General features: G+C 68.8%; 44 protein-coding genes and 1 pseudogene. 34 read left to right on the forward strand and 11 right to left on the reverse strand.

Going from position 1 to position 47,352, the window contains the following annotated elements; all coding sequences use genetic code 11:
* Window positions 1–9: 9 nt before the first annotated feature.
* Complete coding sequence (locus ACFDR9_RS09610) at window positions 10–816, forward strand: carbonic anhydrase (protein ID WP_409030866.1); 807 nt, start codon at window positions 10–12, stop codon at window positions 814–816.
* A gap of 135 nt (window positions 817–951) precedes the next feature.
* Here ACFDR9_RS09610 and ACFDR9_RS09615 read toward each other — a convergent pair whose 3' ends face one another.
* The 3 genes from ACFDR9_RS09615 to tsaE are packed head-to-tail and all read right to left on the reverse strand — an operon-like array spanning window position 952 to window position 3,661.
* Window positions 952–1,788, reverse strand: a complete 837-nt coding sequence (locus tag ACFDR9_RS09615; RefSeq protein ID WP_017877243.1) for a D-hexose-6-phosphate mutarotase — start codon at window positions 1,786–1,788, stop codon at window positions 952–954.
* A 17-nt stretch (window positions 1,789–1,805) separates the two neighbouring features.
* Entirely contained in the window at window positions 1,806–3,212 is a 1,407-nt protein-coding gene (locus ACFDR9_RS09620; RefSeq protein ID WP_409030841.1) for an N-acetylmuramoyl-L-alanine amidase, read from the reverse strand.
* On the reverse strand, window positions 3,176–3,661 hold the full coding sequence (gene tsaE, locus ACFDR9_RS09625) for a tRNA (adenosine(37)-N6)-threonylcarbamoyltransferase complex ATPase subunit type 1 TsaE (protein ID WP_017877241.1): 486 nt from the start codon (window positions 3,659–3,661) through the stop codon (window positions 3,176–3,178). The genes ACFDR9_RS09620 and tsaE overlap by 37 nt, the downstream gene beginning before the upstream one ends.
* Before the next feature lie 83 nt (window positions 3,662–3,744).
* Between tsaE and queG the strand changes: the two genes are divergently transcribed.
* Window positions 3,745–4,830 carry a tRNA epoxyqueuosine(34) reductase QueG gene (gene queG / locus ACFDR9_RS09630; RefSeq protein ID WP_017877240.1) on the forward strand — a complete coding sequence of 362 codons (1,086 nt, stop codon included), beginning with the start codon at window positions 3,745–3,747 and terminating at the stop codon, window positions 4,828–4,830.
* An 89-nt stretch (window positions 4,831–4,919) separates the two neighbouring features.
* Here queG and ACFDR9_RS09635 read toward each other — a convergent pair whose 3' ends face one another.
* Window positions 4,920–5,504 carry a response regulator transcription factor gene (locus ACFDR9_RS09635; protein ID WP_017877239.1) on the reverse strand — a complete coding sequence of 195 codons (585 nt, stop codon included), beginning with the start codon at window positions 5,502–5,504 and terminating at the stop codon, window positions 4,920–4,922.
* Between the two features lie 10 nt (window positions 5,505–5,514).
* Window positions 5,515–7,527 (reverse strand): PAS domain S-box protein, encoded by a 2,013-nt coding sequence (locus tag ACFDR9_RS09640; protein ID WP_017877238.1) that lies wholly within the window; start codon window positions 7,525–7,527, stop codon window positions 5,515–5,517.
* 128 nt (window positions 7,528–7,655) lie between these two features.
* Between ACFDR9_RS09640 and ACFDR9_RS09645 the strand changes: the two genes are divergently transcribed.
* The 6 genes from ACFDR9_RS09645 to ACFDR9_RS09670 all read left to right on the forward strand — a co-directional run bounded on the left by ACFDR9_RS09645 (window position 7,656) and on the right by ACFDR9_RS09670 (window position 12,698).
* Window positions 7,656–8,642, forward strand: a complete 987-nt coding sequence (locus ACFDR9_RS09645; protein WP_017877237.1) for a TRAP transporter substrate-binding protein — start codon at window positions 7,656–7,658, stop codon at window positions 8,640–8,642.
* A 74-nt stretch (window positions 8,643–8,716) separates the two neighbouring features.
* Window positions 8,717–9,289: a TRAP transporter small permease gene (locus ACFDR9_RS09650; protein ID WP_017877236.1), complete on the forward strand. Its 573-nt coding sequence runs from the start codon at window positions 8,717–8,719 to the stop codon at window positions 9,287–9,289.
* Window positions 9,286–10,566: a TRAP transporter large permease subunit gene (locus tag ACFDR9_RS09655; protein WP_327075738.1), complete on the forward strand. Its 1,281-nt coding sequence runs from the start codon at window positions 9,286–9,288 to the stop codon at window positions 10,564–10,566. Before ACFDR9_RS09650 ends, ACFDR9_RS09655 begins: the two co-directional genes overlap by 4 nt.
* 440 nt (window positions 10,567–11,006) lie before the next feature.
* Window positions 11,007–11,507 carry a methylated-DNA--[protein]-cysteine S-methyltransferase gene (locus ACFDR9_RS09660; protein WP_017877234.1) on the forward strand — a complete coding sequence of 167 codons (501 nt, stop codon included), beginning with the start codon at window positions 11,007–11,009 and terminating at the stop codon, window positions 11,505–11,507.
* Window positions 11,507–12,433 carry a site-specific tyrosine recombinase XerD gene (gene xerD / locus ACFDR9_RS09665; protein WP_017877233.1) on the forward strand — a complete coding sequence of 309 codons (927 nt, stop codon included), beginning with the start codon at window positions 11,507–11,509 and terminating at the stop codon, window positions 12,431–12,433. The genes ACFDR9_RS09660 and xerD overlap by 1 nt, the downstream gene beginning before the upstream one ends.
* Window positions 12,434–12,512: 79 nt before the next feature.
* Window positions 12,513–12,698, forward strand: coding sequence for a hypothetical protein (locus ACFDR9_RS09670; RefSeq protein WP_017877232.1), 186 nt, complete (start codon window positions 12,513–12,515; stop codon window positions 12,696–12,698).
* 210 nt (window positions 12,699–12,908) lie between these two features.
* Here the strand turns inward: ACFDR9_RS09670 and ACFDR9_RS09675 are convergent, their stop codons facing one another.
* Window positions 12,909–16,037, reverse strand: coding sequence for an efflux RND transporter permease subunit (locus ACFDR9_RS09675; RefSeq protein WP_409030842.1), 3,129 nt, complete (start codon window positions 16,035–16,037; stop codon window positions 12,909–12,911).
* Between the two features lie 3 nt (window positions 16,038–16,040).
* Window positions 16,041–17,219, reverse strand: coding sequence for an efflux RND transporter periplasmic adaptor subunit (locus ACFDR9_RS09680; RefSeq protein WP_409030843.1), 1,179 nt, complete (start codon window positions 17,217–17,219; stop codon window positions 16,041–16,043).
* Between the two features lie 349 nt (window positions 17,220–17,568).
* Between ACFDR9_RS09680 and ACFDR9_RS09685 the strand changes: the two genes are divergently transcribed.
* Window positions 17,569–20,100: an EAL domain-containing protein gene (locus ACFDR9_RS09685; protein WP_409030844.1), complete on the forward strand. Its 2,532-nt coding sequence runs from the start codon at window positions 17,569–17,571 to the stop codon at window positions 20,098–20,100.
* 29 nt (window positions 20,101–20,129) lie between these two features.
* Here ACFDR9_RS09685 and ACFDR9_RS09690 read toward each other — a convergent pair whose 3' ends face one another.
* Window positions 20,130–21,110, reverse strand: coding sequence for an endonuclease/exonuclease/phosphatase family protein (locus ACFDR9_RS09690; protein WP_409030845.1), 981 nt, complete (start codon window positions 21,108–21,110; stop codon window positions 20,130–20,132).
* A 38-nt stretch (window positions 21,111–21,148) separates the two neighbouring features.
* Here ACFDR9_RS09690 and ACFDR9_RS09695 point away from each other — a divergent pair, with 38 nt between their 5' ends.
* From ACFDR9_RS09695 to ACFDR9_RS09795, 21 genes are all read left to right on the forward strand, one after another.
* Window positions 21,149–21,640 carry an aminoacyl-tRNA deacylase gene (locus tag ACFDR9_RS09695; RefSeq protein ID WP_409030846.1) on the forward strand — a complete coding sequence of 164 codons (492 nt, stop codon included), beginning with the start codon at window positions 21,149–21,151 and terminating at the stop codon, window positions 21,638–21,640.
* Between the two features lie 82 nt (window positions 21,641–21,722).
* Entirely contained in the window at window positions 21,723–22,352 is a 630-nt protein-coding gene (gene plsY, locus ACFDR9_RS09700; protein ID WP_409030847.1) for a glycerol-3-phosphate 1-O-acyltransferase PlsY, read from the forward strand.
* A 223-nt stretch (window positions 22,353–22,575) separates the two neighbouring features.
* Complete coding sequence (locus ACFDR9_RS09705; protein WP_409030867.1) at window positions 22,576–23,223, forward strand: DsbA family oxidoreductase; 648 nt, start codon at window positions 22,576–22,578, stop codon at window positions 23,221–23,223.
* An 87-nt stretch (window positions 23,224–23,310) separates the two neighbouring features.
* Window positions 23,311–23,463 carry a hypothetical protein gene (locus tag ACFDR9_RS09710; protein ID WP_409030848.1) on the forward strand — a complete coding sequence of 51 codons (153 nt, stop codon included), beginning with the start codon at window positions 23,311–23,313 and terminating at the stop codon, window positions 23,461–23,463.
* Window positions 23,464–23,513: 50 nt separating this feature from the next.
* Entirely contained in the window at window positions 23,514–23,804 is a 291-nt protein-coding gene (locus ACFDR9_RS09715; RefSeq protein WP_017877223.1) for a DUF427 domain-containing protein, read from the forward strand.
* Window positions 23,805–23,970: 166 nt separating this feature from the next.
* Window positions 23,971–24,954: a DUF2157 domain-containing protein gene (locus tag ACFDR9_RS09720; RefSeq protein ID WP_409030849.1), complete on the forward strand. Its 984-nt coding sequence runs from the start codon at window positions 23,971–23,973 to the stop codon at window positions 24,952–24,954.
* Window positions 24,951–26,576 carry a GDYXXLXY domain-containing protein gene (locus ACFDR9_RS09725; RefSeq protein WP_409030850.1) on the forward strand — a complete coding sequence of 542 codons (1,626 nt, stop codon included), beginning with the start codon at window positions 24,951–24,953 and terminating at the stop codon, window positions 26,574–26,576. Before ACFDR9_RS09720 ends, ACFDR9_RS09725 begins: the two co-directional genes overlap by 4 nt.
* Window positions 26,577–26,757: 181 nt before the next feature.
* On the forward strand, window positions 26,758–27,711 hold the full coding sequence (locus ACFDR9_RS09730) for a DUF4351 domain-containing protein (RefSeq protein ID WP_409030851.1): 954 nt from the start codon (window positions 26,758–26,760) through the stop codon (window positions 27,709–27,711).
* Between the two features lie 99 nt (window positions 27,712–27,810).
* Complete coding sequence (locus ACFDR9_RS09735) at window positions 27,811–29,562, forward strand: monovalent cation:proton antiporter-2 (CPA2) family protein (protein ID WP_409030852.1); 1,752 nt, start codon at window positions 27,811–27,813, stop codon at window positions 29,560–29,562.
* A 79-nt stretch (window positions 29,563–29,641) separates the two neighbouring features.
* Window positions 29,642–29,800, forward strand: coding sequence for a hypothetical protein (locus tag ACFDR9_RS09740; RefSeq protein ID WP_409030853.1), 159 nt, complete (start codon window positions 29,642–29,644; stop codon window positions 29,798–29,800).
* 259 nt (window positions 29,801–30,059) lie between these two features.
* Window positions 30,060–31,052 carry a 3-oxoacyl-[acyl-carrier-protein] synthase III C-terminal domain-containing protein gene (locus ACFDR9_RS09745; protein ID WP_409030854.1) on the forward strand — a complete coding sequence of 331 codons (993 nt, stop codon included), beginning with the start codon at window positions 30,060–30,062 and terminating at the stop codon, window positions 31,050–31,052.
* Window positions 31,049–32,080 carry an NAD-dependent epimerase/dehydratase family protein gene (locus ACFDR9_RS09750; protein ID WP_409030855.1) on the forward strand — a complete coding sequence of 344 codons (1,032 nt, stop codon included), beginning with the start codon at window positions 31,049–31,051 and terminating at the stop codon, window positions 32,078–32,080. The genes ACFDR9_RS09745 and ACFDR9_RS09750 overlap by 4 nt, the downstream gene beginning before the upstream one ends.
* Window positions 32,073–32,900, forward strand: a complete 828-nt coding sequence (locus ACFDR9_RS09755) for an MBL fold metallo-hydrolase (protein ID WP_409030856.1) — start codon at window positions 32,073–32,075, stop codon at window positions 32,898–32,900. The genes ACFDR9_RS09750 and ACFDR9_RS09755 overlap by 8 nt, the downstream gene beginning before the upstream one ends.
* Window positions 32,897–34,195 carry a F390 synthetase-related protein gene (locus ACFDR9_RS09760; RefSeq protein ID WP_409030857.1) on the forward strand — a complete coding sequence of 433 codons (1,299 nt, stop codon included), beginning with the start codon at window positions 32,897–32,899 and terminating at the stop codon, window positions 34,193–34,195. Before ACFDR9_RS09755 ends, ACFDR9_RS09760 begins: the two co-directional genes overlap by 4 nt.
* On the forward strand, window positions 34,192–34,878 hold the full coding sequence (locus ACFDR9_RS09765; RefSeq protein ID WP_409030858.1) for an inositol phosphorylceramide synthase: 687 nt from the start codon (window positions 34,192–34,194) through the stop codon (window positions 34,876–34,878). The genes ACFDR9_RS09760 and ACFDR9_RS09765 overlap by 4 nt, the downstream gene beginning before the upstream one ends.
* A 2-nt stretch (window positions 34,879–34,880) precedes the next feature.
* Entirely contained in the window at window positions 34,881–35,990 is a 1,110-nt protein-coding gene (locus ACFDR9_RS09770) for a sterol desaturase family protein (RefSeq protein ID WP_409030868.1), read from the forward strand.
* The gene (locus ACFDR9_RS09775) at window positions 35,987–37,114 is read left to right on the forward strand and encodes an acyl-CoA desaturase (RefSeq protein WP_409030859.1); all 1,128 of its coding nucleotides are present in this window, start codon (window positions 35,987–35,989) and stop codon (window positions 37,112–37,114) included. Before ACFDR9_RS09770 ends, ACFDR9_RS09775 begins: the two co-directional genes overlap by 4 nt.
* A 54-nt stretch (window positions 37,115–37,168) precedes the next feature.
* The gene (locus ACFDR9_RS09780) at window positions 37,169–37,714 is read left to right on the forward strand and encodes a GbsR/MarR family transcriptional regulator (RefSeq protein WP_409030860.1); all 546 of its coding nucleotides are present in this window, start codon (window positions 37,169–37,171) and stop codon (window positions 37,712–37,714) included.
* A gap of 49 nt (window positions 37,715–37,763) precedes the next feature.
* Complete coding sequence (locus ACFDR9_RS09785; protein WP_409030861.1) at window positions 37,764–38,213, forward strand: cell division protein; 450 nt, start codon at window positions 37,764–37,766, stop codon at window positions 38,211–38,213.
* The gene (locus ACFDR9_RS09790; RefSeq protein WP_409030862.1) at window positions 38,210–38,878 is read left to right on the forward strand and encodes a DUF4166 domain-containing protein; all 669 of its coding nucleotides are present in this window, start codon (window positions 38,210–38,212) and stop codon (window positions 38,876–38,878) included. The genes ACFDR9_RS09785 and ACFDR9_RS09790 overlap by 4 nt, the downstream gene beginning before the upstream one ends.
* Window positions 38,875–40,323, forward strand: coding sequence for a TIGR01777 family oxidoreductase (locus ACFDR9_RS09795; RefSeq protein ID WP_409030863.1), 1,449 nt, complete (start codon window positions 38,875–38,877; stop codon window positions 40,321–40,323). Before ACFDR9_RS09790 ends, ACFDR9_RS09795 begins: the two co-directional genes overlap by 4 nt.
* 139 nt (window positions 40,324–40,462) lie before the next feature.
* Here the strand turns inward: ACFDR9_RS09795 and ACFDR9_RS09800 are convergent, their stop codons facing one another.
* A complete protein-coding gene (locus ACFDR9_RS09800; protein ID WP_409030864.1) occupies window positions 40,463–41,422 on the reverse strand; it encodes a DUF3616 domain-containing protein in 960 nt (319 codons plus the stop codon).
* 348 nt (window positions 41,423–41,770) lie between these two features.
* Between ACFDR9_RS09800 and ACFDR9_RS09805 the strand changes: the two genes are divergently transcribed.
* The 3 genes from ACFDR9_RS09805 to ACFDR9_RS09815 are packed head-to-tail and all read left to right on the forward strand — an operon-like array spanning window position 41,771 to window position 44,754.
* Entirely contained in the window at window positions 41,771–43,012 is a 1,242-nt protein-coding gene (locus tag ACFDR9_RS09805) for a CmpA/NrtA family ABC transporter substrate-binding protein (protein ID WP_409030865.1), read from the forward strand.
* 15 nt (window positions 43,013–43,027) lie between these two features.
* Complete coding sequence (ntrB, locus tag ACFDR9_RS09810; RefSeq protein ID WP_035787720.1) at window positions 43,028–43,939, forward strand: nitrate ABC transporter permease; 912 nt, start codon at window positions 43,028–43,030, stop codon at window positions 43,937–43,939.
* 8 nt (window positions 43,940–43,947) lie between these two features.
* The gene (locus ACFDR9_RS09815; RefSeq protein ID WP_409030869.1) at window positions 43,948–44,754 is read left to right on the forward strand and encodes an ABC transporter ATP-binding protein; all 807 of its coding nucleotides are present in this window, start codon (window positions 43,948–43,950) and stop codon (window positions 44,752–44,754) included.
* Between the two features lie 27 nt (window positions 44,755–44,781).
* Here the strand turns inward: ACFDR9_RS09815 and tsaD are convergent, their stop codons facing one another.
* Window positions 44,782–45,822, reverse strand: a complete 1,041-nt coding sequence (tsaD, locus tag ACFDR9_RS09820) for a tRNA (adenosine(37)-N6)-threonylcarbamoyltransferase complex transferase subunit TsaD (protein ID WP_017877203.1) — start codon at window positions 45,820–45,822, stop codon at window positions 44,782–44,784.
* A 450-nt stretch (window positions 45,823–46,272) separates the two neighbouring features.
* Here tsaD and ACFDR9_RS09825 point away from each other — a divergent pair, with 450 nt between their 5' ends.
* The gene (locus ACFDR9_RS09825) at window positions 46,273–46,557 is read left to right on the forward strand and encodes a hypothetical protein (protein ID WP_409030870.1); all 285 of its coding nucleotides are present in this window, start codon (window positions 46,273–46,275) and stop codon (window positions 46,555–46,557) included.
* Window positions 46,558–46,638: 81 nt separating this feature from the next.
* Here ACFDR9_RS09825 and ACFDR9_RS09830 read toward each other — a convergent pair.
* A pseudogene (locus tag ACFDR9_RS09830) lies at window positions 46,639–46,863 on the reverse strand (hypothetical protein); the annotation flags it as partial.
* Between the last annotated feature and the right edge of the window lie 489 nt (window positions 46,864–47,352).

Consider the following 47,352-nt stretch of genomic DNA (forward strand, 5'->3'; position numbering starts at 1 on the left):
GGGGGGGAGATGTCCGGTTGTCTGATGGGGGTGCGTGCCATGAGGGGAGTGTGGGGGGTGGGCGTGGGGTGCGCGGGTGGGGGGGGGGGTGCGGGGGGGGCGGGGTCTGGGGCGGCGCCGGCGGTGGTCAAGAACCTCCACGGCAACCACTGGTCCTACGAGGGCGAAAGCGGGCCGGCCAACTGGAGCAAGATCAATTCCGACTGGACCCGCTGCGGCACCGGCTCGCGCCAGTCGCCGATCGACATCCGCGACGGCATGAAGGTCGACCTGGAACAGATCAGCTTTGACTACAAGCCGTCCTCGTTCAACGTCGTCGACAACGGCCACACGGTGCAGGTCGGCGTCGGCGGCGGCAACTACCTGACGGTGCAGGGGCGCATGTACGAGCTGGTGCAATTCCACTTCCACCGTCCGTCGGAGGAGCGCATCAACGGCAAGGGCTATGAAATGGTGGTGCACCTGGTGCACAAGGACGCCGAGGGCAAGCTGGCGGTGCTGGCGATCCTGCTGGAACGGGGCCGCCCGCAAAGCACCATCCAAACCGTGTGGAACAACCTGCCGCTGGAAAAGCACGAGGTGGCGTCGCCGTCCATCGTGCTCGATCCGATGGAGATGCTGCCGCAGCGGCGCGACTATTTCACCTATATGGGCTCGCTGACCACGCCGCCGTGCAGCGAGGGCGTGCTGTGGCTGGTGATGAAGGAGCCGCAACAGGCGTCGCCGGCGCAGATGGCGCTGTTCAGCCGCCTGTATCCGCTGAACGCGCGGCCGATCCAGACCAGCTCGGGGCGCATGATCAAGGAATCGAATTAGGCGTAATGTGGTCGTCGTGGGTCGGGTTAGCCCGTATGGGCGTAAGCCGACCGGCGTCGGCGGCGGCCCGGCGTCGGCTGACGCTGGCCTCGGCGGCCCCCGCGTCCGACCGACGCTTGGTTCCGGCTGCGGCGCCTAGCCCGCGACGATGCGCTGCAGGCCGGTCCATTCGGCGCCGGCGGCCAGCACGTCCGGTTCGATCAGCGCCGCCTCGACGCAGACGAAGCGGCGGTATTCCTCGTCTTCCATGTCGGTCAGCGCGGCCGCGTCGGCGGCGCCCGGATTCCACACCACCGCGTCGGTGAAGCCGTCTTGCTCCAGGCGCAGGCTGGCGTCGCCGCCGCGCAGCGTCAGCGCCACCGGCAACTGGTAGTAAATCCGGTCCAGCTTGTCGCTGAAAGCCAACGCCGGGGTTTCCTGCAGCGCCACGGCGCCGTTCTCGTCGCAATAGCGCACATGCTGCAGGCCGGCCAGTTCGCAGTGTTCCAGCTGGTCGACCAGGAAATAGCTGTGCAGCGCCGCCGAGAACGGGAACGCTTCGGTGCCGCTGTTGAGCACGCTAAACGACAGGTTCAGGCCGTCGCCGTGCAGCGCCACGCGCAACGTCAATTCGAAGGCGAACGGCCAGGCCGCCGCCAACTCGGGCGGCAGGTCGGCGGCGGCCAGGCTGAACCGGGCGAACTCGTCCTCGCCGTCGCGGCCGCCGCCGCTCAGGCGCCAGTGGCACACGCGCGCGAAGCCGTGGCGCAGGCCGTCGCCGCGGGCGCCGAATTGCGGGAAGATCAGCGGCACGCCGCCGCGGATGGCGCGGCTGCCGTCCAGCGCCGAGCGGGCGCTGCGGAACAGGCGCTCGCGCCCGTCCGCCGTTTGCCACGAGACCAGGTGGCCGCCGTACAGCGTGACGATGGCCTGGGCGCCGTCGGCGGCGCTGATGCGCACCGCCGGCAGCTTGCCGAATTCAATCATTTGCATCGGAAGTCCTTGTGCGTTTAGGTCTGGCGGCTTTTCGCCAGCGGCGGGTTTTTGGCGAAATAGCGCCGGATGCCGGTGACGATGGCCTCGGCCAGCTTGTCCTGGTAGGCGTTGTCGGTCAGTTTGGCCTCTTCCTCCGGGTTCGAGATGAACGCCGTCTCGATCAGGATGGAGGGAATGTCGGGCGCCTTCAACACCGCGAAGCCGGCCTGCTCGACCGAACCCTTGTGCAGCCGGTTGATGCCGCCGATTTCGTTGAGCACGGCCTTGCCCAGCTTCAGGCTGTCGTTGATCTGCGCCGTCGTCGACAGGTCGAACAGCACGCTGGCGAGCTGCTTGTCCTGGCTCTTGTTGATGTTGACGCCGCCGATCGAGTCGGCCAGGTTTTCCTTGTTCGCCAGCCAGCGCGCCGCCGTCGAGCTGGCGCCTTTTTCGGACAGCACGAACACCGACGAGCCGCGCGCGCTGGGTTCGACGAAGGCGTCGGCGTGGATCGAGACGAACAGGTCGGCTTGCACCTTGCGCGCCTTTTCCACGCGCATCCCCAGCGGCACGAAAAAGTCGGCGTCGCGGGTCATCATCACGCGGATGTTCGGCTGCTCTTCCAGCTTGGCCTTGAGGCGCTTGGCGATGGCCAGCACCACGTCCTTCTCGCGGCTGCCGCCGCGGCCGCTGGCGCCGGGGTCCTCGCCGCCGTGGCCGGGGTCGAGCGCGATGGTGATCATGCGCAGCACCTTTTGCGGCGCCGCCGGCTTGCCGTCGGGCCGGCGTTCGGGCTTGTGCTCGGGCTTGGGCGGCGCCGCCTCGGCCACGTCGGGCTTGGCAAGCTCCGGCAACGGCTGCGGCGCCACCGCAACCGGCGCCGGCGGCGCCGGCTGCTCCGGCGCGGCCGTCGTCAGCGGCGGTTTGGCGTCGCTCGACCATTCGCGCTTCTCGATCATGGCGGCGATCAGGTCCGGCTGGCGCACCGGGTACAGGTCGAAAATCAGGCGGTGCTGGTAGGCGCCGACCGGGGCCAGCGTAAACACCTGCGGCTTGACCTCCTCCTTCAGGTCGAACACCAGGCGCACCACGTTGGGCCGGTTCTGGCCGACCCTGACCTGCTGGATGTACGGGTCGCCCGACTGGATCTTGGCGACCAGGCCCTTCAAGGTCGGATTCAACTCCAGCCCCTCGATGTCGACGACCATGCGTTCGGGCTCCTTGACGATGAAGTGGGTGACCTTGAGCACGCTGTCGTTTTCCAGCGTGACGCGGGTATAGTCCTCGGCCGGCCAGACCCGCACCGCGAGGATTTGCGCGGCGTGGGCGGCGTGCGGCGCCAGCACCGACAGCAGCAGGGTGGCGCCGGCCTTGAGGACGGTGCGCCGGGTTACGGGCTGGGCGCTCACAGATTGGGGGCGAATTTGAGGCGTTGGAGGCATGACAGACCCAGTTCAGACGACGCTTGCAATTTTACATCACGGCCCTGGCCCGCCACTTCCAGGTAAATATCCAGGTCGGCCGGCGGCAGCACCGGCTCGGCCTTCTCCGGCCACTCGACGATGCAGATGTTGGCGCCGTCGAAGTCCTCGCGAAAGCCGGCGTCGAGGAATTCCTCCGGGCTGCCCATGCGGTACAGGTCGAAATGGATGACGTTGACGTCGCGCCCGTCCAGCGCCACGCGGTACGGCTCGGACAGGGTGTAGGTCGGGCTTTTGACGTGGCCGGCGTGGCCGGCCGCGTGCAGCAGCGCGCGCGTCAGCGCGGTCTTGCCGGCGCCGAGGTCGCCGTGCAGGTAAATCGCCAGGCCGGGCGCCAGCGCGCGCGCCAGCGCGGCGCCCAGGGCGGCGGTGCCGGCTTCGTCGTGGAGGTGGGCTGTAAAATGCTGCATCGAATAGAATGTCGTCTAATTGTCCGGGTGTCCGCGGTTGCGGCCTTGCCCATTGTAACCGCGAGTGAAACCGAAGTCCGAGCATGCCTGCCAACCAAACCGATTTAGCCGACCTGGCGCGCACCATCAAAAGCTGGGGGACGCAGCTGGGCTTCGCCGAAGTGCGCATCGCCGACGTCGACCTGGCGCACTGCGAGGCCGGCCTGCAAGCCTGGCTGGACGCCGGTTTCCACGGCGACATGGATTATATGGCAAGCCACGGCATGAAGCGCGCCCGTCCGGCCGAACTGGTGCCCGGCACGGTGCGCGCCATCTGCGCGCGCATGGACTACCTGCCGGCGGCGCTGGCGCCGGACTGGCGCGCGGCCGAGGCGGCGCGCCTGGCCGAGCCGGGCGCCGCCGTGGTCTCGGTGTACGCCCGCGGCCGCGACTACCACAAGGTGATGCGCGCGCGCCTGCAGCAGTTGGCCGAGCGCATCCGCGGCGTCGCCGGCGAGTTCGGCTTTCGCGTCTTCACCGACTCGGCGCCGGTGCTGGAGGCGGCGCTGGCCGAGAAGGCCGGCCTGGGCTGGCGCGGCAAGCACACGCTGTTGATCAACCGCCAGGGCGGCTCCTTCTTCTTCCTCGGCGAAATTTTGGTCGACCTGGCGCTGCCGGTGGACGCGCCGGAGACGCCGCACTGCGGCCAGTGCCAGGCCTGCATCACGGTGTGCCCGACCCGGGCCATCCTCGGGCCGGGGCGGGTCGACGCGCGCCGCTGCATCTCCTACCTGACGATCGAGCTGAAGGACAGCATCCCGGTCGAGCTGCGCCCGCTGATCGGCAACCGCGTCTACGGCTGCGACGATTGCCAGACCGCCTGCCCGTGGAACAAGTTCGCCCAGCGCGCGCTGCTGCCCGACTTCGACGAGCGCCACGGCCTGGGCCGGGCCTCGATGGTCGAGCTGTTCGCCTGGACCGAGGACGAGTTCAACAAGCGCATGGAGGGCAGCGCGGTGCGCCGCATCGGCCACCAGCGCTGGTTGCGCAACCTGGCCGTCGGCATGGGCAACGCCGCCGAACAGGCCAAGGGCGCGCCGGCGATTGTCGCCGCGCTGGAGTCGCGCCGCGGCGACGCCTCGGCGCTGGTGCGCGAGCACGTCGAATGGGCGCTGGCGCGCCACCGCTGAACCGCGGCCCGCCGAAACCTCATTTGTAGGACGGCCTAGCGCGGCGTAACCCGACACGTCCGCGGCGGTCGATAGGTCGGCGTCCCGGCCTACTTCAACAACCCGGCCAGTTCGACGGCGGTCTTGACGTGCATCTTGTCGAAGATGTTGGCGCGGTGCACCTCGACCGTGCGCATGCTGATGCCCAGCTTGTCGGCCACCACCTTGTTCATTTTGCCGGCCAGGATCAGTTCCAGCACTTCGCGTTCGCGCGCCGACAGCGTCGCCAGGCGCGCGTGCACCGCCGCCAGTTCGCCGGCCTGGCGCGCGCCGGCCAGGCCCTGCTCGACCCGGTCCATCAGGGCGTTGTCGTTGAACGGCTTCTCGAAAAAGTCGAAGGCGCCGCGCTTGAGGCTGTCGACCGCCATCGGCACGTCGCCGTGGCCGGTCAGGAAGATCACCGGCAGGCGCTGCGCCAGCCCCAGCCGCACCAGCTGGTCGAACACCGCCACGCCGTTCATGTCGGGCATGCGCACGTCCAGCAGCACGCAGTCGCCGAGCGGGTCGAACTGGCCGCCTGCGCCGTCCAGGAAGGCGCGCGCGCTGGTGTAGGTGCAGGCGGCGATGCCGCGCGAGCCGGCCAGCCAGGATAGCGAGGCGCGCACCACTTCTTCATCGTCGACAATATGCAGCATGGCAAAACTCCTAGTGCTCGCGCGCCGCCGGCAGCGCGAAGGTGAAGATGGTGCCGCCGTCCGGGTTGGCGGCGTGGCTCAGGGTGCCGCCGTGGAATTCGATGGCGGTGCGGCAGATGTTCAAGCCCATGCCCATGCCCTCGGCCTTGGTCGAGAAGAACGGCGAGAACAAGCGCTCGGCGACGTCGGCGGCGATGCCGTGGCCCTGGTCGATGACGGCCAGCGCCACCTGCGCCAGGGCGGCGTCGTAGCGCGCCTCGATGCGCATCACGCGCCGCTCCGGGGCGACGTGCTGCATCGCCTCGATGCCGTTGCGGGTCAGGTTCAGCAGCACCTGCTCGATCATTACGCGGTCGGCGCGCACCGGCGGCAGGCCGGCCGGGATGCGCGTTTGCACCACCACGTAGAACTGGCGCGCCTGCAGCTCGATCAGCGCTGCGATGCCTTCAAGCAGCGCGGCGATCGCCAGCCGCTGCCGTTCGGTGTCCCGTTTCTTGACGAACTCATGCACGCTGCGTATGATCTGGCCGGCTCTTTGCGCCTGCGCGCTGGCCTGTTCCAGGGCCGGTTTCAGCAGCGCGCTGTCGAGCCCCCGGCCGGCGCCGTCGGCGCGTTCGAGCAGGTTCAGCGCGCCGGTGGTGTAGCTGGAAATCGCCGCCAGCGGCTGGTTCAATTCGTGCGCCAGCATCGAGGCGATTTCGCCCATCGTTGCCAGGCGCGCGCTGGTCTGCAGCTTTTCCTGCTGCTGCCGGTTGAGCTCCTCGATCCGCTTGCGGTCCGAAATGTCGAGGATCGACCCCATCCACCCGGTTTGCCGCCCTTCGTTGTCGACCAGCGGCGCCTCGAAAATGAGCACCGGCACGCGGGCGCCGTCGCGGCGCTGGAAGATGGTCTCGAACTGAGGCGTGATGGTGCCGGCCAGCACGCCGGCGAAGCGCCGCTGGTAGTCGGCCATCGCCTCCGGCGCCCAGTACGGCATCGGCGGCAGCTTGCCCACCAGCTCATGCTCCGGGTAGCCGACGATCTGGCAGAAGGCCGGGTTGACGTAGGTGACGCGGCCCTCCAGGTCGCGCGCGCGCAGGCCCGTCACCAGCGAGTTTTCCATCGCCGTGCGAAACGACATCTGCTGGCGCAGCGCGCCCTCGGCGGCGAGCCGGCGCGAAATGTGGCGCCACAGCGCGTGCAGGCTCCACAGCAGTCCCAGCGAGAGCGCGATCACCGACCCCACCAGCAGGTTAGGCAGCAGCCGCGGTTCGCTCTTGACGCTGTCGGTAAACAGCGTCACGGAGGCGCCCGGCAGGTCGAGCGCGCGCTTGTGGGTGTAGACGCCGCGGCCCGGGCCGGCGGCGGCGCGCCGCGCCAGCGTCTGGTCGTCGCGGTCGATCAGGGTGATCTGGTTGTCCTGGGCGAACCACCACGGCACCATCTCGTCGAGCAGGCCGTCGACGCGGTAGGTGGCGACCAGGCTGCCGAGGTAGCGGCCGTCGCGCAACAGCGGCAGGTGGTAATCCATCAGCGCCGCGGCCGGCGCGGCGCCGGGCTGGCGCGGCGGCGGCGCCGGCTGGCTGTATTGGCCGCTGCGGGCGCGGCGCGCATGCTCGGCGGCGGCGGCCGAGGCGGCGCCGAACGGCACCGGCACCGGCGCCGGCGGGCTGGCCTCGCTCGAACCGGCCGGCCGGCCGCGCTCGTCGAGCCACAGCACGCGCTGCAGTTCGTGGCTGTTTTTCAGTAACTGGCGCAGGCGCGCGCGCACGGCGTCGGCGTCGAGCCGGCCGGCGCCGATGTCGGCGCCCAGGCCGGCCAGCGCCTCTTCGTTGCGCGCCAGCTGGAAACGGATGGTCTGCTCGACCCACAGGGTGTCGGCGATCAGTTGCTCCTGGCGCTCGTTGCTTTCCATCTGGCGCGCCTGCCACGGCAGCCAGAACAGGATCGCCAGGAAGAACAGCAGCAGTACGACCGGCAACAACCAGCGCAGGTGGCCGGTCAATTGTGCGCGGCGCGCGAGCGGAAACGGATTTATCATCGCAACAGGGTAGCGCTTTGTGGATCGCGCGCTATTGTGGTTTTCCACAGTGGCGGCGCGGCCGACTGTCAGACAGTATCAGCGAAACTCTTAGAATAAAAGTTTTTTTTCACCCAACCGGAGACACCATGAAATTGAAATTCCTGCTGGTCGCGCTGTGCGCGGCAATGAGCATCGACGTCTACGCGCAGGCACCGATCGTCATCAAGTTCAGCCATGTCGTGGCCACCGACACGCCGAAGGGCCAGGCCGCCGAACGCTTCAAGCAACTGGCCGAGAAGGCCACCAACGGCCGCGTCAAGGTCGAGTTGTACCCGAACAGCCAGCTGTACAAGGACAAGGAAGAGCTGGAAGCGCTGCAACTGGGCGCGGTGCAGATGCTGGCGCCGTCGCTGGCCAAGTTCGGCCCGCTGGGGGTGAAGGAGTTCGAGGCCTTCGACCTGCCGTTCATCTTTCCCAACAAGACCGCGCTGTACAACGTCACCGAGGGCGAGATCGGCAAGAGCTTGCTGAAAAAGCTGGAGCCGAAGGGCATCACCGGCCTGGCCTACTGGGACAACGGCTTCAAGGTCATGTCGGCTAACAAGCCCTTGCGCGTGCCGGCCGACTTCAAGGGCATGAAAATGCGCATCCAGTCGTCCAAGGTGCTCGACGCGCAGATGCGCACGCTGGGCGCCAACCCGCAGGTGCTGGCCTTCTCCGAGGTCTACCAGGCGTTGCAGACCGGCGTTGTCGACGGCACCGAGAACCCGCCGTCGAACATGTACACGCAGAAAATGCACGAGGTGCAAAAGCACCTGACGGTGTCGAACCACGGCTACCTCGGCTACGCCGTGATCGTCAACAAGAAGTTCTGGGACGGCTTGCCGGCCGACGTGCGCGGTCAGCTGGAAAAGGCGATGAAGGAGGCGACCACGTTTGAGAAGGCCATCGCCCAGCGCGACAACGACCTGGCCATGGACGCCATCAAGAAGGCCGGCAAGACGCAAATCTACGCGCTCAGCGTGCAGGAACAGGCCGAGTGGCGCCGCGTGCTGGCGCCGGTGCAAAAGCAAATGGAAGGGCGCATCGGCAGGGAGCTGCTCGCCGCCATCAACAAGGAAAGCGCGAAGTAATCCGGCCACCCGGTTCCGGGTCGTCCCCCGGCGCGCCGGCCCGGCGCGCCCGCCCTTTTTGAAAGCCATCCATCATGAAATACCTCGACCACCTGGAAGAGTGGCTGATCGCGTCCCTGATGGGCGCGGCCACCGTCATCATCTTCATCGCCGTGGTGCACCGCTACCTGTCCGGCCTGCCGATACCGGTGGTGCAAGACTACCTGATTCAAATGAACACCAGCTGGGCCCAGGAGCTGTGCATCTATATGTTCGTCTGGATGGCCAAGTTCGGCGCCGCGTATGGCGTGCGCACCGGCATCCACGTCGGCGTCGACGTGCTGATCAACCGCATGCGGCCCGAGTGGCACCGCAGGTTCGTGGTGCTGGGCCTGCTCTCGGGCGCGCTGTTTACCGGCATCGTCGGCACCCTCGGCGCCTCCTTCGTTTGGGAAATGAGCCACACCGACCAGACCTCGGCTGACCTGGAGTTGCCGATGTGGATAGTCTACCTGGCCGTGCCGCTGGGTTCCTACCTGATGTGCTTCCGCTTCCTGCAAGTGACGGTACAGTTCCTCAAAACCGGCAGCCTGCCGAAACACGACCACTCCTTCGTCGAAGGGCTCGACGAAGAGCTGGCCGCCGAAGGCAAAGGAGCCAAGGCATGAACGCGCTGATTATTTTCGTCCTGCTGCTGACCTTGATGCTGACCGGCATGCCGATCTCGATCTCGCTCGGCCTGACGGTGCTGACCTTCCTGTTCACGATGACGACGGTGCCGATCGAATCGGTGGCGTTGAAGATCTTCACCGGCATCGAGAAGTTCGAGATCATGGCGATCCCGTTCTTCATCCTGGCCGGCAACTTCCTCACCCACGGCGGGGTGGCGCGGCGCATGATCAACTTCGCCAGCTCGATGGTCGGCCACTGGCACGGCGGCCTGGCGCTGGCCGGCGTGATGGCTTGCGCGCTGTTCGCCGCGGTGTCCGGTTCGAGCCCGGCGACGGTGGTGGCGATCGGCTCGATCATCCTGCCGGCGATGGTCAAGCAGGGCTACCCGCGCGGCTTCGGCGCCGGCGTCATCACCACCTCGGGCGCGCTGGGCATCCTGATCCCGCCGTCGATCGTCATGGTGATGTACTCGGTCAGCACCGGCACCTCGGTGGGCGCGCTGTTCATGGCCGGCGTGGTGCCGGGCCTGATGCTGGCCTTCCTGCTGGGCCTGACCACCTGGTATTTGGCGCGCAAGCACAACTACCCGCGCATGCCGAAAGCCAGCTGGGGCGAGCGCTTCGTTACCTTCAAGAAGAGCGCCTGGGGGCTGCTGCTGATCGTCATCGTCATGGGCGGCATCTATTCCGGCGTGTTCACCGCCACCGAGGCGGCGGCGATGGCGGCGGTGTACGCCTTCATCATCGCCGTCTTCGTCTACAAGGACTTGAAGGTCAAACAGGTCGGCAAGGTCTTGCTCGACTCGGCGGCGATGTCGGCGATGCTGCTCTACATCATCACCAACGCGGTGCTGTTCTCGTTCCTGATGACCAGCGAAAACATTCCGCAGGCGATGGCCGAGTGGATCACCGGCAAGGGCTTGGGCGTGATCAGCTTCCTGCTGGTGGTAAACGTGTTGCTCTTGTTGGCCGGTAATGTGATGGAACCGTCGTCGATCGTGCTGATCATGGCGCCCATCCTGTTCCCGGTGGCGATGAAGCTGGGCATCGACCCTGTCCATTTCGGCATTTTGATCGTCGTCAACATGGAGGTCGGCATGTGCCATCCGCCGGTCGGCTTGAATCTCTACGTGGCCTCGGGCATCACCAAGATGGGTATTTCCGAGCTGACCGTGGCGGTGATGCCGTGGCTGCTGACGATGCTGGGCTTTTTGCTACTTGTGACTTATGTACCACAGATTTCCCTGTGGCTGCCGAATTTAATTTACAAGTAGGGGGATTGAAGGCGCCTTGCCGCAAAAAAAATGCGATATCGCTTATTAAGTACGCTATGATGGGCAACTTTTCGGGGATGCAGAACATAAGCTTATACGCAACTTGATGGACAAGTTGCTATCTTGGCCGATGCGACCCCGGCGGCAAGAACACGCAGTACGGTTGGTGGGGAGTGTATATAAGAACGGTATCGATACCGGAGATATATTGAGGAGACACACGTTTTACAGAATGCTGTTGGAGTCATCGCTGCAAGCTGCCACAAGCTAGCTACGGCGGGTCCCAAACGGCCGGAAACGTGAGGAAGATTTTGAAGCGCACCGCAAGGTGCGTTTTTTTTCGTCTATTTTTCGTCCCTTGTTTCGGCCTTGGCGACCGCGGCGGGCCTTGCCGGTCCGCCACGGGTGGCAATTCCGCCACAATGGAGTAAACTGGCGTGATGAAAAAACAACAGGGTAGCGAGTTCTTTTCGGCCATCGTGGCCGCGCCGTTCGGCGCCATGGGCATCCGCAGCGAGGCCGGGCGGGTGTGCGAGCTGGTCTACCTGCCGCCGCACTTCGCCGAGAAGGACGCCGCCGATCCGGTGTCGGCGCTGGCCGCCGAGCAGATCGCCCGCTACTGCGGCGATCCCGACTTCCGTTTCGCGCTGCCGCTGGCGCCGGCCGGCAGCGCCTTCCAGCAACGCGTGTGGGACGCCATCGCGGCGATTCCGCGCGGCGAGGTGCGCACCTACGGCCAGGTCGCCAAGCATATCGGCTCGGCCGCGCGCGCGGTCGGCCAGGCTTGCGGCGCCAACTGGTACCCGCTGGTCGTGCCCTGCCACCGGGTGACGGCGGCGGGCGGCCTGGGCGGCTTCTCCAACCACGACGACGCCAACGGCTTCCACCTCGGCGTCAAGCGCTGGCTGCTGCGCCACGAGGCGGCGGCGGGTTATCGCTGATGGCGCGCGACGACGCCGCGGTGGAGGCGGCCGGCAGCGCCGCGCTGATCGACGAGTTCTGCGACAGCCTGTGGCTGGAGGACGGCTTGTCGAAAAACTCGCTGGACGCCTACCGGCGCGACCTGCGCCTGTTCGCCCGCTGGCTGGAGCTGGCGCGCCCCGGCGTGGCCGACCTGCTGGCCGTCGCCAGCGCCGACATCGACGCCTATTTCGCCGCGCGCCACGAGGACACCAAGGCCAGTTCGTCGAACCGGCGCCTGTCGGTGCTCAAGCGCTTCTACCAGATGGCGCTGCGGCACAAGCGCATCCGCGTCGACCCCTGCCTGAACATGGCCTCGGCCAAGCAGCCGACGCGCTTCGTGCACACCCTCAGCGAGGCCCAGGTCGAGGCGCTGCTGGGCGCGCCCGACGTCGCCACGCCGCTCGGCCTGCGCGAGCGCACCATGCTTGAGCTGATGTACGCCAGCGGCTTGCGGGTGTCGGAGCTGGTGGCGCTGAAATCGGTGGAGATGAGCTTGAACGACGGCGTGCTGCGCGTCACCGGCAAGGGCGGCAAGACGCGCCTGGTGCCGTTCGGCGAGCAGGCCCGGCGCTGGATCGAGCGCTACCTGCGCGACGCCCGCGGCGTGATCCTCGACGGCCAGGTCGACGACGCGCTGTTCGTGACGGCGCGCGGCGGTCCGATGACGCGGCAGATGTTCTGGGTCTTGATCAAGAAGCACGCGCTCAAGGCCGAGATCACGGCGCCGCTGTCGCCGCACACGCTGCGCCACGCCTTCGCCACGCATTTGCTGAACCATGGCGCCGACCTGCGCGTGGTGCAGTTGCTGCTGGGGCACTCGGATATTTCAACGACGCAAATCTACACCCATGTGGCGCGCGAACGACTCAAACTGCTGCATGCGCAACATCATCCGCGGGGCTGAAATATTTGCATTTGTCATATCTGGGTCATAATGTGCGGTATGCACTCGCTTGTACCATCAAATTGAATAGAGGTTGTAAATGGCAAAGACAAATTTCCAGTACGAAAAACGGCAAAAAGAATTAGAAAAAAAGAAGAAAGCCGACGAAAAAGCCAAGCGCAAGCTGGAAGCGAAGAACAACCCGAAGCCGGCTGACGGCACGCCGGGCGAAGACGACGCCGACGAGGCCGACGAGCCCGCCGACGCGCCGGCGCAGCCGGAATAAGCCGGGCTACCCGCCGCCGGCGCCAGCAAAAGCCGGCGGCGCAGGGCCGGGGGCAGGCCTTCCCGCCTTGGCGCCCGGGGGCCTGACCCCGGTTTGACGCCGCCGGTTTGAAAGCGGGCGGCGGCCCCTTGGCCATTCGGCTTCGAGGGCACAAAAAAAGCGGCTTCATTGGAAGCCGCTTTTGCGTTCGCGCTTGGCGTTTCTCCTTGCCTACGCCGCTTCGGCGACCTTCTCCTTCTCTTCCTCCGCCACGTCGTCGGCATGCTCTTGCCCGGCGCCGAACCAGCGCGCCGCGCGTCGGCCCAGGTCGTCCAGGTAGGAGTAGGCCACCGGCACCACCACCAGCGTCAGCAGGGTCGAGGTGATCACGCCGCCGATCACCGCGCGCCCCATCGGCGCCTGCGACTCGCCGCCGTCGCCGGCGCCGATGGCCATCGGCAGCATGCCGAAGAGCATCGCCAGCGTCGTCATCAGGATGGGCCGCAGGCGCACCTGGCCGGCGTCGAGGATGGCCTGGCGTTGGCTCTTGCCGTCGCGCTGGCCGTGGTTGGTGAAGTCGACCAGCAGGATGGCGTTCTTGGTCACCAGGCCCATCAGCATGATGACGCCGATCACCGAGAAGATGTTCAGCGTGCTGCCCGTCGCCAGCAGCGCCAGCAGCACGCCGATCAGCGACAGCGGCAGCGACACCATGATGGCGATCGGCTGCAGGAAGCTGCCGAACTGCGACGCCAGCACCAGGTAGATGAAGATCACCGCGATGCCCAGCGCGGCGGCGGCGCCGGCCATGGTTTCCTGCATTTCCTGGGCCTGGCCGCCGACGTCGAAGCGCACGCCGGCCGGCAGGGCGATGCCGTCCATGGCCTTTTTGACGTCGGCGTCGACGTCGCCGCCGGGCCGGCCCTCGACGCCGGCGTAAATCGCCACGCGGCGCTGCAGCGCCTGGCGCTTGAGTACCTGCGGGCTCGACGAGGGCACGAACTCGACCACCTGGCGCAGCGGCACCATCAGCGCCTTGCCGTCGGCGCCAACCTGGCCCGACACCAGCGTCAGCGCGCCCAGGTCGGCCACCTTTTGCCGGCCCGACTTCGGCAACTGCACGTTGACCTCGTAGTTCTGGCCGTCGCCGGCGAGCCAGTGGCTGACGGTGTCGCCGGCAACGAAGGGCCGCAGCGCGCCGCCGATTTGCGCCGGCGTCAGGCCCAGGTCGCTGGCCAGCTCGTGCTTGATCTTCAGCGTCGTCGACGGCGTCGCGCCCTCCTGGCTGTACTCCAGGTCGGTCACGCCCTTGATCGCGCGCATCTGCGCCATCAGGCGCCGCGCCACCTGTTCCAGCTTGGCCTCGTCGGTGCCGAGGATGGCGATGAAGATCGGCTTGTCGCCGACCGACAGCGTGATGCCGGCGACCGGCAGCAGGCGCGCGCGGATCAGCGCTTCCAGCGCCTTTTGCGGGCGCCGCCGGGTGGCGTTGACGTCGCTTAACTTGAGGTCGACGCGCGCCGTGTTGCGGCCGTCCTCGGTGCCGACGGTGGCGATCACGCTGTCGATCTCGGGGAAGGCGCGCAGCGCCGCCTCGACCTGGCGCACCTTGCCGTCGGTGTAGGCGAGGCTGGAGCCGACCGGGGTCTTGAAGTGCAGGTTGATCCAACCCTGGTCGGTCTCGGGGAACATCTCGGCGCCGATCAGCGGCAGCAGCGCCAAGCTGGCGGCGAACAGCCCCGCGGCCAGCGCCAGCGTGGCCTTGCGCCAGCACAGCGCCAGCCCCAGCACCCGGCCGTACCACAGGTGCAGGCGGTCGATGCCGCGCTCGATGCGCGCCATCAGGCGGCCCAGCCGCGGCAGGTATTTGAAACGGTCGCGGGCCGGGTCGCGCCATACCGACGACAGCATCGGGTCGAGCGTGAAGCTGACGAACAGCGAGACCAGCACGGCGACCGCGACGGTGATGCCGAACTGCAGGAAGAAGCGGCCGATGATGCCCTTCATGAAGGCCACCGGCACGAACACGGCGACGATGGCGAAGGTCGTCGCCATCACCGCCAGGCCGATCTCGTTGGTGCCGTCGTTGGCCGCCCGGTAGTGGTTCTTGCCCATGCCGAGGTGGCGCACGATGTTTTCGCGCACCACGATGGCGTCGTCGATCAGCAGGCCGATGCACAGCGACAGCGCCATCAAGGTCAGGAAGTTGAGCGTGAAGCCGAACGCCTTCATGGCGATGAAGCTGGCCAGCACCGAGATCGGCAGCGTCAGGCCGGTGATGACGGTGCTGCGCCACGAGTGCAGGAACAGGAAGACGATCAGCATGGTCAGCAGCGCGCCCTCGACGATGGTGCGCTTGACGTTGTCGAGCTGGTTTTGCACGCGCTGCGACTCGTCGTCGACGAGGCGCAGCACGACGCCGGCCGGCAGCGCGGCGCGCAGCTCGGCGGCGACGCGCTGCACGCCGGCGCCGACTTCGACCACGTTGGCGTCCTGTACCTTGGTGATGCGCAGCGTGATGCCGGGCTGGCCGTCGACGCGCGAGATCGAGGTTTGCTCGCGCTCGCCGTCGACGATGTCGGCCAGCTGTTCGAGGTAGACCACGGCGCCGGCGCGGCGCGCGACGATGATGCGGCCGAAGCCGCGCGCGTCCTTGATGCGGCCCTCGACCCGCACCAACTGGTCGCTGGCGCCGTAGCTGATGTTGCCGGCGGGCAGGTTGCGGTTGGTTTCCTGGATCGCCCGCAGCAGCTCGTCGACGCCGACGCCGTGCGCCTGCATTTCGTCGGGCTTCAGGTTGACCAGGATTTGCCGCGTGCTGGTGCCGCTCAGCTTGACCTGGCCGACCCCGGCCACGCCCTGGAAGCGCTTGACGATGAGCTGCTCGGCCAGCGTCGACAGCTCGCGCAGCGCGCGCGTGTCCGAGGTCAGCACCAGTTCGGCGATCGGCCGTTCATTGTCGCCCTCGGCGCGGGCGATGAACGGCTCCTTGGCCTCCTTCGGGAACTGCGGGCGCACCAGCGCGACCTTGTCGCGCAGCTCCTGCATGGCCTTGTCCATATTCGTCGACAGCGCGAATTCCAGCGAAATGCCGCTGCGCCCCTCCCACGAGTTCGAACGCAGCGTCTTGACGCCGCTGACGGTGTTGATGACGTCCTCGAGCGGGCGGGTGATGTCGTTCTCGACCGCCTCGGGCGAGGCGCCCGGGTAGTTGGTCTCGACCCAGGCGAACGGCAGCGTGACGTTGGGCATGCTCTCGACGCCCAGGCCGCGGTAGGAGAACACCCCGAGCACCACCAGCGCCACCATGACCATGGTGGCGAAGACCGGGTTGTGAATACTGGTTTTGGTGATCCACATGGCTCAGCCCTTCGGCGCCGGCGCGGCCGGCGCGGCGAAAATGACGCGCTGGCCCGGCTTGACGCCGTCGAGCCGGCTGACGATGACGCTGGCGCCCGCCGCCAGGCCGGCGCTGACGGCGGCGTAACCCTGGTCGTCGTCGCGCAGCCCCAGCGTGACGGCGCGCGCCACCACCTGGCCGTCCTCGATGGCGTAGACCAGCGGCGCGGCGGCCGTGCCGCGCAGCGCCGCCAGCGGCAGCAGCGGCGCCACGGCGGCGCGCTCGGTGACGATGCCGCCCTTGGCGAACATGCCGCCGCGCAGCGCGCCGTCGGCGTTGTCGACGGCGATGTAGACCAGCATCGCCCGCGAGCCGGCCTCGGCGCTCGGGTTGATGCGCGCGACCGCGCCGGCGAAGGCGCGCCCGCCGAAGCCGTCGACCTGGAAACGCACCGGCTGGCCGACCTTGACGCGCGGGATCTCGGCGGCCGGCACCTGCGCCTCCAACGTCAGCCGGGACAGGTCGACGATGCTGTAGACCGGCATGTCGGGCGCCAGCTTCTCGCCCGGCTGGACGTGGCGGCGGCTGACGATGCCGGCCAGCGGCGCGCGGATCACGCTGTCGGCCAGCGCGATGCGCGCCATCTGGCGTTGCGCGGCGGCGGCCTGGACCCCGGCGCGCGCCAGTTCGACGGCGTTTTGCGCGGCGTCGTAGGCGCTTTGCGAAATGTACTGTTGTTGCAGCAGCGTCAGGTGCTTGGCCTCGTGCCTGGTCGCCAGCGACAGGCGCGCCGTCGCCTCGTCGAGCGCGGCCTGCTGCTGCGCCAGGCGGGCGCGCGGCTCGGCGTCGTCGAGCCGCGCCAGCACCTGGCCGGCGGCCACCGCCGCGCCCTCGCGCGGCGCCGCCTCGGTGACTTGGCCGGAGACCTTGGCCTTGACGGTGGCCTGGTGCAGCGGCACCAGCGAACCCGACAGCGGCAGCGTCAGGCTCAGCGCGCCCGCGGCGACCGCCGCGACGTCGTCGCGCGCCAGCTCGTGCACCACGGCGGCGGGGGCGGCCTTGGCGGCGGCCGGCGGCGGCGTCGCCCGCGCCTGCAGCGCGGCCCAGCCGGCGCCGGCCGCGGCCAGCGCCAGCAGGGCCAGCGCCGGCGCGCGCCAGCGTCGAACCCGGACGGGGGCGGGGGAGGGGGTGTCGATGCTCATCGTGGTCTTCTTCGGGCTAAGGGGTGGAGCGGGGGGAGGGCGTGGCGGCGGCCCACAGCGGTGTGTGTGATGCACTTTACTATTGCGCAATGTTGCTGGCAATGACAAAGCGATAAAACGTCAGTTTGCCGACCTGGAACGTCGAAATGGCGGGCTGGCCGGCATGCCCGCGCGCGCCGGCGCACCCGCATGGAATTGCCATGCGGCAATGAAAGTTCTTTTACGGAGTCATGCCGCCGCCATCGTTGATGGAACGCAAGGGCTGTTTTGACGGCGGCGCAAGAATGGCGTAGATGGTTGCGCGGCCGGCTTTCCCGGCCGCGGCGGCCGCTTGCCGCGGGGGTGTTCGGTGTCCGATCCGATTCTTGAAACAGGTCCGGCGCCGGACGGCGACGCGGCGGCGGGCGCCGGCACAGGGGTGGGCGCCGGGACAGAGGTGGGCGCCGGGACGGCGCAGGACGCGCTGGAATTGCTGTCGGGCCTGGTGACGGCGATCGACCGCAGCCCGATCCTGGCGGTACGCAGCGTCGACCGCGGCGGCGCGGTGCGCTACTGGAGCGGCGGTTGCGCCGAGCTGTACGGCACCCCGGCGGCGCTGGCGCTGGGCCGCCCCGACGCCAGCCTGCTGTCGCACGGCGAGCAGGACGGCGAGTTCGCCGCCGCCGTCGAGCAGGTCTGGCGCAGCGGCCAGGCGCAGCCGGCGCGCGACTGGCAGGTGCGCAGCGCCGCCGGGCGGCTGCTGTGGATCTACGCCAGCCTGTTTCCGGTGTTTCGCGGCGGCGTGCTGCAGCAGGTGTATTGCGTCGAGATCGACGTCAGCGCGCGGCGCCGGCAGGAGGACGCGCTGCGCGCCGCCGGCGACAATTTCCGCCAGTTGTTCGAGAAGTCGTCGGACGCCATCGTGCTGCTCGAGGGGGTGCGCATCGTCGACGTCAACCCGGCTGCGGTGGCGCTGTTCCACTGTCACGACAAGGGGCGCATGGCCGGGCGGGTGCTGTGCGACTTCTCGCCGCCGCTGCAGCCCGACGGCGGCGATTCGTTGACGCTGGAGGCCCAGTTCGCCGAGCGCGCCCACCAGAACGGCAACTGCCGTTTCGACTGGCGCTACCGGCGCTGCGACGGCGCGGTGTTCTGGGCCGAGGTACTGCTGACCTCGATCACCTACGACCACAGCTACCTGTTTTACGCGGTGATCCGCGACATATCGGCGCGCAAGGCGGCCGAGCGCTCGCTGCACCTGGCGGCGCAGGTGTTCGAGAACGCGCGCGACGCGATCCTGGTCACCGACGCCGAGCGGCGCGTGGTGGCGGTCAACCGCGCCTACCTCGACGTCACCGGCTTCGACGCCCACGAGATGCTGGGGCGGCGCTTTCGCGTGCAGCGCGCCGGCGCCGACGAGCAGGCCTTCTTCCAGCAGGTCTGGGCCGGGCTGGCCGCCAGCGAGCACTGGCAGGGCGAAATCGAGGGCAAGCGCAAGAACGGCCAGCGGTATCCGGCCTGGCTGTCGCTGACGGCGATCCGCGACAGCGCCGGCGCCGTCAGCAACTACATGGGCATCGTCTCCGATATCACCGAGCGCAAGAAGTCGGAGGCGCACACCCGCCACCTGGCCGAGCACGACTTCCTGACCGACCTGCCGAACCGGGTGCTGCTGCTCGACCGCCTCAGCCTGGCGCTGGCGGCGGCGCGGCGCAAGCACAGCATGCTGGCGACCCTGTTCCTCGACCTCGACCACTTCAAGAACATCAACGACACCATGGGCCACCGGGTCGGCGACCTGCTGCTCAAGGAGGTGGCGCGGCGCCTGATCAAGTGCGTGCGCGGGGTCGACACCGTCAGCCGCCAGGGCGGCGACGAGTTCGTCATCATCCTGGCCGACCTGGGCGGCGTCGACCAGGCCGCGCACGTCGCCGCCAGCGTCCAGCACGCGGTCAGCCAGCCCTACCAGATCGACGGCCACGAGCTGTACATCTCGACCTCGATCGGCGTCAGCATCTTCCCCAGCGACGGCGGCGACATCGACACGCTGGTGAAAAACGCCGACATCGCCATGTACCACGCCAAGGAGGGCGGGCGCAACGGCTACCAGTTCTTCAACGCCGAGATGAACGCGCAAATCGTCGAACGCGTCAGCTTCGAGAACGGCTTGCGCCAGGCCATCGCGCGGGGCGAGTTCATCCTCGAATACCAGCCCGAGATCGACATCGCCAGCGGCGCCATGGTCGGCGCCGAGGCGCTGATCCGCTGGCGCCATCCGCAGTTGGGCCTGCTCAAGCCGGAGCGCTTCGTCGGCGTGGCCGAGGAGTGCGGCCTGATGGTGCCGATCGGCGACTGGGTGCTGCGCCAGGCTTGCGCCGAGGCGCGCCGCTGGCACGACGGCGGCCACCCGCTGGTGGTGGCGGTGAACCTGTCGGCCAGCCAGTTCATGCACCGCGACCTGGCGCTGAGCGTGGCCGAGGCGCTGCGGGCGGGCGGGCTGGCGCCGGCGCTGCTGGAGCTGGAGGTGACGGAGGCGGTGATCATGAAGGGCGGCGCCAAGGCCGTCGAGATCCTGGCGGCGCTGCGCCGGCTCGGCGTCAAGCTGACCATCGACGACTTCGGCACCGGCTACTCGCGCCTCGGCCAGCTGCGCCACTACCCGATCGACAAGCTGAAAATCGACCAGTCCTTCCTCGGCGCCATGAGAAGCGACCCGGACGACGCCAGCGTCGTCACCACCATCATCGCCATGGCCAAGGGGCTCAAGCTGAAGGTGATCGCCGAAGGGGTGGAAACGGCCGAGCAACTGGCGTTCCTGCGCGGCCAGGGCTGCGACCAGTACCAGGGCTTTTACGCCAGTTCCGCGGTGCTGGCGGCCGAGCTGGGCAAACTGATGCGCTGACCCCGGCGCGTTCACGCCGGCCGGCGCGCCTAGTTGGCGCCGTCGCGCGCGCCGTACAGGCGGATGCGCGCCAGCACCTGGCCGTGGTCCGACGCTTGCGGCAGCGCCTGCCGCAAATGGTCGTTCAGGTACGTCACCTCGAGCACCTCGCCGATGGCGTTGCGCGACGCCGGGTTGAACTCCTCCGACACCAGGATATGGTCGATCGTCATGGCCTGGCCGTCGTGGATGTTGCTGTAGCCGAGGTGGCGCAGGCCGCCCTGGCACGCCTGGATGCGCTGGCTGTCGTACAGGCGCCCGGCCGGCTCCCGGCCCGGCTCGCAGCAGGCGCCGCCCAGCACGATGCTGGTGGTGACGGCGTCGGCGACGTCGTTGAAGTCGCCCAGCACCACGCGCGGGCGGCGGCCGCCGTCGCGTGCCAGCCCGGCCAGCAGCACCCGCAGCGCCACCGCCTCGGTGCCGCGGCGTATCAGCGAGCGCAGGTTGGCCATGGCCACCTGCAGCGGGTCGTCGCCGCAGTCGCCGTTGCGGTAGTCGGGGCGGCGCGACTTCAGGTGCACCACGACGACGTCGAGCGCGGGGCCGTGCGGCAGGGCGATCTGGGCGTGCAGCGGGGCGCGCGCGAAGCGGTCGGCGTCGCGGCTGCCGGGCGGCATCGCCACGCCGTCGGGGAAGTCGGCGCGAAACGCCACCGGCGCCGCCAGCGGCAGCCGCGACACCAGCGCCACGCCGGGCGTGAGGCGCTCGGCGGCCGGGTCGGGCGCCGCGCAGGCGTGCTGCGCGTCGCGGTAGCGGCGGCTGCGCGCGAGCACGTCGCGCAACACCAGCGGCGAGAAAATCTCTTGCAGGCCGATGACGTCGGCGTCGAGCTGGTCGAGCTGGTCCGCGGTCCAGTCGACCTTGGCCTGGTATTGCTCCACCGACAGCGGCTCCAGGTTGTCGTACAATTTGGCGCCGGGCGGCGCCAGGTTGCAAACATTGAAGGTGGCAAGGCGAATTTCTTGCTGCATAATTAGAAACTCCTCATTGAACGATCAGCGTATCACGCATGGCTAAAAAAGAGCACGTTTCAGAGACCCAGGCGACGCACATGCTGCGCAAACACCAGGTCGGCTTCAGCGAACACCCGTATCCGTACGAGGAGCGCGGCGGCACGGCGGTCTCTGCGCGCGAACTGGGCGTGCCCGAGTACGCGGTCGTCAAGACCCTGGTAATGCAGGACGAGGCCGCCAAGCCGCTCATCGTGCTGATGCACGGCAACTGCAAGGTCTCGACCAAGAACCTGGCGCGGGCCATCGGCTGCAAGTCGGTCGAACCGTGCAAGCCCGAGGTGGCGCAGCGCCATTCCGGCTACCAGATCGGCGGCACCTCGCCGTTCGGCACCCGCAAGGCCTTGCCGGTATACGTCGAGGATAGCATCCTGCGGCTGGAAAAGATTTATATCAATGGCGGGCGGCGCGGCTACCTGGTCGGCCTGGCGCCGCGGGCGTTGCTCGATTTGCTCGGCGCCAAGCCGGTGCAGTGCGCGCTGGCCGACTGAAAAGTTTTGGCGCGGCCGCGCCATGGTGTATATTCAGCGGCCCCGGCGGATGGGCCCGGGTTGAAAAAACAAGAGGGATGAGATGAATACAGTATTGATGACGGTGGCCGCGTATCTGCTCGGCTCGATTTCGTTTGCCGTCGTGACCAGCAAGTTGTTCGGCCTGGCCGACCCGCGCACCTACGGCTCGAAGAATCCGGGCGCGACCAACGTGCTGCGCAGCGGCAACAAGGCGGCCGCCGCGCTGACCCTGCTGGGCGACGGCGCCAAGGGCTGGCTGGCGGTGTTTCTGGCCAGCCACTACCAGGTGCAACTGGGCGTGGGCGACCTGGCCGTCGCGCTGGTGGCCATCGCGGTGTTCCTCGGCCACCTGTGGCCGGTGTTTTCGCGCTTCGTCGGCGGCAAGGGCGTGGCGACCGAGCTGGGCGTGCTGCTCGGCCTGAACCCGATACTCGGCCTGGCCACGCTGGTGACCTGGCTGGTGATCGCCTACGCCTTCCGCTACTCGTCGCTGGCGGCGTTGGCGGCGGCGCTGTTCGCGCCGTTCTACTACGGCCTGTTGTTCGGCGTCGAGCCGCAATTGTTCGCGGTGGCGGCGATGAGCGCGCTGCTGGCGTGGCGCCACAGCGGCAACATCAGCAATCTGCTGGCCGGCAAGGAAAGCCGCATCGGCAGCAAGAAAGACGCCGCCAAGGCTGGCAAGAAGCAGTAAAGCCCGGGTATAGCGCAACACGCGGGCGCGGCGCAGATCTTCAGGCGGCGCCGGTTGCCGTAGTGAAGCTGTCGCGCGCGCCGATGAAGTCGGCCTCGAACGTTCCCAGCGCTTCGTTGGCGTGGTCGGCCCGCTCGGCGCGGCCCCTTGATTTTGATCAAAGCGGTACTATCTGTTGGTTTCGATTGCCGCGCCGCGCGGCGCTTCCCGACCAAGGCCCATGATGAGCATCCCGATCAAAATCGATTTCGTTTCAGACGTTTCCTGCCCGTGGTGCGTGATCGGCCTGAAGTCGCTGGAACAGGCGCTGGCGCGCCTCGACGGCGTGGTCGAGGCGCAAATCCATTTCCAGCCCTTCGAGCTGAACCCCGACATGGGCGCCGAGGGCCAGGACCTGGCCGAGCACATCGCCGAGAAGTACGGCTACGGTGCCGAGCAGATGGCGCAGGCGCGCGAGGCGATCCGCGCCCGCGGCGCCGAGCTCGGCTTCGTCTTCGAGATGGGCCAGCGCACGCGCATCTACAACACCTTCGACGCCCACCGCCTGCTGCACTGGGCCGGTCTGGAAGGGCGCCAGCCGGCGTTGAAGCAGGCGCTGTTCGAGGCCTACTTCACGCTCGGCGGCAACCCGTCCTCGCCCGAGTTGCTAGTGGCGCTGGCGCGCCAGGTCGGCCTGGACGGCGCCGCCGCCGCGCAGGTGCTGGCCTCGGGCGCCTACGCCGACGAAGTGCGGGCGCAGCAGCGCTTCTACCGCCAGCAGGGCATCAGCGCGGTGCCGGCGATTATCATCAACGAGCGCCACCTGATTTCCGGCGGGCAGAGCCCGGAGGTCTTCGAGCAGGCGCTGCGGCAGATCGCCGCCGGCGCCTGAGGCGCGCCGAAAGAGCGGGCCGCAACGGCCTTTTTGCGCTAAACTGAGCCCAGCGGCGCCTCGCCGCCACCATCACAGGGAGGGCGCATGATAGCCACTGAACTGCCCACGGCGGCGCCAGCGCGCGCGCCGGACGAGTGGGTGCGCGAGAGCGTGCGCGTCAACGACATCGCCGGGGGCTACGGCGGCGACGCGCTGTACCGCGCCCAGCGCGGCGGGCGCAACCGCGTCGAGTGCTGAGCGGATTTCCACGCTGTTTCAACCCTGCAACCTTTGCCACGGGAACGCGCATGCCAACAGCAATCTGGAACGGCGCCGTCATCGCCGAAGCGGCCGACGACGCGGTGCGCATCGTCGAGAACAAGGTGTATTTCCCGCTGTCGGCGGTCAACCAGGCGTACCTGCAGCGCAGCAGCCACCACAGCGAGTGCCCGTGGAAGGGTACCGCGCACTATTACCACCTGACGGTCGGCGGCAAGTTCAACGACAACGCCGCCTGGTACTACCCGGCGCCGTACGAGGCCGCCAGCGAGATCGCCGGCCACGTCGCCTTCTGGCGCGGCGTCGAGGTGCGGCGCTGACGGCGCCGCCGCGCATGCCGGCTGGGCCGCCTTGATCCCGGCCACGCGCCCGACAGATTTCCATGGACGGCGCCGGCGCGCCTCGGCGATACTCGGCCCAGCCCTTGGCGCTGGCCCCCGCTCCAGCCCGAGCTTGAAATCCCCCGATAGCCACGGAGAACGTCCCATGGATGTGCGCCTTGCCCTGTACGAGCTGATGATCCGCCACAAACTCGACGCCGGCGCCGGTGCCGCGCTGCTGCGCCTGGCGGCGCTGGAGCGCGAGCCGGAAGCGCTGGCGCCGCTGCTGCGCCGCGGCGTCGCCGTGCTGGCCGCCGCGTTGGCCGGACTGGGACTGATCCTGTGGATCGCCGCCAACTGGGAAACCTTCGGCCGCTTCGGCCGTTTCGCCCTGATCCAGGTCGTGTTTACCGCCATGTGCGCCGGCGCGCTGTGGCGCCCGGCCGCGCGGGTGCCGCTGGCCCTGCTGGCGCTGCTGGCCATCGGCGGCCTGTTCGCCTACTTCGGCCAGACCTACCAGACCGGGGCCGACCCCTGGCAACTGTTCGCGCTGTGGGCCGTGCTGGCGCTGCCGCTGTGCCTGGGCGCGCGCAGCGACGTGCTGTGGACGCCGTGGGCGCTGGTGGCGCTGACGGCGGTGTCGCTGTGGGTGCACGCGCACACCGGCCACAGCTGGCGCGTGCAAGCCGACGGCCTGCCGGTGTACGCGCTGGGCTGGGGCGTTGCGCTGGCGCTGACGGCGCTGTTGGCGGCGCCGGCGCGGCGCCTCACCGGCGCCGGCATCTGGTCGCTGCGCGCGGCCGCGCTGCTGGCCATCGCCAGCGTCACGCTGACGGCGCTCGGCGCGCTGTTCAACGATGGCATCGCGCCGCAATTCTGGCTGGCGCTGGTGTTGATGGCGCTGGCCGCGGCTGCGCTGTGCCAGCCGCGCCTGCACGAACTGTTCGCCCTGAGCGCGCTTGGCCTGGGCTTGGACGTGCTGCTGGTCGGCGCGATGGCGCACGCCCTGTTCGAAGGCAACAACAACGGCGGCAGCCTGATTGGCTCGCTGTTGCTGCTCGGCCTGGCCGCCGCCGCCCTGCTGGCGGGCACCGTGCGTTTCATCCTGCTGCAGTCGCGCCGCCACGCCGGCGCCGGGGAGGCGGCGTGAGCGGCGCGCGCCTCGCCCGCATCGTCCAACAGGCGCGGGCGGCGGGCGTGCTGCCGGCCGACGCCGTGGTGCCAGCGCGCGACAGCCGGCCCTGGCCGCTGTTGCTGATGTCGGCGCTGGGCGCCTGGCTGGCCGCGCTGCCGCTGTTGCTGGGGCTGGGCATCATGCTGGGCGAGGTGCTGATGCGTGGCCCGGGACCCTATCTGGTGGGCGCGGCGATGCTGGTGGCCGCGGCGATGGCGTTTCGCAGCAGCGGCCTGACGCTGTTTGCCGAGCAACTGGCCCTGCCGGCTTTGCTGGTGGGCCTGGGCATGCTGGCGTTCGGCCTGGGGCGCGACCTGCCGGAGCAACTGGCCGCCGCCGTGCTGGCCGTGCTGGCCTGCGCGCTGGCCTGGCTGTTGCCGCGCGACTGGCTGCGCGTGCTGCTGGGCGCGGCCGCGTGCCTGCTGCTGGTGGCCGCCTGCGTGCTCGGTCGCGGCTTCCTTTCGCTAGAGCGCTACCCCTTCGGCTTCTGGCTGGCGTGGCAGGCGGCGCTGCTGTGCTGGGTCGGCGCGCAGCGCCTGCAGCGGCGCCTCGGCGGCGACGGCACCGGCGCGCGCCACGCCGCGCTGCTGGAGTGCGTTGGCGCCGGCTGGTTGTTGGCCACGCTGGCCGGCCTGGCGCACTGGTCCGGCACGAGCTTCCTGGTCGGCGCCAGCTTTGGCGGCGCCGGCAGGGTGCTGTGGGGCGCCGCCGACGGCATGGGTTGGTACGGCGCGCTGATGCAGGCCGGCTCGGCCGCGCTGGCGCTGGCCGCCGCCGCCACGCTGGCGCGCGCCTGGCCGGGCCTGCGCCAGCCGTGGCTAGTCGGCGTGGCGCTGGTGCTGGGCGGGCTGGCCTGGCTGATGCCGGCGCTCGGTGCGCTCTGGCTGGCGCTGGCGCTGTGCGCGGCCAACGCACGCTGGCTGAGCGCCGCCGCCGCCGCGTGCGCGGCCGCCTGGGTCGTTGGCGGTTTTTATTATCAGTTGGAGTTGCCGCTGGCCACCAAGGCGCTGCTGTTGCTGGGCGCCGCCGTGGCGCTGGCCGCGCTGGTCTGGCTGGCGCCGACGTCCGGCGCCGCCGCCGCCGCCGCGCCCGCCGCGGTGGCGGACCTCGGCGCGCGCCGGTCGCGGCTGGCCATCGGCGCCTGCGCGCTGGCCGTGCTGCTACTGGCCAATGGCGCCATCTGGCAAAAAGAGCAGCTGATTGCGCAGGGCCGGCCGGTGTATGTCGACCTGGTGCCGGTCGACCCGCGTTCGCTGATGCAGGGCGACTTCATGAGCCTGAGATTCCCCTTGCCGGAGGGCATGAACTGGCAGCCGCAGCACTGGAGCGAGCAGCGCCCGTACGTGGTGGCGCACAGCGACGCGCGCGGCGTCGCCGCCATCAAGCGGGTACATGGCGTCGAGGCGCTCGCCGCCGGCGAGTTCCTGATGCAACTGACGCCGAAAAACGGCAGCTGGGTGCTGGTCACCGACGCCTGGTTCTTCAAGGAGGGCGAGGCGGAGCGCTGGAGCAAGGCCAGGTACGGCGAATTCCGCGTGGCGCCCGACGGCCGCGCGCTGCTGGTCGGCATGCGCGGGGCCAATCTCGAGAAGCTCTGAGGTGGGGCGGGGCGGCGACCGGACTGCCGGGCGGGCGTGCCGGGCTGGGATGTGTCGCGCCGGGACCTGTTGACGCCGGCGGCCGCGGCGCCGCCGCGGTAAGGCCGCGCGCCGACCGCCGATTCTGGCGTGCGTTTGCGCCAGACCGCATCGGCGCGCGGCAGCTTCGCTACACTGGGCCATGGCCACGCCACGCGACGACTACGATACGCCCTGGAAGGACGCCGTCACGCGCTATTTCTCGGCGTTCATGGCCTTCTATTTTCCGCAGGCGCACGCGCAGATTGACTGGTCGCGCGAGCCCGAGTTCCTCGAGCAGGAACTGGCGCAGGTGATGCGCGAGGCCGAACTGGGCAAGCGCGTGGCCGACAAGCTGGCCAAGGTTACCTTGCTCGGCGGCGCCGAGCGCTGGGTGCTGGTGCATCTGGAAGTGCAGGGGCGGCGCGAGTGCCGCTTCGCCGAGCGCATGTTCGTCTGCAACTATCGCATTTACGACCACTACCGGCGCGCCGTCGCCAGCCTGGCGCTGCTGGCCGACGGCAGCGCGTCCTGGAAGCCGGATACGTTCGGCTATCGCCTGTTCGGCTGCGAGATGCGCTTCGGCTTTCCGGTGGTGAAGCTGAGCGATTACGCCGGCCACATCGAACAATTGCTGCGGGACGAAAATCCGTTCGCGCTGGTGACGGCGGCGCACTTGCTGACGCGCCAAACCAAGGGCGACGTGGCGCGCCGGGCGGCGGCGAAGCGCCGTCTTTTTGCGCTGCTATTCCAGCGAACTTGGGACAAACAACGTATCATCGACTTCCTCAATGTCATAGACTGGATGATGCAGTTGCCCGCCGAGTTGAACAATGAATTGTGGGCCGACCTCCCTGCGATGGAAAGGAGCAATGCGATGCCTTACATGAGTTATTTTGAACGTAAGTTCCGCGGCGAAGGCGAGGAAATCGGCCGGCGCGAGGGACGCCAGGAAGGCCTTCGGAACATTCTCAAGCTGCAACTGGAAGAACGCTTTGGGGCGTTGTCGAAAGACGCGGGCGAGCGGCTGGCGGCGGCCAGCGACGAACAGTTGCTGGCCTGGGGCAAAGCGCTGCTGCGCGCGCCGACGCTGGAGCACGTGTTCCTTTGCGGCTAGCGCCGCTCGCGCACGGCTTTGCGCGGCCGCCCGCGGTGGCGGCGCACCTGCCTGTGCGACAATCGCGGCTACGCCATGGCGCATTCAAACGGGACCAGAGTGGAAGAGCAACACGCAATACCTTATCTGCGCGAGACGCTGCTGTTCCTGGCGCTGGCCGGTATTTTCATTCCGCTGCTGCAGCGCCTGCGCGTCAACCAGGTGCTGGGCTTTCTCGCCGTCGGCGCGCTGTTCGGCCCCTTCGGCGTCGGCCTGTGGGCGTCCAGCCTGCCCTGGCTCAGCCATTTCACCTTCGTGCGCGTCGAGCAGGTCGCCGGCCTGGCCGAACTGGGCGTGATGTTCCTGATGTTTATGATCGGCCTGGAACTGTCGACCGAGCGCCTGTGGTCGCTGCGGCGCTGGGTCTTCGGCGCCGGCGTCGCCCAGGTCGGCGTGTGCGCGGCGCTGCTGGGCGGCGCCGTCTACCTGTTCGGCCTGCGGCTGGAGGCGGCCATCGTGCTCGGCTGCGTGCTGTCGCTGTCGTCGACCGCCGTCGTGATGCAACTGCTCAACGAGCGGCGCGCGCTGCACACGCCGGCCGGCCAAGCCACCTTCTCGATCCTGATGCTGCAAGACCTGGCCGTGGTACCGCTGTTCATCCTGATCGGCGTGCTGGCCAGCGGCGACAGCGACAACCTGTTCTACCTGCTCGGCTTCACGATGGCCAAATCGGCCGCCGCCATCGTCCTGATCTACCTGCTGGGGCGGCGCGTGATCCGGCCGCTGTTCCAGTTCTTCGTCAAACGGCACCAGCCCGACGTGTTCATGGCGCTCACCTTGCTGAGCACCTTGGGCATCGCCGCCCTGACCGCCGCGGCCGGCCTGTCGATGGCGCTGGGCGCGCTGCTGGCCGGGCTGCTGCTGGCCGAAACCGAGTTCCGCCACGAGGTCGAGGTCACCATCGAACCGTTCAAGGGCCTGCTGATGGGCGTGTTTTTCATGTCGGTCGGCATGCAGATCGACGTGCGCGAAATCGCCCGCCAGCCGCTGCTGATCCCGCTGGCGGTGCTCGGCCTGTTCGCCGTCAAGACGGCGGTGGTCGGCGTGATCTTCCGCGTCGGCGGCTTCCCCTGGGGTCGCGCGCTCGAGTCCGGCGTGCTGCTGGGGCAGGGCGGCGAGTTCGCCTTCATCGTCGTCGGCTACGCGCTCAGCACCAAGCTGATCGCCGCGCCGGTGGCGCAGTTCGTCATGCTGGTGGTGGGCCTGAGCCTGTTCGCCACGCCGGCGCTGGCCAAGGCCGGCGTCGCCTTCGGCGACTGGTGGCAGCGTCGCCACAGCGAGCAGGTGGCCGACCTCGACGACGGCGCGGCGCCGCCGGCCGACAGCCGCATCGTCATCGCCGGCTTCGGCCGCATCGGCCAGATGGTCGCCAAGATCCTGCAAGAGCAGGGCGTGCCCTACGTCGCCGTGGAGAACGACGCGCGCCTGGTCACGCGCCTGCACCCGCAGGGCTTTCCGGTCTACTTCGGCGACGCCTCGCGCGCCGAGCTGCTGCACAAGGTGCACGCCGGCAAGGCGGCGGCGGTGGTGCTGACGATGGACCATCCGGCGTCGGTGCTGCACGCGGTCAAGTCGATCCGCCGCGAGTTCCCGCAACTGCCGGTGTACGCCCGCGCCCGCGACGACAAGCACGCGACCGCGCTGATGCACGCCGGCGCCACGCTGGTGGTGCCGGAGGCGCTCGAGTCGGGCCTGCAACTGTCGGTGACGGTGCTGCAGCGGCTCGGCTTCGCCGAGGCGCGCGCCTTCGAATTGGTCAACGACGAGCGCGAGCTGCGCAACGCCGGCCTGCAGGACAAACGATTGCTGTAGCGCGGGCGCCATCATGCGGCGTGATCGACCCGCTGGCCATCGTGCCGACCTACATCGGCCTGGTTTCCCCGGCGCCCACGTGCTGATCGACGTGCGCATCCCGCGCCTGCTCCGCATCCTCAAGCTGAGCTCCTACGTGCGCGGATACGGCCCGCTGGGCCGCGCGCCGATGCATTGCGGCGCGCCGCCGCCGCCCTACCTGCGCGACGAGTTAGCTAGCGAACAAGGGTATTGTTAAAAAGAATGTTATTGTTCGAAGTATCAGATTCTGGCGCCGCGCCACACGCATGGCGCTACGAATCATACAGACGCGAGCGTTCCTGTCGATCTGCCAAATTGAGTGCGACACTGGACCAGTGCGGCGCCGCCAGTCCCGGCCCCGGCGGGACTTCCGCGGCGCGGCGAGCGTCGGCGCCGGCAGGCCGCGGCCCTATCAAGAAAGACATAAAGATGAATAACAATACCCCTTCGGGCAGCCGCGCGGCGGCGGCGCCGGTATGAGCGCCGCGTTGATGCCGCTGCGCCTGCTCGCGGTCGGCAAGGCGCTGCCGTCGCAACTGGTGACGTCGGCCAGCCTCGACCAGCGCCTGGGCCGGCCGGCCGGCTACACCTTCGGCAAAAGCGGCGTGCAGTCGCGCTATTTCGCCGCGCCCGACGAATCGCAAAGCCAGCTCGGCGCCGCCGCCCTGCGCGACGCGCTGCGCAACGCCGCCCTCGAACCGGGCGCGATCGACCTGCTGATCGGCGCCTGCGGCGTGGCCCAGCAAGCCTTGCCGAACACCGCCTGCTTCATCGCCGAGCGCGCCGGCCTGGCGCCGGGCACGCCGACCTTCGACGTCAACGCCAGTTGCCTGAGCTTCGTGGCGGCGCTGCGCGTGGCCGCCGGCCTGCTGGCCGGCGGCGGCTTGCGGCGCATCGCCATCGTCGCCGCCGACCTGGCCTCGCGCGGACTCGATTGGGACGAGCCGGAAGCGTCGCTGATCTTCGGCGACGGCGCCGCCGCCGTCATCGTCGAGCGCGGCGAGGCCGGCCAGGGCATTGCCGCGTTCAAGCTGGCGACCTTCCCCGAGGGCCGCCACTTTTGCGAAATCCGCGCCGGCGGCACCGGACGCAATCCGCGCGCCGGCGCGGTCCCGGCCGACTACCTGTTCCGCATGGACGGCAAGGGCGTCTTCAAGCTGGCCCTGAAGGTGATGCCGCCCTTCCTCGACGCCCTGCTCGACGACTCCGGCGCCGGGCTGGAGGCGATCGACGTGGTGGTGCCGCATCAAGCCAGCGCGCTCGGCCTGGCGCACGCGTCGAAACGCCTCGGCGTGCCGGCGGCGAAGATCGTCGACATTTTCGCCACCCACGGCAACCAGGTCGCCGCCTCGATCCCCACCGCGCTGCACGAGGCGGTGATGAGCGGGCGCGCCAAGCCGGGCAGCCGGGTGCTGATGATGGGCACCGCCGCCGGCCTGACGCTGGGCGGCTTGATACTCGACCTATGAGCGACGCCAACGCCGCCGCGCCGCCGCCGCGCATCCTGGTCACCGGCGCCACCGGCGGCCTGGGCCGCAACGCCGTGCGCCTGCTGCTGGCGCGCGGCGTCGCCGTGCGCGCCAGCGGGCGCAACGCCGGCGTCGGGCGCGAACTGGCGCGGCAGGGCGCGCAATTCGTCGCGCTCGACCTGGCGCTGGCGACGCCGGCGCAACTGGCCGAACTGCTGGCCGGGGTCGACGCGGTCTGGCACTGCGCCGCGCTGTCCTCGCCGTGGGGGCCGGCGGCCGACTTCGTCGCCGCCAACGTCGACGCCACCCGCGCCTTGCTGGCGGCGGCCGGGCAGGGCGGCGCGCGGCATTTCGTGCACATTTCCACCCCGGCGATCTACTTCGACTACCGCGACCGCGCCGACGTGCCGGAAAGCTTCCGGCCGGCGCGCTACGTCAACGACTACGCCCGCACCAAGGCGGCGGCCGAGGCGCTGGTGCAGGCGGCGGTGGCGCGCTTCCCGGCGATGCGCTGCGTGATCCTGCGCCCGCGCGCCATCTTCGGGCCGCACGACCAGGTGCTGATCCCGCGCCTGGACCGGCTGCTGCGCCGCGGCGCCGGCCGCCTGGCGCTGCCGCGCGGCGGCGCCGTGACGCTCGACGTCACCTACGTCGACAACGTCGTCGAGGCGATGTGGCTGGCCACCAGCCACGCCGCGCTGGCCTCGGGCAGCGCCTTCAACATCACCAACCACGAGCCGGCCACGCTGCGCGACGTGCTGCAACGCCTGTTCGTCGACGCGCTGGGGCGGCCGCTGCGCATCGTCGCGCTGCCGTATCCGCTGCTGGCCGGCGTCGCCCGCGCGCTGCAGGTGGCGGCGCGCTTCAGCGGCAAGGAACCGGCGCTGACGCCGTACAGCCTGGGCGCGATCAGCTACAACATGACACTGGATAATATGCACGCACGCGAAGTACTGGGCTACCTTCCGGCCGTCAGCCTGGCCGAGGGCATCGCCCGCACCGCCGCATGGATGCGCCAACATGGCTAAGATCACCGCCTTCCGGGTCGGCCACTGCACCCACCCGTCCTGCATGGCGCTCAAGGGCAGCGGCCTGCACAGCCTGTGCTTTCCGTCGCGCGCCTACCTGATCGACACCCGCAACGGCCTGTACCTGTGGGACACCGGCTACGCCGACCACTTCCGCCAGGCCACCGCCGGCGGCCTCAACCGGCTCTACGCCTGGGTCACCCCGGTGTCGTTCGAGCCGCGCGAATCGCTGCGCGGCCAGCTCAAGGACTACGGCGTCGACCCGGACGACATCCACACGCTGCTGCTGTCGCACTTCCACGCCGACCACATCGCCGGCATGCGCGACTTCCCGCGGGCGCGCCTGATGTGCTCGCAGTCGGGCTGGGACGCGGTGCGCCGCCTGTCCGGCGTGGCGGCGCTGCGCCAGGCCTTCGTGCCGCAACTGCTGCCGCCCGACGTCGAGGCGCGCATGGCCTTCGTCGAAAGCTGCCCGGCGACCGCGCTGCCGGCGCAACTGCAGCCGTTCACGGCCGGGCGCGACGTCAGCGGCTGCGGCGAAATCTTCGTCGTCGACCTGCCGGGCCACGCCCGCGGCCACATCGGCGCCTTCGTGCGCGGCGAGCGGGGCTGGACCCTGCTGGCCTCGGACGCGGCCTGGCAGGCGCAAAGCTACCAGGAACTGCGCGGCCCGTCCGAACTGTCCTTCGTCATCCAGCACCGGCGCGCCAGCTACTACGAGACGCTGCGCAAGCTGCACGCGCTGCACCTGGGCGGCCAGGCGCAAATCCGCCTGACCCACGAGGGCGCGGCCGACACCGTGCCGTTGGCGGCGCCATGAAGCGCCTGTACTGGCTGCTGATGGCGTACTGGCGCACGCGCCGCCTGCGCTTCGCCGACCGCGCCGCGCTGGAAGCCTACCAAAGCGGCGCCCTGGCCGCCTTCACGGCGCGCCTGTGCGCCGCCAGCCCGTACTTCGCGCCGTTCGCCGGCGTGCCGCTGGCGCAGTGGCCGGGCATGGACAAGGCCCTGATGATGGCCAACTTCGGGCGCATGAACAGCGCCGGGCTGACCCTCGACGAGGTTATGCGCACGGCGCTGGACGCCGAGCGCAGCCGCGACTTCAGCCCGGCCATCGGCGCCGTCACGGTCGGCCTGTCGTCGGGCACCTCGGCGCAGCGCGGGGTGTTCGCCGTCAGCGCCCGCGAGCAGGCGCAGTGGGCCGGCGTGATGCTGGCCAAGGCGCTGCCCGACGGCCTGCTGGCCGGCGAGCGCGTCGCGCTGTTCCTGCGCGCCAACAGCAACCTGTACACGGCGGTGCGCAGCCCCTGGCTGACGTTCACCTTCTTCGACCTGTTGCAGCCGTTCGAGCGGCTGTGCGCCGACTTGGCGGCCTACCGGCCGACGGTGGTCGTGGCGCCGGCGCAGGTGCTGCGGCAACTCGCGCTGGCGCTGCTGGAGGGGCGCCTGGCGCTGGCGGCGGCGCCGAAGCGGGTGATCTCGGTGGCCGAGGTGCTGGAACCGCAGGACCGCGCGCTGATCGAACAAGCCTTCGGCGCGGTGCACGAAATCTACCAGGCCACCGAGGGCTTCCTGGCCAGCACCTGCGCGCTCGGTCGGCTGCACCTGAACGAGGAATACGTCCACGTCGAAGCGCAGTGGCTGGACGGCGGGCGGCGCCGCTTCGTGCCGGTGATTACCGATTTCAGCCGCCTGACCCAGCCGATCGTGCGCTACCGGCTCGACGACGTGCTGCTGGCCAGCGCCGAGCCGTGCCCGTGCGGGCGCGTCACGCGCGCCATCGACGCCATCGAAGGGCGCTGCGACGACATGCTGACGCTGCCGGACCGCGCCGGCGGCGGCGTCGCGGTGTTCGCCGACGCGCTCTCGCGCATGCTGGCGCAGTCGCTGCCGCGCCAGGCCGACTACCGGCTGGTGCAAAGCGGCGTCGCCACGCTGACGCTGCACGCCGAACTGGACGCGGCCGGGCTGGAGCAGGTGCGCCTGCGCCTGGCGTGCTTGCTGCGCGGCCTGGGCGTCGACGACACGCGGCTGGAATGGCGTCTCAGCACGCGGCTACCGGCCTTCGACCCGACCCGCAAACGGCGCCGCATCGCGCGCCTGGCCGACGCATGAACACAGCGAGCACCATGGATACCAGCGGCGGAATCGACGCCCACCACAGAATAAACACGGCGGCGATGACGCCGTGGTCGCGCCTGCGGCACCTGCTGCTGGGCTGGGGCGGCGTCGGCCTGGTGTATTTTTCGACCGGCTTCCTGGGCCGCCCCGCCACCGTGCTGCCGGAATTGGCGCTGGACCGCCTGATACCGTACAACCCGGCCGGCATCTGGTTGTACCTGTCGTTCTTCATCCTGATCCCCTACACCTACGCCAGCGTCGCGCCGCGGCGCGTGCGCTGGCTCAGCCGCGCCATGCCGCTGTGCGCGGCGCTCAGCGGCGTGGTCTTCCTGCTGTTCCCGACCACGCTGAACTACCCGCCGCTGGCGGTCGTCGGCGCCGACGCGCAACTGCTGCAACTGCTGCTGGCGTCCGACTCCAGCAGCAACTGCCTGCCGTCGCTGCACGGCGCGCTGACGGTGCTGTGCGTGTGGGCGCTGTGCGAGCCGGGCCGGCCGCTGCGCGCCGCGCTGGCGCTGCTGCTCGGCCTGGCCATCTGCTATTCCATCATCCAACTGCGGCGCCACCTCAGCATCGACCTCGGCGCCGGCGTGCTGGCCGGCCTGTTGTGCGGCGCGCTGCTCAAGCTGCGCGCGCCCGCGCCCGCGCCACTTTTTAACCGGGAGACCCCGCCGTGAGCATGTTTGCCCTGTCCTTTGTCGCCATGCTCGCCTTCGTGCTGGCCGAACTGCTGGTGCTGCGCTTCGCCCGCCGCCAAGCGATTCCCTGGCGCGAGGTAATCTTCAACCTCAACTCCGGCCACATCCTGATGTGGGTGCTGCGCGGCGTCGAACTGGGCGCCTTCGCCCTGTTGCTGGCGCACGCCAACCTGCACATCGTCGACCGCTGGCCGCCGGCGGCGCAGTGGGCGTTCGCCTTCGTCGGCTGGGACTTCTGCTTTTACTGGATGCACCGGCTGCACCACAAGCTGCCGATTTTCTGGGCCGTGCACGTGGTGCACCACCAGGGCGAGCACTTCAACCTGTCGCTGGGCGTGCGCAATTCCTGGTACTCGTCGCTGACTTCGCTGCTGTTCGTGGCGGTGCTGGCGGTGCTCGGCGTGCCGCTTGAAATCTTCCTGCTGGTGTCCTCGTTCCACTACTCGGTGCAGCTGTACAACCACAACGGCCTGGTCAACAAATCCGGCATCCTCGACCGCTTCCTGGTGACGCCGTCGAACCACCGGGTGCACCACGGCATCGACCCGCGCTACCTGAACAAGAATTTCGGCGGCACCCTGCTCGTCTGGGACAAGCTGTTCGGCACCTACCAGCCGGAGCTGGACGGCGTGCCGATGCAATACGGCGTGCCCGGCATGGTGGCCACCGACAATCCGCTGTGGGCCAGCAACGGCGCGCTGTTCGGCTGGGTGCGGCGGCGCTTTCCCGGCCGGCGCGACGGCGCCAGCCCGGGCTTCGCCGTGCCGGAGCTGTTCATCGGCATCGGCGGCGTCATCCTGTTCGCGCTGGTCATCTACTACGTCGACAACGAGGGCCGCTATCCGGCCGCGCGCCAGCTGCTGCTGTTCGCGCTGATCTTCGCCGGCACCATCGCCCTCGGCGGCCTGTCCGACGGCCGCCGCTGGGGCGCGTTGGGCTGGGCCGCCATTGCGCTGGCGCTGCCGCTGACCTTCATCGGCGGCTACGGCGTGCGCGAGCCGTGGGGCCTGTGCTGGCTGGCGCTGCTGCTGGCGCACGGGCTCGACACCGGCCGGCGCCTGCTGGCCGGGCGCGCCGGAGTGCCGGCGTGAGCGCGCCAACGAAGGGGCCGGGCGCGCCCCGGCCGCTGCCGCCGCTGCGCTTCAAGCCGGCGCGCGACTGCGCCTTCCGGCGCGCGTTGCAGGCCGAGGCCGAGGCCTACCTGCGCACCGACGGCGGCCACCGCTACGCCGACGGCTGGGTCTACCTGAAGGGCGCCGGCCTGGCCGGCGCGCTGCTGGCCAGCTATCTGCTGGTGTTGCGCGCCGACGCCGCGCTGCCGTTCGCGCTGGCGCTGGTGGCCTGCCTGTGCACGGCGATGGCGCTGGCGTTGAACATGCTGCACGACGCCGCCCACCTGGCGCTGTTCCGCTCGGACCGCCTGAACCGCGTCGTGCGGCGCGTGCTGGCGGTGCCGGTCGGCATCGACGCCGACTACTGGACCGTGCGCCACGTGCATTTCCACCACACCTACGCCAACATCGAAGGCTACGACCTCGACACCGAACCGAATCCCTTCCTGCGGCAAACCCCGTTCCAGGCCTGGTCGCCGCAATACCGCTACCAGCACCTGTACTGGCCGCTGGTCGCCGCGCTGTCGCTGCCCTACCTGAACTGGTACTCGGACTGGGCCGACCGCCTCGGCGCCACCCCGGTCGGCGCCCAGGGCAACGGGCCGGGCTGGCCGCTGTTTTTGACCGGCAAGCTGGCGCACGTGCTGCTGATGCTGGTGCTACCGGTGTGGGCGGCGCAGCACGCCGGCATCGGCTGGGGCGTGGCGCTGGGCGCGTATTTCCTCGGCCAGATGCTGGCCTCCTGCGTGCTGGTCAGCCTGATCCTGGGCACGCACTGGTCCGAGGTCGAGTTCTTCCAGCCGGGCGCCGACGGCGCCATGCCGCACACCTGGTACCAGCACAGCTTCCACACCGCCTGCGACTGGACGCCGCGGCCGGCCTGGCTGGGCTACTTCCTGGGCGGCCTCGACAAGCACCTGACGCACCACCTGTTCCCGACCTGGAACCACCGCCACTATCCGGCGCTGGCGGCCATCGTCGCCCGGCTGGCGCCGCAACACCAGCTGCGCTACCGCAACCTGGGCTACCGCCAACTGCTCCAGGCGCAGCAGAGTTTCCTGAAATCGATGGGCGCGCCGCCCCGGACGGGCAAAAAAGCTTGACTTGCGTTCCATAAAAGACTCTAATTTCTGTAGCGACAGAAATGAGAGAAAATAATGGAACTGACTCCGACCACGCAAAAATACATCCTCCACTGGGGCGAGATGGGTACCCGCTGGGGCGTCAACCGCACGGTGGCGCAAATCCACGCGCTGCTGTTCCTGGCCAACGACCCGCTGACGGCCGAGGACATCGCCGACACGCTGACGGTGGCGCGTTCGAACGTCAGCAACAGCCTGAAGGAGCTGCAAAGCTGGGGCCTGGTGCGCGTGTCGCACGTGATGGGCGACCGGCGCGACCATTTCGTGGCCCTGCAAGACGTCTGGGAAATCTTCCGCGTCATCCTGGAGGAGCGCAAGCGGCGCGAAATCGACCCGACCCTGACGGTGCTGCGCGAATGCGCCATCGACGGCGAGCGCGACGCCGCGCTGGCGCCGGCCACGCTGGAACGCATGGGCGAAGTGCTGGCCTTCATGGAAATGCTCGGCAGCACCTACAACGACTACAAAAACCTGCCGCCGGCGACCATGCTGCGCTTCCTGAAAATGGGCGGCAAGATGGCGCGCTTCCTCAGCCCGGACGACAAGGACGCGCTATCATGAGCGCCGCCCCGGTAGCCGGCGCGCCCAACCCCTTCATCAAAGGCCGCCCATGAGCGCGCATACGATACGTCTTTGGGCCGTGCGCTGGACCTACGCCAGCGCCGCCGCCCACCTGCTGGTGGCCGTGGCGCTGCCGTGGATCGCCGGTCTGGCGCTGCTCGACGGCTACCACGGCGGCATCGAAGCGGCGTTCTGGGGCGGCGCCGCGCCGGCCGCCGCGCGCGCCCAGCAACTGTGGTGGATAACCCTGTTCGGCGCGACCATGCAGTCGGTGGCGATCTGGATGGGCGCGCTGACCTGGATCGGCGACCGCGAGCGCAGCGCCGTCGCCTGGGGCGCGCTGATCGCCGGCATCGTCGTCTGGGCGCCGCAAGACATGGCCATCTCGCTGCGGGCCGACTGCTGGCCCCACGTCTGGCTCGATTGCTTCATCGTCGTGACGATGCTGCCGCCGCTGCTCTGGCTGCTGCTGCACGACCGCCGCCGGGTGGCAGCGTGAGCGGCGCCGCCGCGCCGCGCGCGGCCGGGCCGTCCGAGGGCGAACTGTTCAAGCGCATCCTCGGCGCCGAATGGGGCAAGTTGCACCCCGACATCCAGCGCCGTTTCGGCAAGAATCCGGCGCCGGGCCTGCCGCTGTACTACCGCGGCGAGCTCAGCGAGCTGCGCTCCTCGCGCATCGCCAAGCTGCTGGGCTACCTCAGCATGCCGCTGATCCAGGGCGCGCTGATCCCCTACGACGACGCCCATTTCCCGGTCGATATCCAGGTGTATTCCAAGCCCGGCTGCGCCTTCATCTTCAAGCAGCGCATCTATCGCCTGACCCGGCGCAAGGCGATCCGCTTCACCTCGTACATGCGCGAAAGCGAAAAGGGCGAGGTGCTCGAATACGTCGGCATGGGGCTGGGCATGAAGCTGTTGCTGGCTGTGCGCGACGGCAATTTGCATTTCACCAGCGACGGCTATTTCTGGGACATCCTCGGCTGGCGCATGCCGCTGCCGGCGATCCTGACGCCGGGCACCACCTTCCTGCGCCACTGCAACGACAACCCGCAGCAGTTCAACATCCGCATCGACATCGAACACTGCCTGTTCGGCCGCACCTTCACCCAAGTCGGGGTGTTCCGCGAAATGCCGGACGCACAACATGAACAGGACGCCGCATGAACACCCATTTACTCGCATTGCAACTGATGGCCGCGCAAGGCTGCCTGGGCGCCTTCGACACGCTCTACCACCACGAGTTGACCGAGGCGCTGCCGCAGCGCGCCAGCGCCCGGCTGGAACTGGCGATCCACTCGGTGCGCGCGCTGATCTACAGCGTGATGTTCATCGGCCTGTCGGCCTGGTCCTGGCACGGCGCGTGGGCGTTGGCGCTGCTGGCCATCTTCGTCGTCGAAATCCTGCTGACGCTGTGGGACTTCGTCGTCGAGGACCGCACCCGCCTGCTGCCGGCGACCGAGCGCGTCACCCACACCGTGCTGGCGATCAACGGCGGCGCCTTCATCACGCTGCTGGTGCTGAACACGCCGCCATGGCTGGCCGAGCCGACGGCGCTGGTGTGGCAGCCGTTCGGCGCGCTCAGCGTGTTCCTGGCGCTGTGCGGCGTCGGCGTCGCCGCCTCCGGTGTGCGCGACGGCTTGGCCGCGCACCGGCTCGGGCGCGCCGGGCTGGCCGGCGCGCCCGAGCCGGTGCGCTTCAACGACGCCGAACAGCGCGTGCTGGTGACCGGCGCCACCGGTTTCATCGGCCAGAAGCTGGTGGCGGCGCTGCTGGCCGACGGCCACCAGGTGACGGTGCTGACGCGCCGGGTCAAGCAGGCGGCCTGGCTGTTCGACGGCCGCGTGCGCTGCGTCGACAGCATGGCGCAGTTGCCGGCGCGCGAGCGCATCGACGTTATCGTCAACCTGGCCGGCGCGCCCGTCCTCGGCCGGCGCTGGACGGCGGCGCGCCAGGCCCTGCTGCGGCGCAGCCGCAGCGGCCTGACGCAGGCGCTGGTGGTGTGGATCGCCCGGGCCGAGCACAAGCCGCGCCTGCTGGTGTCGGCCTCGGCCATCGGCTACTACGGCGCCCAGGCCCGGGGCGACGACAGCGTGCTGACCGAGGCGAGCGGGCCGCGGGCGGTCTTCATGTCGCAGCTGTGCAGCGAATGGGAGGCGGCGGCGCAGACGGCCACGGCGCACGGCGTGCGCGTCGCCTGCATGCGCCTGGGCCTGGTGTTCGGCCTGCAAGGTTCGTTACCCTTGATGATGCTGCCGATCAAGCTGGGGTTGGGCGGTCCGCTGGGCGGCGGACGCCAGTGGCTCTCGTGGATACACGTCGACGACGTGGTGCGCGGCGCCGCCCATTTGATGCGCCTGGACGACGCCGGCGGCGCCTACAACTTCACCGCGCCGGAAAGCTTGACGCAGGCGCGCTTCAGCCAAATCGCCGCGGCCCTGGCCGGCCGGCCGAGCGGCTTGCCGACGCCGGGCTGGCCGATGCGCCTGGCGCTGGGCGAGCAGGCCGACTTGCTGCTGGAGGGCCAGCGCGTGGCGCCGGCGCGGCTGCTGGCGGGCGGCTTCGCCTTCCGCTACCCGGACGTCAAAAGCGCGCTGCAAAGCGTCGCGTAAATCCGGCGCACCGCGAACCGGGGGCAGCCCCCAGTGCCGCTAAGTCAAGGATTTTCATAGGTCGGGTTGGCGTAGCTTGAGCAGGTTTTGTGCCCACGCGGTTGGTTGCGGCGCGCGTGGGCACAAGGACGTGCCTACCCTACAGCGGGCCGATGATTATGCTGCGAAACGTCTGCCGCGCTTCCGGCAGCGCCTGGCAGGCGTCGTTGCCGTCGTCGCTGAGCACTTGCATGGTGTCGGTGCCCGGAACCGCGAAGATGGCTTCGGGGCGCAGCGTCTTGAAGTCGGCCCGCGGCAGCGCCACGGCGGCGTCGCCGCGCCGGCCCGACCACCGATACAGTGCGAAAGCGCCGGCGTTGGCCGCCGGCCCGGCAACGATCAGGTAGGACGAGCCGACCCGTTCGACGCTGCGCACGCCGCGCCCGCCCAGGTCGAGTTCGAACGCCGCGCCGAACCTGGCCTGTTTTCCCTCGATTAATTCATCCGGGTTCAGCAGCGGCAGCAGCAGCGCCTTGCCGCGCAACAGCGGGCTGCGCAGGCCAATCAGCAACTGGCCCTGCGGCGTCGCCGCCAGGCCCTCGATGTTGAAGCCGCCGGGCTGCTCCGGCCCCAGCCCGGCCGCCGCGGCGAGCCCGAGCGGCCGCAGTTCCGCCGCCGCGATCATGTCTTCCTGCAGCCCGGCGTAGGCCCGTCCCGTCAGCCGCGGGTGTCCCTCGCCGTCGCCCATGTCGGTGGCGAAGAAGCGGTGGCGGCGCTGCTGCGCCTCGCCCTTCTTGTTGCGCCCGTGCGAGGAGATCCAGTAGATGCGCTGGCCGATCGCCGCAGCGCCCTCCAGGTCCGATTCCTTGTCTTTTTTGGTGGCGAGGAATTCCCAGGCGTCGACGGCGTCCACCGGGTCGGCGACGCCGCGCCGGTAGATTTTCAGCGTGTTGCGCTCGTCGTCGGCGACGATAAAACGGTCCGGCCCCAGCGCGACGGCGGCCGAGGCGTCGCACAGGCCCCGGTAGACGAACTCTTGTTGCGCGGCGGCGCGCGGCGCGGCGGCCAGCAGCGCGGACGCGGCCAACGCGCAGGCGGCGCGGCGAAGTGGATGGCTCATGTGATCAATTCCCGGTGGCGCCGACGCTCGCGGCGGTCCGGCCGGCGTTGGCTGCTACAAAGATAGGGCGAAACGGCGCGCGCGTCGACTTATTTATCGCCCGCGCTTGATCCCGGGCCGAGCGTCGCAGCGGTGCGTGCTGTTGGTGCGGCGCACAATATCGGTGCTGGAAAAACACTCACAGGGCTGAAAAACGCGCTAAAACCGTTCGCCAACCGTGCGCCGCCGCCCTTGTCGAGCTGGCACACCAATTGCTGTTACCTGTTGAGCAGCTAGATGAAACGGCAAGCCGGACGCAGCAGCCCGCCGCCCTTGTCTCCGCAATTCCATGCACTCTACGAGGCCACAATGACAATCGAAACCCCCTTCAATCCGAGCCGCCGCAAGTTGCTGGTGGCCGGCGCCGGCGCCACCGCGCTGGCCGCGTTGCCGGGCGGCGGCGCCTGGGCAGCCGGCTCCGACAAGCCGGAAAAGGAGGAGGTCAAGGTCGGCTTCATCCCGCTGACCGACTGCGCCTCCGTGGTGATGGCGTCGGTGCTGGGCTTCGACAAGAAGTACGGCATCAAGATCGTGCTGAGCAAGGAGGCCTCGTGGCCGGGCGTGCGCGACAAGCTGGTCAATGGCGAGCTGGACGCGGCGCACGTGCTGTACGGCCTGCTGTACGGCGTGCACCTGGGCGCCGGCGGGCCGAAGAAGGACATGGCCGTGCTGATGAACCTGAACCACAACGGCCAAGCCATTACGCTGTCGAAAAAGGTGGCCGACAAGGGCGGCGTCGACGGCGCCTCGCTGGCCAAGCTGATGCGCACCGACAAGCGCGACTACACCTTCGCCCAGACCTTCCCGACCGGCACCCACGCGATGTGGTTGTACTACTGGCTGGCCAGCTACGGCATCGACCCGATGAAGGACGCCAAGGTGATCACGGTGCCGCCGCCGCAGATGGTGGCCAATATGCGCATCGGCAACATGGACGGTTTTTGCGTCGGCGAGCCGTGGAACCACCGCGCCATCGTCGACGGCGTCGGCGTCACCGCCGCCACCACCCAGGAGATTTGGCGCGACCATCCGGAAAAGGTGCTGGGCAGCACCGCCGAGTGGGTCAAGAAATACCCGAACACGGCGCGCGCGCTGACCGCCGCCGTGCTCGAGGCCGGCCGCTGGATCGACGCCTCGCTGTCGAACAAGAACAAGATGGCGCAAACCATCGCCGACAAGTCCTACGTCAACACCTCGGTCGACGTCATCAACCAGCGCATCCTGGGCCGCTACCAGAACGGCATGGGCAAGACTTGGGACGACCCGAACTACATGAAATTTTTCAACGACGGCAGCGTCAACTTCCCCTACCTGTCGGACGGCATGTGGTTCCTGACCCAGCAGAAGCGCTGGGGCTTGCTCAAGGCCGAGCCGGACTACCTGGCGGTGGCCACGGCGATCAACCAGATCGACGTCTACAAGGACGCCGCCGCGATGGCCCAGGTCAGCGTGCCGAAGTCGGCCATGCGCAGCGTGAAGATGATCGACGGCACCACCTGGGACGGCAAGAATCCGAAGGCCTACGCCGCGTCGTTCCAGATCAAAGCTTAAACCACGGAGGATGCGATGAGTGCAGTCATGGAAAACATCAACAAGGGAACCTTGCCGCTGGCCGACCCGGCTTTGAAGGGCGCCGGCAAACCGCCGCGCAGCGAACGGCTGGCGGCGCGCGGCTACACGCTGGGCACCGGCAAGTCGCGCCTGCGCCCCGTCGTGTTGCGTTACCTGCCGCCGCTGCTGGGGCTGGCGATGCTGGTGCTGGTGTGGCAAATCATCGCCGCCAAAAACAGCAATTTCCCGACGCCGTGGGTGACCGCGCTGGAAGCCGTCAAGCTGTTCTCCGACCCCTTCTACAGCAAGGGGCCGAACGACCGGGGCATCGGCTGGAACATCCTGGCCTCGCTCCAGCGGGTCGCGCTCGGCTTCGGCATGGCGGCCGTGGTCGGTATTCCGCTGGGCTTCATGATCGGCCGCTTCAAGTTCCTGGCCGGCATGTTCAACCCCATCGTCGCGCTGCTGAAGCCGGTCTCGCCGCTGGCCTGGCTGCCGATCGGCCTGCTGGTATTCAAGGCCGCCGACCCGGCCGCGATCTGGTCGATCTTCATCTGCTCGATCTGGCCGATGGTCATCAACACCGCCGTCGGCGTGCAGCGCGTGCCGCAGGACTACATGAACGTGGCGCGCGTGCTGAACCTGTCGGAGTGGAAGATCATCACCAAGATCCTGTTCCCGGCCGTGCTGCCGTATATGTTGACCGGCGTGCGCCTGGCCATCGGCACCGCCTGGCTGGTAATCGTCGCCGCTGAAATGCTGACCGGCGGCGTCGGCATCGGCTTCTGGGTTTGGGACGAGTGGAACAACCTGAACGTGCCGCACATTATCATCGCCATCGTCGTCATCGGCGTGGTCGGGCTGCTGCTGGAACTGGCGCTGGTGGCATTGGCAAAATCATTCACCTACGAAGAAGTCGGGGGCTAAGCATGAACATGGGCGCGCACAAATTCATCGACATCCAACACGCCGACATGGTGTTCCCGACCAAGAAGGGGCCGTTCGTCGCGCTCGACGACGTCAGCCTGACGGTCGAGAAGGGCGAGTTCATCACCCTGATCGGCCACTCCGGCTGCGGCAAGTCGACGCTGCTGAACCTGATCGCCGGCCTGAGCACGGCCAGCGCCGGCGCCTTGATCTGCGGCGGGCGGGAAATCGCCGGGCCGTCGCCGGAGCGCGCCGTGGTGTTCCAGAACCACTCGCTGCTGCCGTGGCTGACCTGCTACGAAAACGTCCACCTGGGCGTGGAGCGGGTGTTCGGCGCCAGGGAGAGCGGCGGGCAATTGAAGGAGCGCGTGATGGGCGCGCTGGCGATGGTCGGCCTGACGGCGTCGGCGCACAAGCGGCCGCACGAGATTTCCGGCGGCATGAAGCAACGCGTCGGCATCGCCCGCGCCCTGTCGATGGAGCCGAAGGTGCTGCTGATGGACGAGCCCTTCGGCGCGCTCGACGCGCTCACCCGCGCCCACCTGCAGGACGAGCTGCTGCGCATTGTCGGCGCCACCGGGTCGACCGTGGTGATGGTGACGCACGACGTCGACGAGGCGGTGCTGCTGTCGGACCGCATCGTCATGATGACCAACGGGCCGGCGGCGAGCATCGGCGAAATCCTGCAGGTGCGGCTGGCGCGTCCGCGCGAACGGCTGGCGCTGGCGCAAGACCCGCTGTATGCGAGCTACCGCACCAGCGTGCTCGACTTCCTGTACCGGCGCCAGGCGCGCCCGGTGAAAGAGGCGGCGTAGCCGGGTTTTGGCGGCGCCCGGCGGGCGTCAAACCTCTTTGATTTCGTCGAGCGGCCAGCGCGGGCGCACGTTGAACGCGTAATCGCGCTTGGCCGCCTGCGGGTTGATTTGCAGGCGCATCGCGCCGGCGAAGGCGATCATCGCGCCGTTGTCGGTGCAGAACTCCAGCTCGGGGTAGTAGACCTTGAAGTGCTTCTTGGCCGCCGCCGCGTTCAGCGCCGCGCGCAGCTGGGTGTTGGCGCCGACGCCGCCGGCGATCACCAGGCGCTTCAGGCCGGTGTGCTTGAGCGCGCTGACGCACTTGGCCGTCAGCACGTCGACGATGGCGTCGACGAAGCCGCGCGCGATGTCGGCCTTGTCCTGCTCGCAGATGTTGGCGACGACTTTTTCCTCGTGGTTCTTGACCACCGTCAGCACCGCCGTTTTCAGGCCGGAAAAGCTGAAGTTCAAATCCTTCGAATGGAGCATCGGCCGCGGCAGCTTGTAGGCGCTCGGGTCGCCGAATTCGGCCAGGCGCGAAATCGCCGGCCCGCCCGGGTAGCCCAGCCCCAGCAGCTTGGCCGACTTGTCGAAGGCCTCGCCGGCGGCGTCGTCGAGCGTCTCGCCCAGCAGCGTGTACTGGCCGACGCCGTCGACGCGCATCAGTTGCGTGTGGCCGCCCGACACCAGCAGCGCGATGAAGGGGAAGGCCGGCGGCTCGGACGCCAGCAACGGCGACAGCAGGTGGCCCTCCAGATGGTGGATGCCGAGCACCGGCTTGTCGATCGCCAGGCCCAGGCTGCAGGCCACCGACGAGCCGACCAGCAGCGCGCCGGCCAGGCCGGGGCCCTGGGTGTAGGCGATCGCGTCGATGTCGGCCAGCGCCACGCCGGCCTTGGCCAGCGTCTCCTGCAGCAGCGGGATGGCGCGGCGGATATGGTCGCGCGAGGCCAGCTCCGGCACCACGCCGCCGTACTGCTCGTGCATCGCCACTTGCGAATAAAGGGCGTGCGACAACAGGCCGCGCCGGGTGTCGTACAACGCCAGGCCGGTTTCGTCACAGGAGGATTCGACGCCGAGAACAATCATGGGGAGCTAACAAATGCATTAAAGCCGACATTGTAAAGGAAAGCCGCGCGGCGGCGGACCCTCGGCGCCAAGGCGGGCAGGCCCAGCCCCTCGCCCCTGGATCGCAGCCGCCCACGCACCAAGCCGGCCCCGCCTTTTGGCGCGCGCCGCACCCCGTCAGTGCATTTCTTGCCGCTTTGCCATTGGAGCGTCGAACTGGCGTCCGGTTGCGCCGTCGCGCCGGCTTAGGGGGCTAAGCCGGAACCCCAGATTATTCCGGCCAAAGCGAATGCCAGTTGTTGGCTTGGTGGGAGCGAAGCTACCACCAGATGAAATTTGCTAGTGTTGCTTGTCCGCGCAAGGGCTGCAGTTGTGCCGCAGCTTGCTGCGGGCTAGCAGTCGCGTCCCCATTCATCGTTCAAGCCGGTGTCGTAACTGAAGTCGGCAGCGCGGTGACGGCCTTTTCTTACGGTGACGAAGTATTTCTACGCAGAATTAGCCCGTGGTGGCACCTATGCAGACTACGTGGCGGTCGATGCCGCGCAAGTTGCGCTGAAGCCCCGCACCGTGTCGTTCGCCACGGCGGCGGCTTTGCCCATACCGGGAGTGGCGGCCTGGAGCGCTTTGATCGAAACAGCCCAACTGGAGCGCGGTATGCGCGTGTTGATCCACGGTGGCGCCGGCGCGCTGGGCAGCGTGGCAGTGCAACTCGCCGATCTTGACCAGATCGCCACCGCACCGGCCGCAGGTGCATGAGTCCGACTCGTGCAGGCGCGCCACGCGTTCGATGTGGCCGGGCAGTGGCTGGCGGCCGGCGCGAGCGCGTTTCTTCCTTGGCGCGTCGACCAGGGCTTCCAGCTCGGCCAGATCCGCTTCCCACGTTTCCTGGAACAGGTCGCGCTGTTCGGACGAGAGCGCCTCGGCCTTGGCGCCGAAGCGCTTGGCCGGTGGTGCGCCAGTGCGAGCGTCAACGCCTGGATTGTGACGTTCGCGGTGTGCAGTTCGGCGTTCAGGCGGGCCTTTTTTTCGCCTCCCTGAGCAGGCGGTCGGCCACCTCCGCAATCCACTTCGGCGGTGTCGGACGGGTGCTCAATCGGGCCAGGTCGTCGCTTAATTCGATCCCTGATTTTTAACATTTCACCTATGAAGCAGCCAGCAATCATATCGCATTTTCCGATCGTTTCCAGGCTGATCATGCGCGCCATTTCACAGCACCCAGGCGCGCGTGTCGGCCATGCGCGTATCCACGGCCTCGACGGCGCACCATACCTGTGTCGGGCTGGGGATCATGACAAGGCCCCAAGCAAGTGCCCCAACCATGCCGCCGACACCTCGCCGGTCATTGACAGCGACCAACCTTGGGGGCCGCGCAACACCAAGTCCGCGCGGGACGCAGACGCCGCCTCGACGCCGGAAGCATTGCGGGCAGCATGGAGCCACGCACGTTACCTGCATGGTGACTATTCAGCCTGAGCGTACAGCGTAGAAAGTTGTTGTAAACGAATCGTGGATAACGCATCATGCGTGCATGCCACCAAAACCGCCCCGCCC

Source organism: Janthinobacterium sp. CG_23.3, assembly GCF_046115965.1.
In the GTDB taxonomy this organism is placed as follows: Bacteria; Pseudomonadota; Gammaproteobacteria; order Burkholderiales; family Burkholderiaceae_D; genus Janthinobacterium.

Coding starts and splice junctions, on each gene's coding strand:
- ACFDR9_RS09615 (WP_017877243.1), bottom strand. CDS start 1,788: ATGCAAATGATTGAATTCGGCAAGCTGCCGGCGGTGCGCATCAGCGCC.
- ACFDR9_RS09795 (WP_409030863.1), top strand. CDS start 38,875: ATGAACACCCATTTACTCGCATTGCAACTGATGGCCGCGCAAGGCTGC.
- ACFDR9_RS09780 (WP_409030860.1), top strand. CDS start 37,169: ATGGAACTGACTCCGACCACGCAAAAATACATCCTCCACTGGGGCGAG.
- ACFDR9_RS09635 (WP_017877239.1), bottom strand. CDS start 5,504: ATGCTGCATATTGTCGACGATGAAGAAGTGGTGCGCGCCTCGCTATCC.
- ACFDR9_RS09680 (WP_409030843.1), bottom strand. CDS start 17,219: ATGAGCATCGACACCCCCTCCCCCGCCCCCGTCCGGGTTCGACGCTGG.
- ACFDR9_RS09755 (WP_409030856.1), top strand. CDS start 32,073: ATGGCTAAGATCACCGCCTTCCGGGTCGGCCACTGCACCCACCCGTCC.
- ACFDR9_RS09620 (WP_409030841.1), bottom strand. CDS start 3,212: ATGCCTCCAACGCCTCAAATTCGCCCCCAATCTGTGAGCGCCCAGCCC.
- ACFDR9_RS09660 (WP_017877234.1), top strand. CDS start 11,007: ATGAAAAAACAACAGGGTAGCGAGTTCTTTTCGGCCATCGTGGCCGCG.
- ACFDR9_RS09610 (WP_409030866.1), top strand. CDS start 10: ATGTCCGGTTGTCTGATGGGGGTGCGTGCCATGAGGGGAGTGTGGGGG.
- ACFDR9_RS09745 (WP_409030854.1), top strand. CDS start 30,060: ATGAGCGCCGCGTTGATGCCGCTGCGCCTGCTCGCGGTCGGCAAGGCG.
- ACFDR9_RS09805 (WP_409030865.1), top strand. CDS start 41,771: ATGACAATCGAAACCCCCTTCAATCCGAGCCGCCGCAAGTTGCTGGTG.
- ACFDR9_RS09655 (WP_327075738.1), top strand. CDS start 9,286: ATGAACGCGCTGATTATTTTCGTCCTGCTGCTGACCTTGATGCTGACC.
- ACFDR9_RS09760 (WP_409030857.1), top strand. CDS start 32,897: ATGAAGCGCCTGTACTGGCTGCTGATGGCGTACTGGCGCACGCGCCGC.
- plsY (WP_409030847.1), top strand. CDS start 21,723: ATGAATACAGTATTGATGACGGTGGCCGCGTATCTGCTCGGCTCGATT.
- ACFDR9_RS09640 (WP_017877238.1), bottom strand. CDS start 7,527: ATGATAAATCCGTTTCCGCTCGCGCGCCGCGCACAATTGACCGGCCAC.
- ACFDR9_RS09765 (WP_409030858.1), top strand. CDS start 34,192: ATGAACACAGCGAGCACCATGGATACCAGCGGCGGAATCGACGCCCAC.
- ACFDR9_RS09730 (WP_409030851.1), top strand. CDS start 26,758: ATGGCCACGCCACGCGACGACTACGATACGCCCTGGAAGGACGCCGTC.
- ACFDR9_RS09750 (WP_409030855.1), top strand. CDS start 31,049: ATGAGCGACGCCAACGCCGCCGCGCCGCCGCCGCGCATCCTGGTCACC.
- ACFDR9_RS09710 (WP_409030848.1), top strand. CDS start 23,311: ATGATAGCCACTGAACTGCCCACGGCGGCGCCAGCGCGCGCGCCGGAC.
- xerD (WP_017877233.1), top strand. CDS start 11,507: ATGGCGCGCGACGACGCCGCGGTGGAGGCGGCCGGCAGCGCCGCGCTG.
- tsaD (WP_017877203.1), bottom strand. CDS start 45,822: ATGATTGTTCTCGGCGTCGAATCCTCCTGTGACGAAACCGGCCTGGCG.
- ACFDR9_RS09715 (WP_017877223.1), top strand. CDS start 23,514: ATGCCAACAGCAATCTGGAACGGCGCCGTCATCGCCGAAGCGGCCGAC.
- ACFDR9_RS09770 (WP_409030868.1), top strand. CDS start 34,881: ATGTTTGCCCTGTCCTTTGTCGCCATGCTCGCCTTCGTGCTGGCCGAA.
- ACFDR9_RS09785 (WP_409030861.1), top strand. CDS start 37,764: ATGAGCGCGCATACGATACGTCTTTGGGCCGTGCGCTGGACCTACGCC.
- ACFDR9_RS09670 (WP_017877232.1), top strand. CDS start 12,513: ATGGCAAAGACAAATTTCCAGTACGAAAAACGGCAAAAAGAATTAGAA.
- ACFDR9_RS09645 (WP_017877237.1), top strand. CDS start 7,656: ATGAAATTGAAATTCCTGCTGGTCGCGCTGTGCGCGGCAATGAGCATC.
- ACFDR9_RS09815 (WP_409030869.1), top strand. CDS start 43,948: ATGGGCGCGCACAAATTCATCGACATCCAACACGCCGACATGGTGTTC.
- ACFDR9_RS09800 (WP_409030864.1), bottom strand. CDS start 41,422: ATGAGCCATCCACTTCGCCGCGCCGCCTGCGCGTTGGCCGCGTCCGCG.
- ACFDR9_RS09690 (WP_409030845.1), bottom strand. CDS start 21,110: ATGCAGCAAGAAATTCGCCTTGCCACCTTCAATGTTTGCAACCTGGCG.
- queG (WP_017877240.1), top strand. CDS start 3,745: ATGCCTGCCAACCAAACCGATTTAGCCGACCTGGCGCGCACCATCAAA.
- tsaE (WP_017877241.1), bottom strand. CDS start 3,661: ATGCAGCATTTTACAGCCCACCTCCACGACGAAGCCGGCACCGCCGCC.
- ntrB (WP_035787720.1), top strand. CDS start 43,028: ATGAGTGCAGTCATGGAAAACATCAACAAGGGAACCTTGCCGCTGGCC.
- ACFDR9_RS09720 (WP_409030849.1), top strand. CDS start 23,971: ATGGATGTGCGCCTTGCCCTGTACGAGCTGATGATCCGCCACAAACTC.
- ACFDR9_RS09695 (WP_409030846.1), top strand. CDS start 21,149: ATGGCTAAAAAAGAGCACGTTTCAGAGACCCAGGCGACGCACATGCTG.
- ACFDR9_RS09705 (WP_409030867.1), top strand. CDS start 22,576: ATGAGCATCCCGATCAAAATCGATTTCGTTTCAGACGTTTCCTGCCCG.
- ACFDR9_RS09675 (WP_409030842.1), bottom strand. CDS start 16,037: ATGTGGATCACCAAAACCAGTATTCACAACCCGGTCTTCGCCACCATG.
- ACFDR9_RS09650 (WP_017877236.1), top strand. CDS start 8,717: ATGAAATACCTCGACCACCTGGAAGAGTGGCTGATCGCGTCCCTGATG.